A 55056-nucleotide genomic window follows, 5' to 3' on the forward strand; every position below is an offset into this window, starting at 1 on the left:
CCGCCGGGGCCCTTGGCCCCCCCCCACCCTGGGGGGGCTGGGGCGCCCCGCGGGCGGGGCCGGGTGTTTTGTGTTCTTCTAGTCCTACCACCCCCCCCCCCCCCCCCCCCCCCCCACTGGACCGAGGCCTCACCGGCGCGGGTTACTCACCGTTGAACAACTCACCCAGCCGGGCGAGGAACGGAAGCTGGCCTTTGAGTAGCTTCTCCTCCGCTTCGGCGAGCCCGAACCAGGCGGCCCTGTCGACCTCGGGGAACTCCTGCGTCCGGCCCGACCGCGGCGGCCACTCCATCTCGAAGGTGCCGGGGACGACCCGATCCGGATCGAGGTCGCCCTCCACCGCCCAGACCGTCACGACCTTGCCGCCGGACTGCTTCACCTGACCGAGCGGGAGGTACTCGCCCTCCGGCGCCGGCAGCCCCAGCTCTTCCTGGAACTCACGCCGCGCCGCGTCCTCCGGCGCCTCGTCCGGCTCGTACTCACCCTTGGGTATCGACCAGCCGCCCGCGTCCTTCTTCGCCCAGAACGGCCCGCCCATATGCCCGAGCAGCACCTCGGTCACCTCGCCCGACCTGCGGAAGAGCAGGATCCCGGCACTCGTCTTACCCGCCATGGCGACCAGTCTGACGCTGCTCCGATCGGGTGATGTGACCGGCCCGCGAAAAAACTTTCCGCTCGCATGTCGATCGGCGCCGGTCTCGTCCGACGCATGAGCAGAAGCAGCCAGACAGAAACCTCCCGGAAGGACCGGAACCATGACGCAGACCATCACCCCCGCCGAGACCACCGCCACCACGACCACCGCCACCCCGCGTGCCGCCAAGGCACAGGGCGCGATCCAGTCGGCCGTCCGGATCGTCGTCTCGTTCCTCTTCCTCTGCCACGGTTTGCAGGGATTCGGCTTCTTCGGTGGCGTCGACGGCGCGGGCGGCTCCGTCGAACTCGGCTCCTGGCCCGGCTGGTACGGCAGCGTGATCGAGGTCGTCGGCGCCGTGCTGGTGCTGGTGGGCCTGTTCACCCGGCCGGTCGCGGTGCTCCTCTCCGGCGTCATGGCCTACGCCTACTTCACCGTGCATGCGCCGGAAGGACTGCTGCCGCTGCAGAACATGGGCGAGCTCTCCACCCTCTACTGCTGGATCTTCCTGCTGATCGCGGTGGTCGGCCCGGGCACCTTCGCGCTCGACACACTGCGCCGCCGCCGCTGAACATCGATAAAGAGGCCCCTTTCCTGGAATGATTCCAGGAAAGGGGCCTCTTTATTGCGTACCTGTCGATTCGCTGTCAATAAATTCGGCCATACCATGGAATTACCCCCCGAAAGAAAGTTCCCTACGGATGGGGGTATCCGGCATCCTCTATCGCATCAATGGTTTAGACCACCTTGAGCCGGAAGGATGCGTCATGACCCAGACAGCCACCGCCACGACCACCGAGATCGGCCAGACAGCCAAATGGCAAGGACTGGCCCTCTCCGTCGTCCGCGTAGTGGTCTCGTTCCTGTTCCTCTGTCACGGTTTGCAGTCGATGGGCTTCTTCGACAAGCCCGCCGTCCCCGTCGGCACCTGGCCGAGCTGGTACGCCGGGGTGATCGAACTGGCCGGATCGCTGTTGCTCCTGGCGGGCCTGTTCACCCGCCCGGTCGCGGTGCTGCTTTCGGGCACCATGGCGTACGCGTACTTCGTCGTACACCAGCCCGACGCGCTGCTGCCGTTGCAGAACAAGGGTGAGATGGCCGCCCTGTACTCGTGGGTCTTCCTGCTGTTCGCAGTGGTCGGCCCGGGCACCTACGCGCTCGACACGCTGCGCCGCCGCCGCAAGTCCTGAGCCTCACCACCGACGCTATGAAAGGCCCGTTACTCGCAAATTTTGCGAGTAACGGGCCTTTCATAGCGTCGGTGGTGAGGGAAGATCAGCGTCCCTGCGGCAGCCCGGCCGCCAGATCGGACAGCGCGAGCACGTGCTCCATCAGCACGGTCAGCACCTGCTTCGTCGAGTCGCGTTCCCGCGCGTCGCACAGCAGCAGCGGGACGTCCATGCTGACGTCGAGCGCCTGCCGGACCTCTTCGGTGCCGTAGCGATACGCGTTGTCGAAGCAGTTGACGGCGACGACGAACGGCAGTCCGCGCCGCTCGAAGAAGTCGACGGCCGCGAAGCAGCTGTCGAGCCGCCGGGTGTCGGCCAGCACGACGGCGCCGAGAGCGCCTTCGGCCAGTTCGTCCCACATGAACCAGAACCGGTCCTGTCCCGGCGTGCCGAACAGATACAGGATCAGCTCGGGGTTGATGGTGATGCGGCCGAAGTCGAGGGCGACCGTGGTGGTCGTCTTCTTCTCGACGCCGGTGAGGTCGTCGACGCCCTCGGACGCCGCGGTGATGACCTCTTCGGTGCGCAGCGGGGGAACCTCGCTGACCGAGCCGACCATCGTGGTCTTACCGACCCCGAACCCGCCGGCGATGAGGACCTTGACCGCGTTCGCGGTCAAGGATCGCCGGGGCTCAGAGTTTCCGGATGCCATCAAGAACCGCCTGGAGTACGTGTTTGTTGGGGGTGTCGGTGACCGGGGTCGCGGTGCGGAACAGCACGAGGTTCTGTTCGATGAGGTCGCTCAGCAGCACCTTCACCACCGGCAGCGGCAGATCGATACGCGCGGCGACCTCCGCGACGGAGGTCGGTCTCTGGCACAGGTTGAGGATCCGCCCGTACTCCGGCTCGAAGCCGGCGACCTCGTGCGCGGTGCGCATGGCCACCACCAGGGTGATCAGGTCGAGGCCGAGCGTATCCGAGCGGGTGCGCCCGCCCGTGACGGCGTACGACCGGACCAGCGGCCCGGCCTCGTCCTCGAACCACGACTCGTGCCGCCCGCTCATGGCGACAGGGGAGTCGCGGCGCGAGGCGCCGAAGTGAGTACCGCACCGACCCGCTTGACCATCAGGTTCATCTCGTAGGCCACGAGGCCCATGTCCGCGTCTTCCTTCGCCAGCAGCGCGAGGCACGCGCCGCGGCCCGCCGCGGTGACGAACAGGAAGGCGTGGTCCATCTCGACCATGGTCTGCCGGACGTTGCCGCCACCGAAATGCCGTCCCGTGCCCCGCGCGAGGCTCTGGAACGCCGACGCGACCGCGGACAGATGCTCGCCGTCCTGCTCCGACAGGTTGCCGGACCGTCCGATGAGCAGGCCGTCGGCTGACAGGACTACCGCCCTGTCGGCACCGCTGACGCGCTTGACCAGGTCATCCAGCAACCAGTCGAGTTCACTGACTCCCGCGTTGGCCATCTAGTCACGATCTCCGTACATGTCGTGGTCGGTGTACTCGTCGGTGGGTTCGGTGTCCCGGCCGCGGCGCGTCCCCTGCTGGAAGGCGGCGAGGCGGTTCCTGGCCAGCTCGGGGGTGTCCTCGCGGACGTCCTCGCGCTGCGCGGCAGGCCGGTCCTCCATCAGCTGGGGGACCAGGTTCGTCTGACGTCGGCGCTGCGGCAGCGGTGGCCTGCCCGGCGCCTCGGGGCCGGGTCGCCGGGTCTGCGGCGGACGGCCGTCCTGCGGTCGGGTGTCGGCGGGCGGCCACGCCGGCGGCTGCACCGCCTGCGGCCGTGACTCGGCACGCGCAGGCTCCGGGCGGATCGGCTCGGGCCGGGCTGTGTCGAGCCTGGGCGTCTCCGGCCGGGGCACTCGCGGCTGGCGCGAGGGCAGCGGCGGCAGCGCGCCACCGGGCTGTTCCTGCGGGAACTCCGACTGGGGAGCCACCGGCATCGGCACGGGCAGTTCGGGCCGCTCCACGGGGAACTCCGTGCGGTGACGGGCACGGCGGCCCGGGAGCAGCGGCGCGGCGTCCGGCACCTCGGTGCTCTCGGGGTCCACCTCGTCCTCCGGCTGATCAGACGGGACCGGCGCGAGCAGGTCGGTGCGGACGAGCACGATGGCCCTGGTGCCGCCGTACGCGGACTCGCGCAGGTGCACGGAGATCCCGTGGCGGGCGGCGAGGCGCGCGACCACGAACAGGCCCAGCCGCGGCTCGGCTGACAAAGCCATGATGCCGAAATCCGGCGGATCGGCCAACATCGCGTTCAGCTCGGCGGCCTGCTCGGGCTCGATGCCGAGGCCCTGGTCCTCGACCTCGATCACGACGCCCTTGCCGACCACGTTGCCCCGCAGCTCGACCCGCGACTGCGGCGGCGAGAAGGAGGTCGCGTTGTCGATCAGCTCCGCGAGCAGGTGCACGAGGTCGCCGACGACCGGGCCCTGCACCGCGACCGCGGGCATCTTCGCCGTCTTCACCCTGGCGAAGTCCTCGGTCTCGGCCGAGGCACCGCGGGTCAGCTCGGCCAGCGTGACCGGCTTGCGCCACTGACGGCCGGGCTGGCCGCCACCGAGGATGATCAGGTTCTCCGCGTTGCGGCGGGCTCGGGTGGAGAGGTGGTCCAGCTGGAAGAGCGTCTCCAGCTGCTCCGGGTCCTCCTGCTTGCGCTCGGCCTGGTCGAGCACCTTGAGCTGACGGTGCACGATGACCTGGCTGCGGTGCGCGATGTTGAGGAACACCGTCTTGGTGCCTTCACGGGTCCTGGCCTCTTCGACGGCGGCCGCGATGGCGGTCTGCTGTGCCTTGTTGAAGGCCTCGGCGACCTGGCCGATCTCGTCGTCGCCGTGGTCGAGGAAGTGACCCTTGTCGTCGAGGTCGACGGGCTCGCCCGCGCGCACCCGGTCCACCAGTTCGGGCAGCCGGATCTCGGCGACGTCGAGGGTGTCCTCGCGCAGCCGGGCCAGCCTGCCGATGAGCCGGTTGGACAGTCGCAGGGCGATGATGAACACGCCGATCGCCACCAGCAGCGCGATGGCCGCGGCGATGGCCGAGGTGATCAGTGTCCGGTCGGCCTCGTCGATGGCCTCGGTCGTGGCGGCACCACTCTGCTCGACGAAGCCGCGCATCATCGCGTCACCGACGCCGCGCGCCGCCTGCAGCCACGTCTGCTCGGGGATGGGGAGCGTGGCCTTGCTGTTCTGCAGGAAGGTGTTCTCGACCGAGTTGACGGCCTTCCAAGGATCACTCGCGACGAGCTGGTCGAACTTCGCCTTGACGTCCGGGCGCATCCGCGAGACGGACGACTCGAGCAGCGAGCGGTACGAACCGACCTGGCTGACGTAGGCGCGGTAGGTCTCGTCGGTGAAGCCTCCGCCCGCGACCGCCGCGGCGGCGAGCGAGTTCGCGCGCTGCAACTGGTCGATCGCGGTGAACAACGGCACCGCGGTGATGCGCTGGTAGGCGTTCTCGGCGTTCGGCGCGTCCTGCGCGAGACCCGTGAGGCCTTCGACGAACTGGTCGAGGATCTGGTTGTAGAAGGTGAAAGCGTCCAGCAGCGGCAGCTGACCGGAGTCGGCCGACTGGCGGATCTGCGGCATCTTCTGGAACAGCCCGTTCACCGTGGCGATGTTGCGCTGCACGCTGTCGGGCGAGTCCCCGATGAACTTCTGGAGGTGCGTGACGACGCCCTGGGTGGCGGCGTCGGTCTTGGCGCGCTGCTCCACGAGCGAGGCGTGCTGCGAGCGGTCGCCCGCGAGCTCGCGCAGCGTCAGCCGTCGCTCCTCCTGGATCTGGGCGAAGAACGGGACGGAGGGGGCTTCCGAGTCACGGATCCGTTGCGCGTAGTCGCGACCGTTGACCGCGTCGAAGATCAAGTAGCCGCCGATCGCGAGACCGACGAGCATCAGCGCGGTGCTCGGAATGAGGGCGATCGTGAGAACGCGCGAACGAATCGAAGAGCCGCGGCCTCGTCGAAGGGAAATCTGCTTCACCGTGGTCCGTTTTCCTTCCGGCAGTAATTGGTGTCGGGTCGCCGGGGATCTCATACCCGCGGGATCCGATAGCCGGATCAACACAGCGTGGTCCGCTCCGCCCGCGACGACGCTAGGAGACCCAAACGGGTGAGTCAAGCCCGGACGCGAAGGGTAGTCGCGTATGGCCGTGACCAGCTGACGAGAGCTCGGTGGACCTCGAAAGTCCACCACGTGGACCAGGACACCCCGCCAAGTGACTCGCCAGTAGATCACCTGGCGGTTTACCGCAGGCAGCGGCTTGATCGACGCTCATCGGACTCGATCAAGTAACAGCTCGCCGCGTTCGCGTCTCAGCCGAAAAGTCGACGAAAACTACTCGCCGTGACCTCGCTCACGCTTTCGGACCAGAGCTCCACATACCGTTCGGTTTGCGAACGACATCACCACGGAGGAAGGCCGCCGTAACGCCGTTCGAACCACGGAATCGAGAATTTCCGAAGCTTATCGACGCGGTTTCGGCGAAATGATCTTCGTCGACGCGGCCGAGCTCGTCTTCGAGGAGCGCGTCGACCCGCCCGGACGCGTCGCGGAGCATCCGGACGCCCGCCCAGCACAGCGTCACCACTCCGCAGGCCAGGATCAGCACGAGCGCCGTCTCGACCGGATATCGCGAGCCGAATTCATTGAGCAGGAAACCGGAGACGACACCGCACACGGCGATGGCGGTATAGGTGAACGACACGATCCCCTCCTTCTCCGGGCGCCGTGGGCCGCGCCTTGCCGCTGAGACGAGCGACGCGGGTTTCCCTTACGCCACAGGGGAAGGATCTACGTCACACTCGCGGCGAGAGCGAACGTCGAGATTAACAGCGAATTCGCGACGGGTCGCTGTGTCTCCCCCACCGGGGCGAGGTGATCACCTATTTGCCACCGATTCCCGAATGAACTTCATGCTTTTCGCCACCCCGAGTGTCATTTCCGGAGGTCTCGAAGCGTCGTGACGGCGCGAAGCACCTCGCCGTAGGTGGTGTAGAGCGGCGCCAGGCCGAACCGCAGCACGTCGGGCGGGCGGAAGTCCCCGATCACCCCTCGTTCGATCAGGGCGGCCATCGTCTTGGCCGCGTCGTCGTCGACGACCGAGATCTGGTGCCCGCGGTCGTCGCCGCGCGGGGTCCGGAGCTTCACGCCGTCGAGCAGCTCGTCCGCGCACCGGAAGAAGAAGTCGCCGAGCGCCAGCCCCTTCTCCCGCAGCGACCCGCGATCCACTCCGTCCCAGACGTCGAGGGCCGCGTCCAACGCGAGCAGCGAAAGGATGTCGGGCGTGCCGGCACGGCCACGCGCGATCCCGGCGTGCGCCTCGTACGCGCCCCGCATCGCGAACGGATCGCGGTCGCCTGCCCAGCCCGCCAGCGGCTGCTCGAACCTGTCCAGCCATTTCGTTGCCACATAAAGGAAAGCGGGGGCGCCCGGACCGCCGTTGAGGAACTTGTAGGTGCAGCCGACGGCGAGGTCCACGCCCGCCTCGTCCAGTTCGACCGGGAGCGCGCCGACGCTGTGGCAGAGGTCCCAGAGCGTCAGCGCCCCGGCGCGGCGCAGTGCCCCGGTCAGCGCGGCCATGTCGTGGGCGCGCCCGGTGACGTAGTCGACGTGGTTGATCAGCGCGACGGCGGTCCGCTCGCTCACCACGTCCGGCATGTCCTCGGCGACGACCCGGCGGACCGTACGCCCGGTCAGGCGGGCGGCCTCGTCGGCGATGTAGCCGTCGGTCGGGAACGTGTCCGCGTCGACGAGGATCTCGTCGCGGCCGGGGTTGAGCCTGGTCGCGGCGATCAGCGCCTTGAACAGGTTCACGCTGGTCGAATCCGCCACGACCAGCTGGCCCGGCGCGGCGCCCACCAGCGGCGCGATCCGCTCGCCGACCCGCACCGGCGCCTCCCACCAGCCCTCCGACCAGGACCGGATGAGCCGACCGCCCCATTGTTCGCGAATGACCTCGGCGACCCGCCCGGCCACGTGCTTCGGCGGCGCGCCCAGCGAGTTGCCGTCGAAGTAGGCGACATCCGCGTCGAGGTCGAAATCGTTTCGCTTGTGCGCCAAGGGATCGGCCGCGTCCAGTGCCGCGGCTTCGGCTACGAGGTCAGTCACGCCCGCCATCGTCGGCGAGTGTGTTCCAGAAGTCCAGTTCGTACGCCTGGAACAACCGCGCGTGGGTCCGGGCGTCCTTTTCGGACACCTGGCCGGCGTCGAGCGCGGCCTGGTCCTCAAGATCCGGCGACGGTGCGCCGAAGAAGTCGAAGGAGGCGCACGCCTTGTCGTGGGGTGCCAGTTCCGCCTGGACAGCGTCGATCAACTCGCGTGCCGAACCGGTCCTCGTCGAGGCTCCTCCTTGTTCGCGACTGACGCGCTGAAAACGGAAAAGGTGGACATTTCGCGTAGCGCAACCGTGGCCGCGATTCTCTATCCACCGCTGACGAGAGCCCTTACAGTGGGCCTGATCAGGCAGCATCGAGGAGGCCAGCGTTGACCACCCAGCCGACCGTCGCCGAGCAGATCGAAGGCCAGACCATCCCCGCCCTGCTTCACCGCAACGCCGAGGAGTTCGGCGACCTGCCGGCGGTCACGTCACTCGACGCCGAGGGCAAGCCGACCCTGAACTGGCGTGAATTCCGCACCGCCATCGCGGAGGTTTCGCGCGGACTCGCCGGTCTCGGGGTCGGCACCCGCGACAGGGTGCTGATCATGGCGCCGAGCAGCCCCGATCACCTGATCGCCGACCTCGCCGCCGCCCATCTCGGCGCGATCCCGTGCACCGCGTACGCGACGCTCAGCCCGGAGCAGATCGGGTTCGTCGCCCGGCACAGCGCCGCCGGTGTCGTCGTGCTCGCCGGTGCCGAAGAACTCGGCCGCTGGTCCCAGGTCCTCGACGACCTGCCCGCGCTGCGGCACGTCGTCCTGCTCGACGCGTCCGTGCTTCCCCAGGACGACAAACGATTCCTGTCGTTCGCCGATCTGCGCGCGGCCGGCGCCGAGGCGCACGCGGCCGACCCGGAGGCGTTCGCTACGGCGTGGTCCGCGATCAGCCCGGACGACCCGCTGTCGATGATCTACACCTCCGGCACCACCGGCGACCCCAAGGGTGTCGTGCTGTCGCACCGCAACGCGATCCACGAGGCCACCGCGGTCATGCGGCTGCACGACTCGCCGATGCACGCCACGAACATCGCGTACCTGCCGCTCGCGCACATCGCCGAACGCGAACTGTCGATCTACATGCCGATCGTGTGGGCCGGGCACGTGCACACCGTCGGCGACCCGACAGCCGTCGTCGGCGCGCTGGGACAGGTGCATCCGCTGAGCTTCTTCGGCGTCCCGCGGGTGTGGGAAAAGATGGTGGCGGGCCTGAAGAACCTGCTCGGCTCCCTGCCGGAGGAGAAGCGGAACGGCCTGATCGGCGCGAACGAACTGCTGCAACAGGGCTACAAACTGCGCAGTGACGGCAAGGAGGTGCCGCCGGAACTCGCGGAGAAGATCGCGCAGACCGACGCGGCCGCGCTCGCGCCGGTGCGGGCGATGCTGGGCCTGGACAAGGTCGAGGTCGCTTCCAGCGGTGCCGCCGCGCTGCCGGTGGAGATCCTGTACTTCATCGCCGGGCTCGGCGTCGAGATCCAGGAGGTCTGGGGGCTGTCCGAGACCACCGGCGCGGTCACCTCGAACACGCCGTCGGCGTTCAAGGCGGGTTCGGTCGGCCGTCCGCTGGAAGGCGTCGAGGTGAAGGTCGCCGAGGACGGCGAACTGCTGGTCCGCGGCGCGATCGTGTTCCTCGGCTACCTGCAGGAGGACGGCTCGATCAAACCGGACGTCGACGCCGACGGCTGGCTCGCCACCGGCGACATCGGGACGATCGACGAACGCGGCTTCGTCACGATCACCGACCGCAAGAAGGAACTGATCATCACTTCGAGCGGCAAGAACATCGCCCCGACGAAGGTCGAAGGGCTGCTCAAGGAGCACCCGCTGATCGGGCAGGCCGTCGCGATCGGCGAGAAGCGGCCGTACGTCACGGCGCTGATCGTCGTCGACGACGAGATCGCGCCCGGCTGGGCGACCGCGAACGGCATCGAGCTCACCGAGGGCGAATCGCTCGCCGACAACGCGCAGGTGCGCGCGGAGATCGAGAAGGCCGTCGAGGCGGCGAACGCGCGGCTGTCCCGGATCGAGCAGATCAAGCGGTACCACGTGATCCCGAAGTCGTGGACGCCCGAGAGCGGCGAGCTGACCCCGACGCTGAAGCTGAAGCGGCGGATCATCAACGACCGGTACGCGCCGACGATCGCGGGCCTCTACCCGTCGGACACTCCCGTCGCCGGTTCCTGACGCGCCGCCGAGCAGGCCTGTCCGTGAAGGCCTCCTTCCCCAAGTACGTGAAGGACTCCTTCACTGCGCCTAGCGCAATGAAGGAGTCCTTCACGTACCTCAAGCAGCCAGCGCTGCTAACTTGCCGCCGTGGATCTCTTCTCCCGCTCTTGGGCGGCGCTGCTCGCCGCCGTCGCCGAAACCCCCGACGAAGACTTCGCCAAACCGTCCGGCTGCGCGGGCTGGCTGGTGCAGGATCTGGCCTGCCACCTGGTGATCGACGCCCAGGACGTCCTGATCACCCTCGCCACCCCCGTCGAAACGGCGGCCACCCGCGACGCGGTCACCTACTGGGAGGTCACCGGCACCCCGCCCACCGGCGAGGACGACCTCGACGCGCTGATCGTGCGCCTCGCCGCCGCGTACCAAGAACCCCGGCTGCTCAAGTTCCACCTCGACGACGTCGGTTCCGCGGCGGGCCGTGCCGCGCGCCTCGCCGACCCCGAGACGCGGGTCGCCACCCGCGACATCGTCCTGTCCGCGGGCGACTTCCTGTCCGCGTACGTCCTGGAGTGGACGCTGCACCACCTCGACCTCGTCGCGCATCTCCCGCACCTCGACGGCCCCGCCGCCGACAGCCTCGCCAAGACCCGGCAGATCCTGGAGCAGCGCACCGGCGAGAAGTTCCCCGAGTCGTTCTCCGACACCGACGCGCTCCTGGTCGGCACCGGACGCCGCTCACCGACCGACGCGGAGAAGGCCGCCCTCGGCGACCTGGCCGCGAAGCTCCCCTTCGTCGTCGGCTAGCGGACGACACACGTGATCAGACACGGAACTCGCGTGATCAGACACGGAACTCGAGTGTTCCGCCCCCAATCACGCGAGTTCGCCGTCTGATCACGCGAGTCACGTCCCTGATCACGCGAGTCACGCGAACTAGGCGGTCCGGGTCGACTCCGTCCACTTGCGCAACCGGGGCGGGACCCGCTTCTCGAGTCCGTAGTTCTCCAGGTGCGCGCTGAAGACCTCGTCGAAGGCGCGCTGCACGGTCTCGGTATCCCAAACCGGCCGTTCGAGGATGGGCTGCTTCAGGTACGGCTGCCCCATGATGTGCAGTTGCGGCCCGTTGCAGCGGATCATCTGCCCGGTGATCCCGTCGGATCCGGCGCCGAGCAGGAACAGCACGACCGGCGCGATCCGCGAAGGCGTCCGGTCGGGCGGGCAGGACCGCAGCGACCGTTCGGACTTCCACACCATCCGGGTGTGCGCGAGCGGGCAGACCGCGTTCACCCGGATCCCGCTCTCCTCCAGGTCGAGCGCCCAGGAATAGGTCAGCGAAGCGACCGCGCCCTTGCTGGCGGCGTACACGCCGAGCTTGCGCTGCCCGAGCGACGCCCCGGACGAGATGTTGACGATCGAGCCCGGCCTCCCCCGCGCCACCATGGCCTTGATCGCGGCGAGCCCGGTGTACATGACGCCGAGGACGTTCACCTCGACCAGTTCGCGGGCCTGGTCGACGTCGTCCTCCCACGGCAACGCCTCGTAGTTCAGTCCCGCGTTGTTGACCAGCCCGTCGATCGCGCCGAACTCGGCGAGACAGAGGTCGACGATCTCCTGCGCCTGTTTCGGATCCGCGACGCTGTGCCCGCTGGCGACCGCTCTGCCACCGAATTGCCGGATGTTCTCCGCCGTCCGCGCGGCCAGTGCGGCATCGACGTCGTTGACCACGACGGCACCGCCCGCCCTGGCCACGTGCACCGCGAACGCCTCGCCGAGGCCCCGCCCTGCCCCGGTCACGACGACGGCCTTGTCGTCGAGCAAACCGTTCATCGCCTTCACCCCTTTGGCCCAGCCGACCTTCCACCTCCAGGCCGGTCTCTACTCAGTGTTGGCCCATTCGGCTCAGCCGAAACTCAACCGGCGGCGAACGGTGTCCGGGCTGCGCCGAGCGAGGCAGGGGCGATCGGCGCGCGGATACCCGTGGGCGAGTCAGTCCGGCGTCACTCACCGGTCAGACGGCGTAGCTTGATCGGCCTAACAGGGGAAGGATTCACTGGTCTTCTGTTCGTCTCCCTGTAGTCAGAGGCATACTGAACGTTGCTCGGCGGGACGACAACTGTGACTCCCTCGTCGGCCACGTAACAAGGCAGGCAAGAATGCGAGGGAGCTAAGTTCACCCGATCGGGGGGAGGTGGTCACGGAGTGAAGACGAACGCGGCGCCGCGGATGACCGCCGCCCTGGCAAACCGCGAGTTCCGCGCACTCTGGCTCGCCGAGGTGCAGTCCCTCATCGGGGACCAGCTCACCATCGTCGCGCTGGCGATCCTCGTCTACGACCGGACAGGCTCCGCCCTGCTCTCGGCGGTGGTCTACTCGCTGACCTTCCTGCCCGCGCTGGCCGGCGGCCTCGGCCTCTCCCAGCTGGCCGACCGCTACCCGAGGCGCACCGTCCTCGTCTGTTCCTCGCTGATCCAAGGCGTGCTGATCGCGGTCATGGCGATCCCCGGCACCCCGCTCGCCCTGCTGTGCGGGCTGGTGGTGCTGGCCCGGCTCGCGAACGCACCCGGCAACGCGGCGCAGAACGCGTTGACGCGCGAGGTGTTCACCGACGACGACCTCTATCTCAAGAGCCAGGACATCCGGGGCATCTCGACCAACACCGCCATGCTGCTCGGGCTGGCGGGCGGCGGTCTGCTGGTTTCGCAGGTCGGGGTGAGCTGGGCGCTGGCTTTGGACGCCGCGACCTTCCTGCTCAGCGCGGCCGTTGTCCGCTTCTCCGTCTCGCGGCGGTCGGCGGCGTCCGACGGCAACGGCAGCTGGTTCGGCGCGGTGAAGCAGGTCTTCGGCAACCGTCACCTGCGGGTGCTGGTCTGGTTCTCGTGGCTGGTCGGCCTGGCCGTCATCCCCGAGGGGCTCGCCGCGCCGCTCGCCGCTGAGATGGGCGTGGGAAAACAGGCTGTCGGCTGGCTACTCGCGGCCGATCCGCTGGGTTTCGTCATCGGGGCGTTCCTGTTGTCCCGGTTCGTCTCCGCGGAACAACGACGGAAGCTTCTCGGCGTGCTGGCAGCACTACCGATGGTCGCTTTGATCGGCTTCGTGCTCAAACCGGGGCTGATCCCGGCACTGCTCCTGCTGGCGGCGGCGGGTGCCGCGGGGGCGTACCTGATCACGGTGAGCGCCACGTTCATCACCTGGGTCCCGAACGAACTCCGGGGCGGTGCCGGCGGGGTGTATCGCACAGGGTTGCGGGTGGCTCAGGGAATAGGGGCGGGACTCGGCGGGCTCGCCGCCGATCGGCTCGGGGCCGCGACCTCGGCCATCGCGCTGGCAGGCGTGGTCGGCCTGCTGCTGGCCGTGCTGGTCGCATTCAGTTGGGGGCACATCAACGGATCCAGCCCGGAACCGTTGCTGTCATGAGGAATCCACACTGGACGACCCCTGGGGCGGCACTGCCGCCCGGCGGGCTCGTACTCGTGAATCTCGACGGAACACTGCTTCGACGCTCCGACCTTCGGCACCGGGGTCTTCGGCACGTGGGCAAAAAGAAACGACTCTCGATCAGAAGTCACGGCTCGACACGGTCAGACACCTCCCGGCCACCTCGTTACTGCGAACTAATACCTTGTCCGGGCTCAGAAGTCACGGCTGGACACTATCCGTCACCCCTTCCGCGTCGCGTCTCGAAAAACATTCAGCTGCCAAGATCAGAAATCACGGGACACGATTGCCACCTCCGGTCCGTGTTCGCGGGCACCCTTGCCGGTGTCGAACAACTGATGCGATGGGATGATACCGGCCGTGGAATACGAACGGTGTGTCAGTCGGTACCGGTGAGATTACTCAGCCGTGCCATCCGCGCGGAAAAGAGGTAGCAATTGCCAGCCGAGACCGGCGACCGCCGCCAGCACGGCGACGGCACCGGCGAGCTTGACGGGCGAGCGGCGGCGGCCGACGCCCCCAGCGGTGCACCGGTGACCGAACGCGGGCAGGCAAGCCCGGAAGGTGACCAGGCCGAACCGCCGCAGCGCCATCCGTACGACCCCAGGGCCTGGGCGCTGTGGCAGCGGCCGAAGCGATTCATCGCGTTCCTTTTCGCGATGGAGGCCATCGGAATCGCGATCATGGTTTTCGCGACGCTGGATTCCACGAATCCGGGAAGAATAGACTGGGTTCGTTTCGCAATTCTCGCCGTCGGCGCCACGGCACATATTCAGCTCACCCAGCGGCAAGAGGAAAGACGGCGTGACCGAAGCCGCACCGTCCTCATCGACCTCACCGCGGTCTGGACATTTCCCGCCGCGGTCATCCTGCCGCTTTCACTGACGCTTTCCATCATCGCGCTCGTCCGGATCCAGCATTGGTTCATCGCCCGGCGGCCCGCGCACAACTTCGTGTTCTCGTCGGTCACCCACGGCGTTTCGGTGACCTTGGCTTCGCTCACCTTCGCCGCGTTCGGACCGCATGAATGGGGACGGATTTCCGGCTGGGACACACTCGGCGAATTCGGTGTCCTGATCATCGCCGGGATGGTCTTCGAAGCGGTGCAGATCGCCTACATCGGCGGCATCCTCGCGATCGGCTCGCCGAGGCGGCCGTCGCTGTCGACCGTGCTCGGCAATGCGGCGGACAACCTGCTGGAGGCCATCACGATCGGCCTCGGCGCGGTCACCGCGGTACTGCTGTTGATCATGCCACCGATGGTGATCGTGATGGCCGTGGTGACGGTGGTGTTCAATCGCCTCGCCGAGATCGACCAACTGCAAAACGACGCGCGGACGGACCCGAAAACCGGTGTTCTGAACATGCGCGGATGGTCGGAGTCGGCCGATCGGGCGCTCGGAAGGACTGCCCGATCGGACGACAACCTGGCACTTCTGATGATTGATCTCGACCACTTCAAGTGGATTAACGACACATATGGACACCCGGCGGGCGACGACGTCCTCCGCGATGTGGCACAGAAATTGGACGAGGTCACCCGGCCCGCCGACGTGATCGGCCGGTTCGGCGGCGAGGAATTCCTGGTCCTTCTGCCGGATATCGACGAAACGGCGGCCAAACTCGCCGCCGAGCGAGTGCGCAGTGCTATCGCGGAACTGCATATAGTGACCACGGACAAACGGGGCAGTCGCGTGACCATCTCGGGCCGCACTACCTCGATCGGGGCGGCTCTGTTCCCTCGTCACGGTGAATCGCTGGAGGAACTCCTGCACGCTTCCGACGCCGCCGTCTACGTGGCCAAGGAGAACGGCCGGAACCAGGTGCGGTTCGCCCAGGACGTGGAACGGCCTACTCCTCCGCCCCCCGCCCTCGGGCCACCCGGTGGGTGAAACCGGGGGTTATCCGGATGTCGGCCCCGAACGGCGGATGGCACCCTGAACGGCATGCCAGCGACAGCCGAAGCCGACAGCAAGCCTGCCCGGATCCGGCGGCCCTGGTCGACCTCCGGCTGGTTGCTGCTGGTCACGGTGTTGGTGTTCGGCTTCGGCCTGATCGCGTCGCGGCCCGCCTCGCCGCCGGACCAGGGACCACCGACGGGTGACATCCTCGCCGCGCAGAACGCCGTCGACGCGCTGGTGCGGCCGGGCCCGGTCGAGAACGTCATCGCCGAACTGCCCGCCGACTTCACCTCCGTCAGCGGGATCACCCCGGGCGTGATGACGGCGCGGGACGGCACCGTGCGCGCCGTCCACACCGACGGCGGCTGCTCGGCGCCCTGGGGCGACGACAACACCAAATGGGACTACGCGATCCCCTGCAAGGCCCACGACCTGGGCTACGACATCCTCCGCTACGCCGAACGCAAGGGGCATCCGCTCGGCCAGGAGGCCAGGGCCTCGCTCGACGACCGGCTCTCGACCGACATGCACAACGCCTGCGTCCTCAACCCGATGGACTCGCGCGACACCTGCGACGTCGTCGCCTCCCTCTACACCGCCGGTCTCGTGCTCAACTCCTGGCACCAGCGCTGGGGACCGCCGGTCGGCGACCCGCTCGGCCCGATGATCGTCGGGGTGCTGGTGATCGGCGCGCTGCTGGTGTTCCGTCTCCGCGGCTGGGCCCGCGTCCGCCGGACCGCCGTCACGCTCCCCCGCGAACCGCGGCCGCTAATCCCGGTCGGCCGCTGGGCGTTGCTCGGGGTCGCCGGTGTCGTGCTGATGCTGCTCGGCGAATCCGCCGTCGCGCTCGCGCACTGGGCGGGCGCCCCGGAGCGGTCGTTGTGGCCGTTCACCTGGCTCGCCCAGCTCTGTCCGGTGATCTTCTTCGCGGTGGGCCGGATCAACGAGGCGGGCTGGCGGTCGATCCGCGCGAGCGGCGGCCGGTATCCGCAGTACCTCGCCGACCGCGCGAGCCCGCTCCTGCGCCCGGCGCTGATCTTCGCCGTCGTCGCGCTGGTCGTCCCGCTCGCGCTGGAGGTGCTGGGGATCCCGACGGGCACGAACGCCACCGTCATGCGGATAGCGCTGCACCCGCTCTGGCTGCTCGGCGTCTTCCTGCTGACCGTGGTCCTCGCGCCGGCGCTGCTGGCCCTGTACCGACGGACGCGCATCGCCTCCGTCGCCGGGCTGCTGGCCTTGACCCTGGCGAGCGAGGCCGCGGCGCAGTGGTCCGGCTCGGCCGTCCCGCGCTACGCCGAGACGTTGTTCCTCGCCCTGTTCGTCCAGCAACTGGCGTTCGCCCACGCCGACGGCGTCCGCCCGCCGCGGGGTGTCCTCCTGGTGACGGCGTTCACCGGCGCCGCCGGGCTGGGCCTCGCTGTCGTCGCCCGCGGCGAGGGGCCGATGCTGCTCGGCGGTCCCGGCGCCCCGGCCGCGTTGTCGGGCCCGCCGTGGGGCGTGCTGCTGCTCGGCCTGATCCAGCTCGCGCTCCTCGGCCTGGTGGCACGGCCACTGGCCCGGCTCGGCTCGCGTCGCGTGGTCGCCGCCACCGCTCGCCTGGTCCTGCGCGCCCCGATGAGCCTCTACCTCGGTTTCCTGTCCGCGATGCTGTTGCTCGTGGCCGTCGTCTACCTCCCGGGCCCGTTCGTGGACGGGCTCAGCTGGCTGGCCAAGCCGAGGGTCCTGCTCGCGCTCGCGCTGCTGGCCGTGCCCGCCGTGCTTGTCTTCTGGTGGTTCGAGCGTCATTCGGGACCGCAGCAGCGGGCCGTCGACGAGCCGGGCCTGCGCGCCGCGGTGTTCTGCCGCGCGGCGGCGACGGTCGGGATGGCGTACGCGATGCTCGGCGTGTTCGGGTTCGCGCTGACCCGCTTCGGCGGTGCCTCGGCCGACGCCGACCTCCTCGGGCTCCGGTTCGGGCCGGTCCAGAGCCTGGTCAACCTGCTTCTCGGGGTGTACCTGCTGCACACCGTGCGGAACGGCACCAGCCGGATGACCGGGACCTGGCTGGTGTGTGCGGTCGCGTGCGCGCCGCCCCTGATGGGTGCCCTCGACGGCAAGCACGTCAGCGCCGCCTCGGTCGCGCTGCCGGTCGCGACGATCGTCGTCGCGATGCTGGCGGCCGCCGCCACGCTGGTCCCGGCCCGCGCGGCCCGGCGCGTACTGCCCTGATCCAGGCGGCGCTGACCAGGCATTCTCCGTACTCTTGACGGGAAACCGGTGGTGCATGACACATCTTCGGGGGGATGTGTAATCCTGCGACAACCCGCAACAGGCACCATGCGTCCCTTGAGCAGACCGTCGACCGGTAACGAACAGAAGGAGCAGACCGCGTGGAGTACCCGCCTCGGAATGGGCAAGGGGATCGACGTCCCGCCCGGCCGCGGCAGGACGCGCCCGGACGCGTGCCTTCCCGCCCGGCCGCGCCCCGTGGCGCCCGCCCGGCGCCCGCGGGCCCTCCGCCCCGGCGCCCGGAACAGCGGCGTGCCCCGCGACGGTCGTTCCGCGGGCCCAAGGTCGCGCTGGGCCTCGTCTCGCTGCTGATCATGGGCCTGACCGGCTATGCCTGGGCCGCGATGGACGGCCTGACCTTCGCGAACGTCGGCATCGGCGCCGACGAGGGCGACAAGCCCGCCGACGGCGCCCGCGACATCCTGCTCGTCGGCCTCGACAGCCGCACGGACGCGCAGGGCAACCCGCTGTCCAAGGAGGTCCTCGCCCAGCTGCGCGCCGGACAGGCCGACGGCGAGCTGAACACCGACTCGCTGATCTTCGTGCACATCCCGAACGACGGGTCCAAAGCCGTCGCGATCTCGCTGCCGCGTGACTCCTACGTCGACATTCCCGGCGGCTTCGGCAGGCACAAGATCAACTCGGCGTATGCCCGGGCGATGCTCGACGAGCGCAAGAAGCAGCAGGAGAACGGCGTCTCCGACCCGAAGGAACTCGACCAGAAGGCCAACGAGGCCGGAGCGAAGACCCTGATCAAGACGGTCGAGCAGCTGACCGGTTCGACCATCGACAACTACGCCGCCATCAACCTGCTGGGCTTCAGCGAGATCACCCAGGCCATCGGCGGGGTCGACGTCTGCCTCAACGACGACGTCGACGACCAGTTCTCCGGCGCGAAGTTCACCAAGGGCCCGCACACCATCTCCGGCGTGGAGGCGCTCGGCTTCGTCCGGCAGCGCCACGGGCTGCTGCGCGGCGACCTCGACCGTGTCGTCCGGCAGCAGGTGTTCATGGCCGGGATGGCACGAAAGGTGCTCTCGGCGGGCACGCTCACGAACCCGGGCAGGCTCAACGACCTGATCGCGGCCATCAAGAAGTCGGTCGTGCTCAACCAGAATTGGGACGTCTTCGGTTTCGCGCAGCAGATGAAGGGCCTCACCGGCGGACAGCTCGAGTTCCGGACGATCCCGGTCGTCAACATCGAGTACAAGACCCCGAACGACGGCGTCGCGATCCAGGTCGACCCGAAACAGGTCAAGGACTTCGTCCAGGGGCTCGCGGGCCCGCAGCCCGGTGAGAAGCCGGCGCCGCCCGCCGAGTCGCCCAACAAGGCGACCACGGTCGACGTCCGCAACTCCACGACCCGGGACGGGCTGGCCTCGGCGGTGCTGAAGCAGCTCACCGACAAGGGCTTCACCGCGGGCGACACGGCCACCGCGAGCGCGCGCAAGAAGACGGTGGTCTGGGTCGCCAAGGGCCAGAAGGCTGCGGGCCAGGCTGTCGCGGACGAGCTCGGCGGCAACCCGACCGTCCAAGAGGACAAGAGCGTCGAGGCCGGGCACGTGATGGTGTTCCTCGGCTCGGACTTCAAGACGCCGAGCGGCGCGGAGGGCTCCGGCTCCTCGCAGAAGGCCGCCGGTTCGTCGGCCGCGGCCCCGCCGCCCGAGCAGTCCGACGAGCAGCCGATCACCGCCGAAGGTGTCCCCTGCGTCAACTGACGCCCTCGAAACACCCGCTTTCTTCACCCGTTCGGCCTATCAGGTCAAAATCGGTATGAAAAGCACCCCCGAAACCGCGTAAGAGCGGGCGACCTGCCGACTTTCATACACGTGAGTGCGCTCGTGCCGCCTTTTGTCACAGGGGGCGAGCCGGTGGAAGAGGGGTCGGGGAGAGTGCTGATCGACGCTGAGAGCTATCAGCGGATACTCGGAGACGAGCTCCGCAAGCTCCGCCGTAAACGTGGCTGGACACGCAAGGAACTGAACCAGCATCTGCAGAGCGAGATCTCGCTCCAGACGCTGGCCACCTACGAGCTGGGCACCCGGCACTGTTCGGTGGTGCGGCTGGTCGAGCTGTGCGTGGCGATGGACGAGCTGCCACAGGACCTGCTGGCCAAGGTGCATCGCCGGGTGTTCGTGGACGAACCGGGCCGGGTCCGGATAGACCTGCGCCTGGTGATCAAGGACGACCAGGAAGAACTGTTCCCGCTGCGACGGTGGGCGGACGACCGGCTCAAACGGTCGGGCGACAACGGTTCCGCCGAAGTCCACCTCGACTTCGCGGCGCTGGAGCGGATGGCCGAACTCTGCGGCATCCCCACCGTCGATCTCATCGGAAGGCTTCGCCGGCTCAACCCCTCATGAGCGCGGCATCCCCAGGTCCGTGAAGGCCATGCCCCCCATCTTGGCTTTCACGGACCCTCCCCACTTCGCGGCTTCAGCCGAGGAGTTCGTAGTCCTCGCGCCGCACCTTGCGGGTGTCCAGCCAGTACCGCCAAGTGAAGCCCGGCCAGATCGTGCGGTTGACGCCCTTCGCGTCCAGGTACCAGCTCTTGCAGCCGCCCTGGGTCCAGATGCCCTTGGCGAGTTTGCGCTGGATCTCGCCGTTGAACCGCTCCTGCGCCTCCGGCCGCGGGTCGAGCGCCTTGCCGCGCGCGAGCCGCAGCGCCTGCGCGACGTAGGAGATCTGCGCTTCGATCATGAACACCACGGAGTTGTGCCCCAGCCCGGTGTTCGGGCCGAGCAGGAAGAACAGGTTCGGGAACCCGGACACCGTGATGCCCTGATAGGTCCGCATGCCCTCGGCCGCCCACTCCTTGCCGAGGTTGCGCCCGTCCCGGCCGATGATCTCCAAGTCGTCGAAGGCGTCCGTGACGTGGAAGCCGGTGCCGTAGATGATCGCGTCGACCTCGTGCTCGACGCCGGCGCCGTCGACGACGCTGTGCTCGCGGACCTCTTTCACGCCCTCGGTGACGACGTCGACGTTGTCCCGCGCGAGCGCCGGGTAGTAGTCGTTGGAGACCAGGACGCGCTTGCAGCCCATGGTGTAGGCCGGCGTCAGTTTCCGGCGCAGTTCGGGATCTTTGACGCCCTTGGAGATGTTGCGCCGCGCGATGCGCTGGCCGATCTTCATCACCCACGGCTGCCCGTTGAAGCCGATCGCGCGGGCTTCGAGGCCCCAGTAGAGAACGTTGCGGAAGGCGCGCTGCAGCAGCGGGATCGAGCTGAACGTCTTCTGCAGCGCCTGCGGCATTTCGCGGTCCGGCTTCGGCATGATCCACGGCGGTGTCCGCTGGAAGAGCGTCAGTTCGGCGACGTCCGGCGCGATCCGCGGCACGAACTGGATCGCGCTCGCGCCGGTGCCGACCACAGCGACCCGCTTGCCGTCGAGGTCGTAGTCGTGCTCCCACCGCGCGGAGTGGAACGCCCGGCCCTTGAAGCGCTCGATGCCGGGCAGCTTCGGGATCTGCGGCAGGTGCAGCGCGCCGACCCCGGCGACCAGCGCGGGCGCGACGAACTCCTCGCCCGACTTCGACGCGACGTGCCAGCGGTTCTCGTCGGCGTCCCAGCGGGCACCGGTCATCTCCTGGCCGAAGCGGATGAAGCGGTGGAGGTCGTACTTCGCGGCGACGTCGCGCATGTAGCGCCAGATCTCGGGCTGCGGCGAGTACGCCCGGGACCAGCCGGGGTTCTGCTCGAACGAGAACGAGTACATGTGCGAGGGGATGTCGCAGGCGCAGCCGGGGTAGGTGTTGTCCCGCCAGGTGCCGCCCACGTCGTCGGCCTTCTCCAGGATGACGAAGTCCTCGCGGCCCTCTTTCCGCAGCTGGATGGCCATGCCCAACCCGGAGAAGCCGGTTCCGACGATGACGACACCGGTCTCGGTGCGGTTGCCCATGACCCGACCTCTCACTCGTTTACCTGTTACCGAGAGTTCACCTTACTCGAAGTAGGTTACCTTCGGTAGAGTGTTGTGGTGACGACGGCGAAGCGCAAACGCATGCCACGAGCAGAGCGAATGCGGCAAATGATCGAGATCGCTGAAGAGGTCTTCGCCGAACGCGGCTACGGCTCGGCGTCGATGGACGACATCGCGGAGCGCGTCGGGGTCTCCAAGCCGATGCTCTACGAGTACTTCAACTCGAAAGAGGGACTGCTGCTGGCCTGCATCCAGCAGTCGCGGGCGGCACTGCGCGAGGTCACCGAACGGGCGACCGTCGGCTCGACCTCCGCCGAGGACGCGCTGCGGCGCGGACTGCTCGCCTTCTTCGTCTTCATCCGGGAACGACGGCAGGCCTGGTCACTGCTCCGCCACGAGATGGCGCTGATCGGCACCGGCGCCGCCGACGAGATCGAGCAGACCCGGCGCCAGCAGACCGATCTGATCGCCGCCCTGATGAGCGACTACTTCGACGCGGGTGACGACCTCCGCGCCGAGGCGTCCGCGGAGTTCGTCGTCGGCGCGTGCGAACGGCTCGCGATCTGGTGCGAGCGGCACGAGGACGTCAGCCCCGAACTGGCGACCGAATACGCGATGGATGTCCTCTGGTCAGGCCTGTCCGCGAGGGCCCGCTGAAACGACCGTGAAGATGCGCGTGCATTAGGCCATTCGGTCGTCACTCAGAGCACATTGCCGCCAGTGTCTTGTGACACAGAGTTGTCCTACTGTATCGATGACACTGTAGAAACTCTGATGGACCGTCACGGCCTCGGTCAGGAGGGGGCGCCACCACCCGAAAGTGGCGTCATGACGAGGGCGTGGCGAGGTCCACAGAGTGACGCATGCTCGCGAGGAGAGGGGTGAGGCGGATGACCGAACCGATCACCGCGTCGTACGTCCAGGAGGACGACGACTGGAAGGTCACTGTCAGCGGTACCGGCAAGGAGTTGACCGGTCGCGCGCCGGGCATCATCGCGGCCAGGGACCGCGCCGACCAGCTGGTCGAAAAACTGTCCCCGCCGGAGCGGTCGACCGTGGTGCACCTGCTCAACGGCAGTGCGCTCGAGTTCACCGCCGCCTACATGACGGCGAGGCTGACGCTCCCGGAGATCGCGCCGCTCGAGGTTCCGCCCCCGGCGAACGGCAAGGCCAAGGAGAAGATCCCGGCCAAGCCTCCGGTTCCCCAGGGCAAGGAACTCCCGAAGGTCGTCGACGAGGCGAAACCCGAGGAGAAGGCCGAGCCGGCCAAGACACCCGCCAAGGCGGCCCAGACCTCCTGAAGCTACTTCAGGAGCTTGCGGATCAGCAGGACGCCGATCAGCACCGCCCCGCCGATGAGCGGGTACTTCACCTTGGGGTCGTCCAGCTTGGCGCGCAGACCGGACTTCGCGGAATCCACCAGCTTCGCGGGGTTCGCCTTCGTGCCCAGCTGGTCGAGAGTCGCGACCAGCGCGTTCCTGGCCTGCTCGATCTCACGCTCGATGGTCTCGGGATCGCGAGCCACGTGTCCTCCTCGCCGCGACGGACTTGCTGGAAGCCCACGTTAGAGGACACCACCCCCTCGGGCGGCACCGGCCACGCCGAGAAACGCCGAACGTGTCGCACGCTACGCTTTCAGGGCAGTACTGGGGGCCCGTAGCCCAATTGGCAGAGGCACACGGTTTAGGTCCGTGCCAGTGAGAGTTCGAGTCTCTCCGGGCCCACAGGGTTCACCGGTCACGTCCCCGATCCGGCGATGCGGTAGCCCACGCCGGGCAGCGTGGTGATGACAGCGGGCTCGCCGAGTTTGCGGCGCAGCCTGCCGACGGTCACGGTGACGGTGTTCGTGAACGGGTTGGCGTTTTCGTCCCAGACCTGTTCGAGCAGCTTCTCCGCGCTGAGGTAGACCGGACCGGCGCGCAGGAGGGCTTCCAAGAGCGCGAACTCCTTGGTCGAGAGGTCGAGCAGCCTGCCGTCGCGGGTGACCGTGCGGCTCGCCGGGTCGAGTTCGATGCCTGCCCCGCGCAAGGTGCGGGCGCGGGCCGTGGGGCGCCGTCGCCCCAGTGCCCGGACCCGCAGGACGAGTTCGGGGAAGTGGAAGGGCTTCGCGAGATAGTCGTCGGCCCCCAGGGTGAGGCCGCTGACCCGGTCCCCTGGCGAACCCGCCGCTGTCAGCATGAGCACCATCGCGCGTTCCTCTCGCCCGGTGATCATCCGGCAGAGGGTGTCCCCGTGGATTCCGGGCAGGTCGCGGTCGAGCACGACGACGTCGTAGGCGGTGCCGTCGAGTTTGGCGGCGGCGGCGACGCCGTCGTAGGCGATGTCGACGGCCATGCCCTGGTCACGGAGCCCCTCGGCCAGCACGTCCGCCAGCGCCCGGGCGTCTTCTACCACCAGGATCCTCATGCCGGGGTGCCTGGCAGCGAGATGATGACGTCCAGCCCGCCCGCCGGTCGCGCGCGCAGCCGGACGTGGCCGCCGTGGGCCTCGGTGATGGCCGCGACGATCGACAGGCCGAGGCCGGAGCCGTGCTCCGAACCGGTCCTGTCGGCGGCGAGTCGCCGGAACGGCTGGGTGAGGCCGTCGACGTGTTCCTGGGCGAAAAGCGCGCCGCCCGTCTCCACGACGAGCGCGACGGCGCCGGACTCCTCTTTCGTCGCGACCCGGATCCAGCCACCGGTGCGGTTGTGCGTGATCGCGTTGTCGATGAGGTTGTCCACCACGCGGGCCAGCAAAGTGGGGCTGCCCAGGGTCCGCGCGGTCTCCAGCAGGTCCCCGTCGTCGACGGTCAGGCACTTGCCCGCGATGTCGGCGGCGCGCGTCGTCAGAGCCGTGGAAACCAGGTGACGCAGGGAGACCGGCACTTCGTCGTCGAGCACGCCGTGCTGTGCCCGGGCGAGGACGAGCAGGCCTTCCAGGAGACTGTCGACCTGGTCCAACTCGGTGCGGAACCGGTCGGCGAGGGTGATCGTCTGGGCCGAGGGCCGGGGTTTCGCCACGGCCACGTCCAGCGACGCCCGCATCGTCGCCAACGGAGTGCGCAACTCGTGCGAAGCGTTGGCCACGAACCGGCGCTGTGCCGCGAAGGATGCCTCCAACCGCTCCAGCAAGTCGTCGATGGTGTCCGCGAGCTCTTTGACCTCGTCGGACGGCCCCGGCACGGCCAGCCGCTCGTACAGGTTCTCGGCGGAGATCTGCCGGGTGGCGCCGGTGATGGTCCGCAGCGGGCGCAGGACCCGGCCGGCGACGATCCTGCCCAGCACCACCGAAACCACCACCATCACGGCGAGCGCGATCAGCGAACCCGCCAGCAGCTGGCGTGACCGCGCCGCCTCCAGGTCCGAAAGCTGGTCCTGCAGTCCGTGGATGACCTGCTGCGCGGCGGCGAGACTGGTCTGCTCCGTGCCCGGAGACCGCGCCGGCACGGTCTCGGTCAACTGATTCCCAGCGAGCAGGTTGGTCAGTACCAGCAGAACGATGCCGGACGCGAGGAACAGCCCGGCGTAAAGGAGAGTGAACCTCAGCCGCACTGGCCGCGTCAGACGCCGTAGCTTGCCGTCCATGGGCCCAGGATGCCGCACCGGACCTAACAGCGGTATGACAGCGACGGTTCGGACGGTGTTAGGCCCCGGCCCGTAGAACCGGCGGCGTGCCTTCACTCACCAGAACTTCCGCCGTGGCCCTACGCCAGGAATGGCGCGCCTTCCGCAGCCGAGGCCGGATCGCCGCGCTGGCCGTCGCGATGGTCGTCGTGATCCTGTTCGGGCTGCTCTTCGCGTTCGGCAACCGCTCGACCTGCAGCCAGGAGACGGTCGAAGTCGCCTGTCCCGCCGACCCGCGGGGACCGCTGGGCGAAGCGGTGAGCGACACGTTCTACTTCGGACACCGGTCGCTGACCGGCGACGGCGGCATCACCGTCCGGATGACCTCGATGACCGGCACCATCACCTATCCGCCGCCGGACCACGACGAGATCGTGCCCGGTCTCGTGCCGTGGGCGAAAACGGGCATCATGATCAAGGACGGTGTCACGCAGGGCTCTTCCTACGCGGCGCTCATGCTCACCGGCGGCAACGGTGCGCGGATGCAGTCCGACTATGTCCACGACACGGCAGGCAGCCCCGGCGGAGTGTCGCCGCAGGCACCGCGCTGGCTCCGGCTGACTCGCTCCGGCGACACCGTCACCGGCTACGAGTCACCCGACGGCGTCCGCTGGACGCAGGTCGGCACGGCCGTCCTCACCGGCGTCGCCAAGACAGTCCAAATAGGGCTGTTCGCCACTTCGCCCGGCGACCTGACGCTCAAGCCCACCGGCCTCGGCGGGAGCTCCTCGGAAGTCCGCTTCACCCAAGCCTCCGCCACCTTCGACAACGTCACCCTGACCGGCCTCGCCGAGGCAGGCTGGCGCGCCGACGCGGTGGGCGAAATGGGCGGCACCGAATGGGAGCGCAAGCATCAGCCGCCGGGACTCGTCACGGCGGACGGCACGTTCACTGTGACTGGCTCCGGCGACATCGGGCCGATCGGCACCGCCCCGGGCTTCGACGTCACGGACACCCTGATCGGCCTGGTGTTCGGCCTCGTCATCGTGATCGTCGTGGCGGCGCGGTTCAGGCGGCCAGGCGTCGAGGTGTCGGCGGCGCGATCCGTCGTCCTCGGTGGCGCGACCTTCATGACCGGGCTCGCCATGGCGGGCGTGGCACTCCCTGTCGGTGTGGCGTTCATGCGCGCCAACGGTGGCACCGTCCGTCCGATGTCCACACTCGAAGAACTGGGGATCATCGTCGGCGTCGCCGGGCTGATCGCCTTCGCCGCCCTTTTCACACTCGCCCTCGGCGCACTGTTCCGGCGTGCCTGGGCGGCGAGCCTCGTGGCGATCGCCGCGATCGTGATCCCGTATGTCCTGACGGCGTTTCCGCTCTTGCCCGACACCCTGGCCGACTGGCTGCTGAGCCTGACCCCGGCCGCGGGATTCGCTGTCCTGCAGGCGAAACAGGAATACCCACAGGTGGTCGCCCACTACTCGCCGTCCGAGGGGTACTTCCCGCTGCCGGGATGGGCGGGGCTCGCCGTTCTGGGTGGCTACGCCGCTGTTTTGCTGGCTTTTGCCTTTTTTCGGCAACGCCGGCTGCCGGGTTAGTGCCGCCACGCCTTGATGAGGTCGTCCGGGTCGTGGGCGGCTGCCAGCCGGAAACCCGACCACAAGCCAGATCCGAAGGAGCGAACCCAGCGCTGGACGGGTGCAGCTCCGGTTCGTTGCCGTTTCGCGGCAACGAGCTGTCGACCGAAAAGAGCGCATAGGCGTCGGCCACGTCCTCGTTGGACGCCCGTGTCGCAGCGTCTGATCCGCACGTCAGCCTTTTCTCTTTCGCAGGCGGCCTGCCGGCCATGCTCGACTCCCGGCCACCGTGAGCCCGTCTCGCACCACGTCGCGCAGGACGACCTCGTCGTAGGCACGGTCGACGAGTTCGGCTTCGGTGAACTCCAGAGGACGAGCCGTCCGAGCTGGCGGCGATGGAACCAGCCCCCGGCGAGATCGTCTGGTCGACGCTGTTCCCGTCGGCAGTGGCGAGCGCGATCCTCGAACTCGACGCGGGTGCCTTCCCCAAGTACATGAAGGCCCCCTTCATTGCGCTAGGCGCAATGAAGGGGGCCTTCATGTACCGCAAGGTGACCAGGGTGCCGCGCCGTAGTGGGACGCGTTGGTCGTGAGTGGTGAGTGCCGTTAGAACGACACTCACCACTCACGAGAGCCGAGGATCAGCGCGAACGGTCGTAGACCAGCGCCATCTCCCCCGACTCCCCGACCTCCTGATAAGCCAGCGTCCACTTCGACGCGGGCAGCCCGTCGACGAACAGCCGCTGCCCGCCACCGGTGATCTCGGGGCAGATCATCAGGTACAGCCGGTCGATCAGGTCGTCCGCGAGCAGCGCCTTGATGACGCTGGCGCTGCTGTTGACCAGGATGTCGCCGTCCCCGTTCGCCTTGAGGTCGGCGATGACGTCGGCGACGGGGGCGTTCACGACGCGGGCACGATCCCAGGGCGCTTCGGTCAGGGTCGTGGAGAAGACCACCTTTTCGGCGTCCACCAGCCACTTCGCGTAGGCACGGTCACGGGGGTCGGCGTTCTCGTCGGCGGCGATGGTCGGCCAGAAGCCCAGGAATCCCTCGGCGTTCAGTCTGCCGAGGACGGCGGTGGTCGCGGTTTCGTGGATGCGAGCGAGGTGGGCGCGGGCGACGTCGGAGGTGGCGTAGGAGACGATCGCGCCCATGTCGCCCGGACCGCCGGGGCCGCTGTAGTGGCCGTCGAGGGTGAGGCTGATGTTCGCGGTAACGCGGCGGGAAGTCATGTCGTTCAGTCCTTTTCCTGGGTGAGTCGGGCTTCTAGGTTGTCGAGCACCTGGCCCCAGCCGGTTTCGATCCCGGCGATGAAAGGCACGGCCTCGACGGTGGTTTCGGTGATGCGCAGGTCGAGCCGGAGCCGGGTCCCGCCCGGCGCCTCGGTGAAATTCAGGTCGTAATGACCGGTGAAGAAGTTCTCCCCCTTGGCATCCAGCACCGAGAGGTCGAACTCGAGGTGTTCGCGTTCGGTCGCGGCGCGGACCTGGCCGGCGGAGCGGTATCGCCCTTCCGCATCGCGGTAGTCGAGAACAGCACGCCCGGCGGGCCACGGCTCGATGACGCAATCGGTGACGGCCATCGACGGCGGCGCCCACCAGGACGCGAGCAGCGCGGGTTCGGTCCAGTGCCGCCAGACGTCGTCCCGCGACGCGGCCAGCAGGCGGTCGAACGAGAACGTCCGCCCGTCCGCCCATCGGTCCTGGTTTGCGTCCGCGGAGTCGGCGCCGATCGCGGCCTGATAGCGCGTGAGGACATCTCGCTCGCCCTCGTTCGCCTCGACGGTCGTGATCAGCTCCCGCAGCCGGTCTTCGAAGTCCTTCAGCGGGCCCGCCTCGATCGCGTAGACGCGACGCTGCCCGAGCGGGAAGACCGTCACGAGACCGACGCGGGCGAGGGTCTGGAGGTGTTTGGTCGTCTGCGGCTGCCGCAGGCCGGTCAGCTCGGCGAGCTCACCGACGGACCGGGGCCGCTCGGCGAGAAGCTCGACGATGCGCCACCTCGCTCCGTCTCCCAGTGCTGCTGCGATCTGCTCCATGCCGAGAAGTATTCACTCAGCAGAATATTCTTGTCAAGGAATATCTTGGGCTTGGAACTCCAGCAGGCTGCGCTGCTCGGTCAGCGTGGTGACGGAGTCGAAGACCAGCCCGTGCGCGGCGGCGAGCTCGCGGAGCTCGTCGAGACGTCGCTCGCGGCCGCCGTAGAGCACGAGCATGACCAGGTCCCATTCGGTTTGGGCCCCGAGATCGCCGACCGCCTCGACGACGAGGACGCGACCTCCCGGGCGAGCCGCCTCGGCGCAGCGGGCCAGGATGCGATGGGCGTGCTCGTCGTCCCAGTCGTGGAGGATGTCGGACAGCAGGTAGGCGTCCGCGCCCCTCGGGAGCGGGTCGAAGAAGCTGCCCGCGGTCACTTCGGTCCGATCTTCGAGCCCGTGATCGCGCAGTTCCTTCTCGGCGGCGGCCGCGGTGGGCGCGAGATCGACGAGATGGCCGCGCACCGAAGGATTCGCCGTCAGGATCGCGGCGAGCAGGCTGCCATGACCGCCGCCGACGTCGACGATCGTGCCGAAGCGCGACCAGTCGAAACCGGAGACGAGCCCCGGCACCTGCGTCAGGAACCGCTGCGTCATCTGCCGGTCGAACGTCTCCCGAAGGTGGGGATGCTCGGCGAGATCGGCCCAGAAATCCTGGCCGTAGCGGCGAATGTAGCCCGCCTCGCCGGTGGCGATGCTGTGCGCGAGTTCGACGAACGCCAGTTCGCCCCGCCCGCCGGCGGCCTTCATGTCCAGGAGTCCGGCCAAGCCGTTTCCGGCGTCGGCGCGGAGGTTCGCCCCGTAGGCAGTGGTGCGATAGCGGGTCGAGGTCCGTTCGAGGACACCGAGGGTGGTGAGGTGCCCCAGCAGCAGGTCGAGCGGGAGCGGGGATTGGCCGAGTTCCGCCGCCAGTTCCGCGGCGGTCGCGCCGTCGCCGGTCAGCCGGTCCGGTAACCCGAGGGTGACCGCGACCCGCAGCGCCATCGGCGTCGCGAGCCCGGCCAGCCGGAGGAGATCGTTTCTGTCGTTGTCTTGGTTCGCCACGAAGATTCACTGTGGCAGCGCGGTCAAGCGAAAATCTCGCGCACCTCGGCGATCAGGCGATCGATTTCGTCCTCGGTGTTGTAGCCGTGCGGCGAGATCCGGAGCCCGCCGGACCGCGCCGAGCAGGCGATCCCGCGCGCCTTGAGCCGTTCCGCCAGCAACGGGATCGGCATCCCGCCGACCTGGACGGACACGATTCCCGAGCGCTGCCCGGCCTCGCTGTCGGACAGCACTTTCGCACCGATTCCGGCAAGCCCTTCGCGTGCGCGTTCGCAGAGACCGTCCACATGCGACCAGATCTCTTCGATTCCCGCGGACAGCAGCAGGTCGATCGACGCGCCGAGGGCGGCGATCCCGGCGACGTTCGGCATACCGCCTTCCAGCCGCCGGGCCGTCGCGTCGGGCACGTAGGCAGGGTTGTCCCAGTCTTCTCGATGGACGACCGAGTTCCAGCCCGGCTCCAGCGGCCGCAGCAAGTCCAAACAGGACTCCCGCACGTAAAGCACGCCGCAGCCTTGGGGACCCAGCAGCCATTTGTGCCCGTCGGCCATCGCGAAGTCGACTCCCCATTCCGCCAGCCGCGCCGGAATCGCCCCGAGCCCCTGGATGACGTCGACACAGAACAGCGCCCCGGCGTCCCGGCACACCCGGCTCAGCGCGGCGAGGTCCAACCGCCTGCCACGGCCGAACTGGACCCAGCTGGTCACCACGAGCTTGGGTGGCGGGCCAGCGGCGATCACCTCGGCGAAGGCCTCGGTGGTGAGAGGTCCGCTCACGCGGTCCACCACCACACCGCGATCGGCGAGCGCGAGCCACGGATACCGCGTGGACGGGAACTCGCCGTCAGGGATGACGACGCGATCACCGGGTGCCCACTCCAGCCCGTTCGCGACGAAACCGAGGCCGGTGGTGGTGTTCTTCACGAAGGCGACATCACGCGACGGGACCCCCATCAGCGTCGCCGCCGACTCGCGGGCCCGTTCGATCGCCGCACTGTGCGCGGCGTAGGTGAACTCACCGTCCAGCGACACCTCGACGGCTTGCCGGTACATGGCCTCCACCGAGGACGTCGGCAGCGGGCAGATCCCGGCGTGGTTGAGATAGGCCCAGCGGTTCACGGCGGGGAACTGCTCGCGCGGCAGCGGAGTCATCGGACCCTCCTTAAGTGAACACCGTGTCCACTTCAACGAAGCTAGTCGACAACCAGTCACTGTGTCCACTTACGGCGTCAGCGTCCGCCCGGTGAGGCTCCCGTTCTCCACCGCCTCGACGTAGCTCCGCGCGACGTCCGCCGCCGGGGTGCCGCCGCCCGGTTCGCCGAGCGCGGCGAGCGTTTCGCTCACCCAGCCGGGACTGACGGCGTTGACGCGGAGGCCGCGTGGCAGTTCGCGGGCCGCCGCGGCGACGAAGGCTTCGAGCCCGACGTTGGTCAGGACTCCGAACGCGCTGCCGCGCAACGTCTCAGGGATCCGGCCTGCCGTCACCGTGACCGAACCGTCGTCCGGCAGATGCGGGATCGCGTGCCGCACCAGGAACACCTGCCCGAGCAGTTTCCCTTGCAGGCCTTGGACGAACTCTTCGTCGGTGCCGCCGTCGACCGGGACCAGCGAGCCGCTCCCCGCGCAGCACACGACGTGCTCGATCCCGGGTTCGGCGGCGAAGACGGCGTCGAGCGTGGCGGGCTGCTCGACGTCCACCTTGACCTCGCCGGAGCGGGAGGCGGGGAGCACGGTGTGCCCGCGCGCGGTGAGCGCTTCGCAGACCGCGGCCCCGATCGTCCCGGTGGCACCGACCACGAAGATCTTCATCGGCGTTCTTCCTTTCAAGGTCGGGTGAAGGGTTCTGTTTCGTAAGCCTGGTGCAGCGACGCGACGAAGGACGGCGCCTCCGGCAGGGGCGTCGCGCCGATCCGGCGCACCGCGATCCCCGGCGTCCACGAATTCATGACCACCGCACCAGCGAGCCCCGGCAGATCCGCGAGCGTGACCTCCTGGACCCGTTGCGGCACACCGAGTGCCCCCAGCCGTCGCCGCACGATGCCCATCGTGGTTCCCCTCAGCAGTCCGGCGTCCGGCCACACCACCGTATCGCCGTCCCAGAAGGCGAGGTTCCAGATCGTCGCCTCACTGAACCTGCCCTGACGGTCGACGAACGCCGCGTCGTCGAAGCCCTCCAGAACGGCCTGCCGCCGGAAGTACGACTTCGCCATCTCGCCGGTGTGCTTGATGGCGGGGAGGACGCGTTCGTGTTCGACCGCCGTCAGCGCCAGCGGCCCCGCCGGACCGGCCGCCGGTGGCCGGGTGCGCACCAGGACTTCGAGGTCACCCGGCAGGTGGATCGTCACGGTCATGGACACGTCGGTGGGGCAGGACTCCAACGCTTTGCGCAGGTAGGAGCGGATCCGATCGTCGGGCAGAGCGGCTCCGAACAGCTCCGTCGAGGCTGTCCGGAGCCGGTCCAGATGCAGGTCGAGACCGCGAATCAGGCCGTTTCGCACCTGTATGGCGGTGAAGTGAGCGAAGCCCGCGAAGGCGAGCGGCGCCAGGTCTTCGGCGGTCGCGGTCTCGCCGTTTCGCTGGGCGACGTGAGAACTCATGCCCGCACCGTAAACCGGCCGGTCTCCGGCGTGATGCCGGGAACGGACTTCAGCTCGCCCAGGAGCATCGAGCTGACGGCGACCGGATAGTCGTCGAGTGCGTACACCGTCCCGGCGAGCTTCACGCGGACAGGCGTGTCCCCCTTGTGCGCCAGCAAAGTCCGCTTCAGTTCCAGGACCGCTTCCTCGGTCAGCCGCTCGGCGATCGCGTGCAAGGTCAGCGGCGGTTCCTCGTCCCCCGCCGTGGACAGATCGAGCGACACCAGGCCGCCGCCGAACACGGACATCTTGTCCTCCCGCCAGTTCACCCGGCCGCTGACGCGGACGGCGTTGTCCTCGGCCAGATCCGCCACGAACAGTGCGTACGCCTTGGGAAAGAACAGCACTTCGAGCGCGGCGTCCAGATCCTCGATCGTGCAGATGGCCCACGGCTCACCCTTCTTGTTCACCCGCCGCTCCATGGACGTGATGAGCCCGGCGACGACCAGCTCCCCCTCCCGAGGCGGATTGTCGAGGATCGCCGCGATCGGCCGGGGCGCGTGCCTGCGCAGGACACGTTCCGCCCCGTCGAGCGGATGCGCGGAGACGTACAGCCCGAGCATTTCCCGTTCGTAGGTGAGCAATTCCTTGCGCGGCCACTCCTCGACGCCGAACCTGAGGTGGGCGAGCGGCGAGGTGTCGTCCTGGTTCTCCTCGTCCGCGCCGAAGAGATCGAACTGCCCCATCGCCTGCTTGCGTTTCAGCGGCACCACGGCGTCCACCGCGTCCTCGTGCACCCGCAGGATCGAGAGCCGCGTATGTCCGAGCGAGTCGAAAGCGCCCGCTTTGGCCAGTGACTCGAGGACACGTTTGTTGCAGGCCACCAGTTCCGACTTGCCGAGGAAATCGGTGAACGACGCGCACTTCCCCTTTTCCCGCCGTGTCGTGATGATCGAGTCGACGACGTTCGCGCCGACGTTACGCACCGCGCCGAGGCCGAACCGGATAGCGTCCCCCACCGCCGAGAACCGGAGCCCCGATTCGTTGACGTCCGGCGGCAGCACCTTGATCCCCAGCCGGCGGCACTCCGAAAGGTAGACCGCCGACTTGTCCTTGTTGTCCCCCACCGAAGTCAGCAGGCCCGCCATGTACTCCGCCGGGTAATTCGCCTTCAGGTACGCGGTCCAGTAGCCGACGAGGCCATAGCCGGCCGCGTGGGATTTGTTGAACGCGTAGCCGGCGAACGGGAGGATCGCGTCCCAGAGGGCTTGCACGGCCGCGTGGGAGAACCCGTTGGCGATCATGCCGTCCCGGAAGCCCTCGAACTCCTCCTCCAGTACTTCTTTTTTCTTCTTGCCCATCGCTTTGCGCAGTACGTCGGCTCGGCCCATGGAGTAGCCCGCGACGTCGCGCGCGATCTGCATGATCTGTTCCTGGTAGACGATCAGGCCGTGGGTCTCGGCCAGGATCTCGCGCAGCGGCTCGGCCAGTTCGGGATGGATCGACTCGATCGGCTGCCTGCGGTTCTTGCGGTCCGCGTAGTTGTTGTGCGTGTTCATCGCGATGGGACCGGGCCGGTACAGCGCGTTAACCGCGATGATGTCGCCGAACCCGGTCGGCCCCATCCGGCGCAGCAGATCCCGCATCGCACCGCCGTCGAGCTGGAAGACGCCGAGACTGTCGCCGCGCGCCAGCAGTTCGTAGGTCGCCGGATCGTCGACGCCGAGCGTGTCGAGGTCGATGTCCTCGCCGCGGTTGTCCTTGATGTTGTCGAGAGCGTCGCCGATGACGGTGAGGTTGCGCAGACCGAGGAAGTCCATCTTCAGCAGGCCGATGGCCTCGCACGACGGGTAGTCCCAGCCGGTGATGACCGCGCCGTCGTCCCGCCGCCACAAGGGGATCGCGTCGAGCAGCGGCTCGCTCGACATGATGACGGCACAGGCGTGCACCCCCGCGTTGCGGATCAGTCCTTCGAGTCCGCGAGCGGTCTCGAAGATCTTGGCCGCCTCGCCGTCGCCTTCCAGGAGCGTGCGGACCTCGGCGGCTTCGGCGTAGCGCTCGTGACCCGGCTCGACGATCCCGGCGAGCGGGATGTCCTTCGCCGCGACAGGCGGCGGGAGCGCCTTGGAGATCCGTTCCGCGATGGCGTATCCGCTCTGTCCATAGTGGACGCGCGCGGAATCCTTGATAGCCGCCTTGGTCTTGATGGTGCCGAAGGTGATCACCTGCGCGACGTGTTCGGCGCCGTACTTGTCGGTGGCGTAGCGGATCATCTCGCCGCGGCGGCGGTCGTCGAAGTCCATGTCGATGTCCGGCATGGAGACCCGTTCGGGGTTGAGGAATCGTTCGAACAGCAGGCCGAGGTCGATCGGATCGAGGTTGGTGATGCCGAGCGCGTACGCGACGAGCGAGCCCGCCGCCGAACCGCGGCCGGGCCCGACCCGGATGCCGACGCGGCGAGCGTGGTTCATCAGGTCGGCGGTGATCAGGAAGTACGCCGGGAAGCCCTTTTCGGCGATCACACCGATCTCGAAGTCGGCACGCGTGAGGTAAGCGTCGGGGACGCCGTCCGGCAACCGGCGGCGGAGCCCGGCCGAGACTTCCTCACGCAGCCAGGACTCTTCGTCGTGTCCTTCCGGGACCTCGAAGACCGGCATGCGGTCGAGGTGCCGGTAGACCTCGTCGTAGGGCTCGATCCGTTCGGCGATGAGCAGGGTGGCATCCGCCGCGCCCGGGACCTCGGCGTCCCAGTACCGGCGCATCTCCTCCGCGGACTTGAGGTAGTAGCCGTCGCCGTCGAACTTGAACCGGCCGGGATCGTCGAGGGTCTTGCCGGACTGGACGCACAGCAGTGCGGAGTGCGCCTCCGACTGGTCCTGGGTGACGTAATGCGAATCGTTGGTGGCCAAGGGTTTCAGGTCGAGTCTGCGGCCGAGGTCCAGCAGCCCTTCGCGCACGGACCGCTCGATCGGGAGACCGTGGTCCATCAGTTCCAGGAAGAAGTCGTCCGCGCCGAAGATGTCGCGGTAGTCCGAGGCCGCCTGGACAGCCTCGTCCGGCTGGCCGAGCCGGAGCCTGGTCTGCACCTCGCCGGACGGGCAGCCGGTGGTGGCGATGATGCCTTCGTGGTGCCGGGCGAGGAGTTCGCGGTCCATCCGGGGTTTGCGGTAGTACCCCTCCAGGCTGGCCGAGGAGGACAGCCGGAACAGGTTCCGCAGCCCTGTCGCGTTCTCCGCGAGCATGGTCATATGCGTGTAGGCGCCGCCGCCGGAGACGTCGCCGCCGTCGCCGCGCCGTCCCCAGAAGACCGGTTTCCTGTGGAAACGTGACTCGGGCGCGAGGTAGGCCTCGATGCCGATCACCGGTTTGAGCCCGGCCCGGACGGACTGGCGGTAGAACTCGTCCGCGCCGTACATGTTCCCGTGGTCGGTCATGCCCACCGCGGCCATGCCGAGCCGCTGGGCCTCGGCGAACAGCGGCGCGATCTTGGCCGCGCCGTCGAGCATCGAGTACTCGGTATGAACGTGCAGGTGCACGAAGGAGTCCACCGGCCACTCCCCACAGTTGTACGATCCGGTCCGACGGGGGCGATTGGACCCAAGGCACGTAGGTGCTGTCCAACAAGCGACACGCGGGCCGCGACAACCATCAGTTGTAAAGGGAGCACAATGGAGCTGGACCTGGGCGCGGTGCGCGCGTTCGTCGCGGTGGCCGAGGACCGGTACTTCAGCGAGGCCGCGATCCGGCTGGAGGTGAGCCAGCAGGCGATCTCCAAGAGGGTCGCCAAGCTGGAGGCCGATCTCGGCGTGCGGCTGCTGTCGCGGACACGCGGCGGGGCCGAGCCGACCGAAGACGGCGAGGAGTTCCTCGTCCACGCCCGCGCGCTGATCAGCCTCGCGGACCAGGCCGTCGAACGTCTTCAGGGCAGGCGCCATCCCCTGCGCGTCGACGTCCTCGGCACGCGGCTGGCGACCATGGAGGTGATCCGGGCGTTTCACGCCGACCACGACGACGAGCTGGAACTCGTCACTCCCGGCCTGGGCGCGGCGCGCCGGGCCATGCTGCCGGAGTCGGTCGACGCCGCCTTCGCCCGCGTCAGCACCGTGACGGACCCCGGGATCGGCCGTACGCCCGCCTACCTGGAGCCGGCGAACCTGCTGGTCGGACGGCGGCACCCGCTCGCGCGGCGGCGGCGGGTCGTGATGGCGGAACTAGCCGGGCTGACGGCCTGGATGCCCTACAACGCGCGGGCCAGCGAATGGGCCGAGTTCTGGCAGGAACTGTGCCCGGCGTTCGGCATCCTCGTCGACACCGACGGCCCGAACTTCGGGCTCGAACACCACATCGAGGTACTCAGCCAGTCGAAGGACCGGCTGGGCTTCGTCGGCGCGAAAATGCACGTGCCCTGGCATCCGGACGTCGTCCAGATCCCGCTCGTCGACCCGACACCGGTGTACCCGTTCTCGCTGCTGTGGCGGCACGAGAACCGGCACCCCACGCTGCCGCTGCTGATCGAGCACGTCCGGTCCGGCTACCGGCCTTTCGACCCGGAGCGGCAGTGGCTCCCGGTGGCGGACCGGGACGCCATGACCCGTGTGCACGATGCGCGAAGGGCCGCCGGTACGGAAAAGTGAAGCCATGGGCGAGGGGCTGATCGGCGCGCGGGTGACCCGGCAGGAAGACGTCCGGCTGCTCACCGGCCGGGCGCAGTACATCGACGACGTCCGGCTGCCCGGGATGCTCGAGGCCGCCGTCCTGCGCAGTCCTCATCCCCACGCGCGGATCGTGCGCGTCGACACCACCGCGGCGGAGGCCCATCCCGGCGTGTTCGCCGTGGTCACCGGTGAGGACGTGCGGGCCGCCACGATGGCGCCGCAGCCGGTGATCTGGTCGAATCTGCCGGATATGCGGGTGCCCGAGTCCCACGCGCTGGCCGTGGACAAGGTCCGGTATCCCGGCCAAGGCGTCGCTGCCGTCGCGGCGAAGGACCGGGCGACCGCCGAAGACGCGCTGGAACTGATCGAGGTCGAGTACGAAGAACTCCCGGCCGCCAGTTCACTCGAACAGGCGCTGGCGGACGACGCCCCGAAGCTCTACGAAGACTGGCCGAGCAATATCGCCGGCACCGGGACCATCCCGATGGGCGACGTCGGCGCCGTGTTCGCCGAGGCCGACGTCGTGCTCACCGAGTCGTTCCGCTTCGCCCGCCAGATGGGCACGCCGATCGAAACGCGCGGTGTGGTGGCGACCTGGGATCCGTTCACCGACCGCCTCGACGTCTGGCTCGCGACGCAAGCGCCCAACCTCGCGCGCGAACTGTTCGGCGAGGTCTTCGGGCTCTCGATGGACCGGATCCGCGTGCGCACCCCCGACGTCGGCGGCGGTTTCGGGAACAAGTTCGACTTCTACGCCGAGGAGGTCGTCGCGGCGATCCTCTCGCGGCGCACCGGGAAACCGGTCAAGCTCATCGAAGACCGCGCGGAGAGCTTCGTCGCCAACGCGCACTCGCGCGAGCAGAAGATCGACGTCGAACTCGCGGCCAAGGACGACGGCACGATCACCGGTCTGCGGGCCACGGTGTACGGCGTCCTCGGCGGGGTGCTCGGGACCGTCGGCCCCAGTCCGTGCTGGACGACGACGGCGCTGCTGACAGGGCCGTACGCGATCCCGAACGTGGAACTGACCCTTGTCGCCGTGATGACGAACCGGTCACCGTACGGGTCTTTCCGCGGTTACGGGCTGCCGAAGGCGAACTTCGTGCACGAACATCTGGTGGAGCAGCTGGCGAAACGGCTCGGCATGGACGCGCACGCGGTGCGGCACAAGAACTTCATCCCGCCGGAAGCGTTTCCGTACCAGAGCCCGGTGTTCGTGTACGACAGCGGCCGCTACGCGGACTGCCTGGATCTTTGCCTGAAGGCCGTCGAGGACGCGGGCTGGGCCGAACGCCGCGGAAATGGTGTCGGCATCGGATATTCGTTCCACAACGAACTGACCGGGTTCGGGCCGAGCCGGATCATCAACCTCTCCGGTTTGGGGCATTCCGGCTTCGACGAGGAGGTCGTGCGGGTCGACTCGACCGGGCACGTGACCGTCCACACCGGACTTTCCGCGATCGGGCAGGGCATCCACACGACACTCGCGCAGGTGGCCGCGCACACGCTCGGCGTCCCGCTCGACCACGTCACCGTCATTTCCGGCGACACCGAAAGCTGCCCGTATACCGGCTACGGCACGGCGGCGAGCCGCGGGGCGGCCGTCGGCGGCGCGGCGGTGCTGAACGCGTCGACCCGGCTGCGGGCGAAGATCCTGCGGGTGGCCGGTCACATCCTGGAGGTCTCCCCCGACGATCTGTCCCTTGAGGACGGTGTCGTTTCGGTGAAGGGCGTACCGGGCAAGGAGGTCACGCTGGCCGCGATCGGCGACGCGGCATACCGGCGGCTGAACGGTGTCTGGCCCGAAGACGAGACGCCGACGCTGGAAGAGCGAGAGGTCTACGACCCGGTCAACGTCGCGACGTCGTTCGGCTGCACCGCCGTCCTCGCCGAAGTCGACGAGGAGACCGGCGTGGTGACGCTGCTGGACTACCTGATCGCGCACGACTGCGGCACCGTCATCAACCCGACGATCGTGGACGGGCAGCTGCACGGCGGCGCGGCTCAGGCCATCGGCGGAGCGCTGTACGAGGAATTGGTCTACGGCGCCGACGGGCGGATGGAGACCACTTCGTTCACCGGGTACCTGCTGCCGACCGCGACCGAGATCCCGCCGTTCTCCGTGTCCCATATGGCCACGCCCGCCGAGCACGTTCCCGGCGGGTTCAAGGGGATGGGGGAAGCGGGCGTGATCGGCGGCGGCGCGGCGATCGCGCACGCGGTCGAAGACGCGCTGCGCGAATACGGCGTCGACATCACGTCGCTGCCGATCACGCCGCCCCGGCTGCTGGCCGCGATGAAGCGGGGAGCACGCCGGTGAAAGCCGCTCCGTTCGAGTACTTCCGAGCTTCGTCGCTCGCCGACGCCATCGAAGCGCTGAGCACGCCGGGCGCGCGGGCGCTGGCGGGCGGGCAGAGCCTGGTGCCGCTGCTGAACCTGCGTCAGGCCCGGCCGTCGCTGGTGGTCGACATCAACCGCGTCGACGAGCTTTCCTTCCTGCGCAGGGAGAACGGACGGCTGGAGATCGGCGCGCTCACCCGGCACCGCTTTGCCGAGACGTCCACTGTCGTGCGGTCCGAGGCCCCGTTGCTCGCCGAGGCGCTCGGTTTCGTGGGGCACGTGGCCATCCGGAACCGGGGCACGATCGGCGGCAGCCTCGCGCACGCCGACCCCGCCGCGGAACTGCCCGCCGTGATGGTCGCGCTCGACGCCGAATTCGCCTTGCGCGGGCCGGAAGGCGAACGGCTCGTCGCCGCACGGGACTTCTTCCTCGGCCCGCAGCGCACTGCGCTGGCCCCCGGCGAACTGCTGACCCGGATCTCGGTGCCACGGCATCGAGGCGGCTGGGCGGTCGAGGAACTGAGCCGCCGAAGCCGCGACCTCGCACTGGTCGCCGTCTTCGCCACCGTGACGATGTCCGGCGGCACCTGCGAAACCGCGCGGATCGCCGTCGCGGGCGCGGGCCCCACGCCGATCCGGGCCGCCGCGGCCGAAGAGTCGCTCGCCGGCGCCCCCCTGACGGACGACGCGATCGCTCTCGCCGCGGAACTCGTCGCGACGGCGACCGATCCGCCCGAGGACCTCCATGCCCCCGCCGACTACCGGCGTGAGATGGCCGCCGTCCTCACCTGGCGCGCGATCGCGCGTGCGAAGGAGCGCGCATGATCACGGTCACCGTGACGGTGAACGGACGGACCTATCGCGCCGAGTGTGAACCACGGCGGACGCTGGCCGACTTCCTGCGCCACGACCTGGGTTTCACCGGGGTGCACGTCGGCTGCGAACACGGCGTCTGCGGCTCGTGCACGATCACCCTCGACGGCGCGAGCGCGCGTTCGTGCTGTCTGCTGGCGGCCCAGGTGGACGGTTCGGAGATCGTCACCGTGGAGGGGCTGGCTTCCGATGGCCGGCTGCACCCCCTGCAGGAGTCGTTCCGGAAGCACCACGGGCTGCAGTGCGGTTTCTGCACGCCCGGGATGCTGGCGACGGCGGCGGAGCTGCTGAAGGAGAACCCGGACCCGACGGACGCCGAGATCCGGCAGGGGATCTCGGGGAACCTGTGCCGGTGCACGGGCTACCAGTTCATCGTGGACGCCATCCGGGACGCGGCCCCTGGCCGCTGAAAGGTCACCACTGGTCGTCGATGCGCCACAGGCAGGTCCGGAACTCCGGGGTGAGCCGCGCGGGCAACGCGAGCAGAACACCTTCGAGCATTTCCCTCGCCACCCACGGATCGCCGCAGCACTCCCAGACTCCGCATCCCTCGCTGTCGACCCTGAGCCGTCGATACGGGTTCGCGGTGAATTCCCGCCAGAGGCGCAGCGCGGTCCGGGTCGCGCCGGGGCCGAGGTAGCCGCGAGCGCGTTCGAGGCGAGCGATCCAGGCGGCGAGCGCGGGCGAAAAGTCACGCTGGTCATGGAGTTCGGCCGGTCGTCGAAGCCGAAGCCCTCGCCGGACCTGTGCGGGCGCTCTACGCGGCATTGCCCTTTCGGAGGTTCGTCACCCGGTCATCGTGCCACAACTCGAAGGCCTGCTTCCCTACTTTGAAGGTAGGGAAGCAGGCCTTCACGGACCTCGGGGATCAGCCGACGATGTCGATTTCGAACTCCATGTTCGAGCTGTACTCGTAGTCGGCCCACACCGCGCCCGGCAGGGCGTACCGCCGGTGCGAAACCGTCTTCGGATTGAATCCGGGCGTCTGCAAGGGATTCCCGCCGACACCGACCTTGTCGCTGCCCCAGGCGTAGATGTTGCCCTGCCACACGGGCGCGTCGGTGACCCCGTCACCGTCGACTCGCGGGCGGACGACGATCGCGGCCGTCTCGCTGCCGGAGAGCAGCAGCCGCACGGATGTGGTGGCCGAACTGGCCGGAATTGTCCTGCGTTCCATGAGTTCTGTCGTCGCCTTCTGTTTCGGGGCGGCGCCGCCGCCGGTCAAGTGGGCGTTCGTGTAGGACTCGTTGAGGTCGACACTGCTCGCGCGAACACCGGAGACCTGGCCGGAGTCCGTGAACTGGTGGATGTCGTAGCGGCCCGCGGCCGGATCGGGTTTGGCGCCGTAGCGCGCGATCCAGATGACCAGGTCCGGCACGCCGAACTGATCCGGGCGCAGCATCCTGGCGTGCGCGTTGTTCATGTAGACACCGGGGCGGAAGCCGTGTCCCGCCACGCGGTTGCAGAATCTGATCGCGAAGTCGCGCTTGCGTCCGTCTGGGATGTTCGGTGTACCCGAACCGGGAGGGTTGTCCTCGATGTCGAGCATCGGGACGCAACCTGTCGCCCCGAGCCGCCGGACCTCCCCGATCAGCACGTCGGCCTGCGCCTCCGGCGAAGGGCTCACCTGGGCGAAGTGATACCCGCCCACCGGAATCCCCACCGATCTCGCGCCTGCCACCAGCGCGTCGCCGGTGTTGCGGCCGCCGTTCGGCAGACCACCACCGTCGGTGAGCTTGACGAAGACGAACGTCACCCCATGGTCTTCGACGGCTTGCCAATTGGTAACGGTCTGAAAGCGGCTGTAGATATCTATTCCCAGCGCCATCGCTACAGCCTGACGGGTGAACCCGTTGGACAAAAGGGCCTAGTGGGCGATTACAGGTACACCCGATTCGCCCTTTCGGGCGGCCCCTCCCTGGCCGACCCGGCTCACCCGTGCCCGTACTGTGAGTGTCATGGCGTCTCGAAGCCCTTTTCGCTGGATGACTCGATGGGCTGACTGGTTCGAGGAGCGCGGCGTCTACGTCCCAGGCGAGGAGAGCCGCGCGGTCGACCCGATGCGCGATTTCGGCTGGCTGATCGTGGCCTGGGTGTCCGGTCTGGCGATCTTCATCCTGTTCTTCGCCTTCGCCGTTTGACCTCGGCCGGTGTGTCATCCAGGTGACTACTGTCACTAGCCGTGCCCTTCCGATCACGGATCGGCCACGGCTGTACACCAGGTGCGCCTCAACCCGGCCGTGCCGCTCCTCTCGGCTGCGGAAGACCGTCACTCTGGACTCTTCGGCACTAATGACTACCTCGAACGGCCCACCCGCACCGCCGACTGGAGTAACCACACATGGCGCCCCCGCGCACCCCGAAGCTCTTCATCGCCGCCTGCGCTCTGATGCTGGCGGCCGCGTGCGGAGTTCCGGCACCGGAAAAAGGGGCCGCCGTGCTCGGCGCGGACGCCCCGGCGCAGGGACTGGCCGCGACCCACGCGGAAGGTGACCTGGCGTTCGGTGCCCCGCACCGGTTCGCGACCGGTGTCACGATCTCCGTGTCCGCGCCGAAGTCGTTCAAGCCGAGCGCGTCGGCATATCCGCAGAGCCCGCGCGCGGTGGCCTTCGGCATCGAGGTGACGAACGCGGGCGCCGACACGTACCGGCTCTCCGGCCTGTCCGTCACCGGCGAAGTGGACGGTGAAAGCCCGTCGGTCAAGCAGGTCGTCGACCCGACTCAGGGCTACAACGGCATCGCGGACGCCGGCAAGGACGTGGCGCCCGGCCGGTCGGTCCACCTGAACCTGGCGTTCGCCGTTCCGGACAAGCCGGTGAAGCTCCGCCTGCAGGTGCGGCCGAGCCTCGCGGAGCCTGTCGCCGCGAAGTACTGCGGGAAGGTCTGACGCCGCCGATTCGCTACCGTGTGCGTCATGACCGAGCAGCGACTCTCCCCCGGCGACAAAGCGCCCGACTTCACCCTCCCCGACAGCGAGGGCAACGACGTCAAGCTCAGCGACTTCCGCGGCAAGTCGGTCGTCGTGTACTTCTACCCGAGTGCCGGTACGCCGGGCTGCACGAAGCAGGCCTGCGACTTCCGGGACAGCCTCGCGCAGCTCAACGACGCCGGCTACCAGGTGCTCGGCATCTCGCCGGACAAGCCCGCGAAGCTGGCGAAGTTCGTCGAGGCGGAGGGGCTGACCTTCCCGCTGCTCTCCGACACGGAGAAGACCGCCCTCAAGGCGTACAGCGCCTTCGGCGAGAAGAAGAACTACGGCAAGGTCTACGAAGGCGTCATCCGCTCGACGTTCGTCGTCGACGCCGACGGCAAGATCGCTGTGGCTCAGTACAACGTCCGGGCGACAGGGCACGTCGCGAAGCTTCTGCGGGACCTCGACCTGGCGTCCTGACTCGTGAGTGGCGATTCGGGTTCTATTGAGGGGTAAGGCAAACCTGGCGTGTTTGTGGACGGTGTCGGTGACTCTGCGCGACACCGGGTCGTTGGCCTCGACTGTGTGGATTTTGGTGCGTTGGATGACCAGAAATCCACACAGTCCTGTCGTGACCAGACCGGTCACGACAGTCGAACAGGGGGCGTGTGGAAATAGGGACGTTGAGCGTCCCTATTTCCACACACCCCTCACCCTGAGTAACAACACGCGCCCTCGTCGACCCGACACCTTTGCCTTACCCCTCAATAACCCGAATCGCCACTCACGAGACTCAACCGGCCAACTTCCTAAGCTCTCCCACCAAAGCCCGCAACGCCTTACCCCGATGCGAAGCACCGTCCTTTTCGGACGGTTCCAGCTCCGCCGAAGACCGCGTCCCGCCGTCCGGCACGAAGATCGGGTCGTACCCGAATCCGTTGGCACCACGGCGTTCCCGGATCAGCGAGCCTCGCCATTCCCCGCGCACCACGGTTTCGTCGCCGCCGGGGACGACCAGCGCGGCCGCGCAGACGAAGGCCGCGCCCATGCGCTCGTCGGGAGTGTCGGACAGCTGCGCCAGCACGAGGTCCAGGTTCGCCTCGTCGTCGCCGTGCTTGCCGGACCAGCGGGCCGAGAGCACGCCCGGCATGCCGTTGAGCGCGTCGACGGCGATGCCGGAGTCGTCGGCGATGGCCGGGAGGCCGGTCGCGGCGGCCGCGTCCTGTGCTTTCGCGAGCGCGTTGCCCTCGAAGTCCGGAGCGGTTTCGGGTGCTTCGGGGAACTCGGGGACGTCGGCGAGGCCGATGACCTCGACGCCCTCGATCCCTTCGGCCACCAGGATGCGCCGGAGTTCACCGAGCTTCTTAGCGTTGCGCGTGGCGAGGAGCAGCTTGGTCACTTCGCGCCCTTCTTCTTGTCCGGACGCGGCTCGGGGAGTTCGCCGGGATACGGCAGCGCGAGGGCTTCGGTCTGCAGCCGGGTCAACTCTTCGCAACCGGCCTGCGCCATGTCCAGCATGGTGTCCAAAGTGGACCGCGCGAAGGTGGCACCCTCACCGGTGCCCTGCACCTCGATCAGGGTGCCCGCGTCGGTGGCGACGACGTTCATGTCGACCTCCGCGCGCGAGTCCTCTTCATACGGAAGGTCGAGGCGCACCCGGCCGTCGACGACGCCGACGCTCACCGCGGCCACCGAAGACGAAAGCGGCTGCGGGTCGGCGAGGCGGCCCGCCGCGCCGAGCCAGGTCACCGCGTCGGCGAGCGCGACGTAACCGCCGGTCACCGCGGCCGTGCGGGTGCCGCCGTCGGCCTGGATGACGTCGCAGTCGATGACGATCGTGTTCTCCCCCAGCGCCGCCAGGTCGATGCAGGCGCGCAGGGACCGGCCGATCAGCCTGGAGATCTCGTGGGTGCGGCCGCCGACGCGGCCCTTGATGGATTCGCGGTCGCCGCGGGTGTTGGTCGCCGACGGCAGCATCGCGTACTCGGCGGTGACCCAGCCGAGGCCGGAACCGGCCCGCCAGCGGGGGACGCCTTCGGTGACGCTCGCCGCGCACAGCACCCGGGTGTCGCCGAATTCGATCATCACCGAGCCCGCGGGCCACCGCTGGAAACCGCGGGTGATCTTGATGTCGCGAAGCTGGTCGTCGTTCCTGCCGTCTTTTCTCGCCACGGCCGTCACTCTAGAACCCCGTGTCAGAAGTCGTAAACGGCGCCCTGTTCGACCAGCTCGGCCGCGGGATACGCGACGGCCGCTTCGGCGAGGACGGCGGCGCGGTCGGTCCAGGGAGCGACGTGCGTGAGCAGCAGCCGTCCCACCCCGGCCTTGCGGCCCAGCTCTCCCGCTTCCTTGCCGGACAGATGGACGCCGGCGGGCCGGTCGGGCGAGTCGGTCCAAGACGCTTCGGAGAGCAGGACGTCGACGCCGCCGGCGAGGTCGGTGAGGGTGTCGCAGACGCCGGTGTCACCGGTGTAGGCGAGGGTCTTGCCCCCGTGCTCGATCCGCAGGCCGAACGCCGGGGTGGGATGGTCGACCGGGACCGCGGTGATCTCGAACGGCCCGATCTCCATGGGCTCGGTGCGCAGAGTGCGGAAGGCGAAGACGTCGGAGAGATCGGTGGTCGCCCGCTCCTCCTCGTTCGCCGCGTAGGCGTGGGCGAGCCGTTCGTGCACGTCGGACGGCCCGTACAGCGGCAGCCGGGCCGGCCTCGCCGGATACGGCAGGGCCGGGTGGTAGCGCCGCAGCACGGTGAGCGCGCTGACGTCGGCGCAATGATCGGGGTGAAGGTGCGAAAGGATCAGCGCGTCCAGGTCGAACGGGTCGCGCAGGGCCTGCAGCCCGGCGAGCGTCCCGTTGCCGAGTTCGAGCCCCAGGACGAACCCGTCCGCCTCGAGCAGATAGCCGGACGCGGCGGCGTTGGGCCCGGGGATGCTGCCTGAGCAGCCGAGGATCGTGAGACGCACTGTGACACCTTAAGCACGGATTCGGCGATTTTACGCACTGGTGGGAGCCAGCACACCCGGAGCGAAACCCATGAACCGCTGAGCGAGTCTGGTGAACGGCTCGGCGGATCCGGTGGCGACGAACTCGTGCCGCGGCGGGGTGTCGCGCTCGGCGAGGAGATCATCCTCGGTGAGAACGCGTACGAGGTCACGCGCGGTTTCCTCGGCACTGGACACCAGCGTGACGTCCTGGCCCATGACGATCTGCAGCACCCCGGAGAGCAACGGGTAGTGCGTACAGCCCATGACCAGCGTGTCGACCTGCGCGTCCAGCAGTGGTTCCAGATAGCCCTGCGCGAGGCCGAGTACCTGACGGCCGGTGGTGATCCCGCGTTCGACGAAGTCCACGAACCGCGGGCAGGCGACGCTGGTGATCTCGACGTCCTGTGCCGCGTTGAAGGCGTCGTCGTAGGCACGGGACCGGACGGTGCCCTCAGTGCCGATCACGCCGATCCGGCCGGAGCGCGTGGCGGAGACGGCCCGGCGCGCGGCCGGGAGGACGACCTCGACCACGGGGACGTCGTAGCGCTCCCTCGCGTCGCGGAGGCAGGCGGCGGAGGCGGTGTTGCAGGCGATGACCAGCGCCTTCACCCCGCCTTCGACGATGTCGTCCAAGGCCGCGAGCGCGTACTCGCGCGCCGTCGCGATGGGAAGCGGACCGTACGGGTTGCGGGCGGTGTCACCGACGTAGCGCAACTGCTCACCGGGCAGCTGCTCCAGGATCGCCCTGGCGACGGTGAGCCCGCCCACTCCGGAATCGAAGACGCCGATCGGGGCGTCGGCGCTCGGCTTGGTCACACGGCGAGGTTACCGGGACCGCCACCGGTCGTTCGCTTGGCTTGGGACCTGTCCATCCGCGCCGCCACCCAGGCCGCGAAGATCCCGGACAGCGCGCCGAACAGGTGCCCCTGCCAGGAGACGTTCGGATCACCGGGAAGCAGACCCCAGAGCATTCCGCTCCAGATGCCGAGCAGCACCACGGCCACCAGGATCTGCCCGGCCGCCCGATTGAAGATACCCCTGACCAGCAGGAACGCGAGCCACCCGAAGGCGACGCCGGACGCGCCCACGGTCACCGTGCCGCTCGGCGCGATCAGCCAGACGCCGAGGCCCGAGAGCACCCAGATGATCGCGGTGACCAGCACCCACCGGCCGATGCCCGCGGCCATCGCGAGGAAGGCGAACACCAGGACCGGGACGGTGTTGGAGAACAGATGCGCCCAGCCGTGGTGCAGCAACGGCGCCCAGATCACGCCGTCGAGCCCGGAGAGGTCGCGAGCGAGGATGCCGCCCTGGTCGAGGTCGGCGGGCAGCACCACGTCGACGAGTTCCACCAGGTAGAGCAGCACGGTGAAGGCCAACGCCACGATCGCGGCGGCCTTCGGGTTCGGCGGGAGGACACGTTTGGCCGGGTCCGCACCGGGCGACTCGCTCGCCGGGACCGGCTGGGGAGGCAAAGTGGTCACCTCCCCAGGCTACGAGGGGATCGGCGGGATCGCCTCGGTGAGAACCCTGAATTGTCGGTGGGGGCGGCTACGGTCGCTCGTATGGGGATCCCTTCTTCCGAGCACGTCGACGTGCCCGCCTACCTCGCGCGACTCGGCCTCGAGCACGAGCCGCCGGGCCTCGACGCGCTCTTCCGGCTGCACGCGGCCCATGTGGAGCGGGTGCCGTACGAGGATTTCGAAGTCCAGCTGGGCCGGGTGACGTCGCTGGATCCGGCGGTGTCGTTCGGCCGGATCGCCGCCGGGCGCGGCGGCTACTGCTATCACCTCAACGGCGCGTTCTCGGCGCTGCTGAGCGCTCTCGGCTACCAGGTCACCCGGCATCCGAGCGGGGCGCAGATGGCAGGCGACCAGGCCGGGATCCACCTCAACCACCTCGCGCTGACGGTGACCGGGCTTTCGGAGACACCCGAGGTCGGCTGGCTGGTCGACGTCGGGCTCGGGGACGGCATCCACGAGCCGATCCCGCTGCGTGAAGGCGAGTACAAACAGGGGCCGCTGGTGTTCCGTCTGCGACCTTCGGAGGTCACGCCCGGTGGCTGGCGGTTCGACCACGATCCGCAGGGCAGCTTCGTCGGGATGGACTTCGCGCCGGAAAAGGCCGTGATGGCGGACTTCGCCGAGAAGCACGTGGAGCTGTCCACGTCCGAGGACTCCGGGTTCGTCCGCACGCTGGTGTTGCAGCGGCGGGACGCCGACGGCCTGGACTCGCTGCGCGCGCTGACCTTGAGCGGCCTGCCGGGCGGCAAGACGGTGCTGGAATCACCGGCCGAGTGGTGGACGGCGATCGAGGACGTCTTCGGCGTGCCTCGCGGCGGTTTCACCGGTGAAGAACAGGACAGGCTGTGGCGGCAGGCCGTCTCCCAGCACGAGCTTCACACCGCGGGAGGGAGTGAGGCCTTGCCCAGCGCGTAGTCCACGGCCGCTTCGGCGTGCAACCTGGTGGTGGGGAAGGTGGGCACCGGACTGTCCTCAGAGCCGACGAGCAGTTCGATCTCGGTGCAGCCGTAGATGACGCCTTCCGCGCCCGCCTCGACGAGCCTCGCGATGACCTCGCGGTACCGCTCGCGGGAGTCCTCGGTGACGACGCCGTGGACGAGTTCGTCGTAGATGATCCGGTGCACCGTTTCGCGGTCTTGTCCGTCCGGGACGAGCACGTCGAGCCCGTGCGCGGCGAGGCGGTCGCGGTAGAACGGCTGGGCCATCGTGAAGCCGGTGCCTAAGAGCCCGACGCGTTTGATGCCTTCCGCCTTGATCGCGGCGGCCGTGGCATCGGCGAGGTGCAGCAGCGGGACTCCGAGGCCATCGGTGAGCCGATCGGCGACCTTGTGCATCGTGTTGGTGCACAAGACGACGAAGTCCGCTCCGGCGGCTTCGAGTCCGCGCGCGGCGCGGTTCAGTTCCCGCCCGGCGTCGTCCCAGCGGCCTTCGGCCTGCATCGCTTCGATTTCGGCGAAGTCCACGGAGTAGAGCACGGTGCGCGCGGAGTGGTACCCGCCTCGCACCTCACGGACGCGCTCGTTGACCAGCCGGTAGTACTCGGCCGACGATTCCCAGCTCATCCCGCCCAGCAGCCCGATGACCTTCATGCCCGCCATCGTGCCAGCGCCGCGCGTGCAATGAACGGGCCTTTCATTGCAAGTTTTGCTATGAAAGACCCGTTCATTGCAGTCGCGGGTCAGGCCCAGAGCTGCCCGTCGAGCCTTTCGGCCGCTTCGTCCAGAGAGCCGGAGTAAGCGCCCGTAGAAAGGTACTTCCACCCGGCATCCGCGACCACGAAGGCCACGTCGGCGGGCTTCCCCGAGGCGGCGGCCTTCTCCGCGACAGCCAGCGCCGCGTGCAGCACGGCACCTGTCGAGATCCCCGCGAAGATGCCTTCGTGCTCCAGCAACTCGCGAGTCCGGCGAAGCGCGTCGTACGCGCCGACGGAGAACCGGCCGTTGAGCACACTCGCGTCGTAGAGCTCCGGGACGAAGCCCTCGTCGAGGTTCCGCAGGCCGTACACCAGCTCGCCGTAGCGCGGTTCGGCCGCGATGATCTGCACGTCCGGCTTCGCCTCGTGCAGGTAGCGCCCGACGCCGACCAGGGTCCCGGTGGTGCCGAGGCCGCCGACGAAATGCGTCAGCGTCGGCAGGTCCTTGAGCAGCTCGGGCCCGGTGCCGCGATAGTGCGCGTCGGCGTTGGCCGGGTTGCCGTACTGGTAGAGCATGACCCAGTCCGGATTGGCCTCGGCCAGTTCCTTCGCCCGGCGCACGGCCTCGTTGGAGCCGCCGGCGGCCGGGGAGAAGACGATCCGCGCGCCGTACGCCTGCAGCAGCTGCTTGCGTTCGGTGGAGGTGTTCTCCGGCATCACGCAGACCAGGCCGTAGCCCTTGAGCTTCGCGGCCATGGCGAGCGAGATCCCGGTGTTGCCCGACGTCGGCTCCAGGATCGTGGAGCCGCGCCGGAGGGTGCCTTCACGCTCGGCGGCCTCGATCATCGCCATCGCGGGGCGATCCTTGATCGAACCGGTCGGGTTGCGATCCTCCAGCTTCGCCCACAACCGCACGTCGTGCGTGGGCGAAAGCCGGGGAAGGCCGACCAGCGGGGTGCCGCCGAGCGCGTCGAGCAGCGACTCGAAGCGAGCCATCGATCAGCCTCCGGCCACAGCGGGCAGGATGGTCAGGGTGTCGCCGTCCTTGACCTCGGACTCGAGGCCGCCGGAGAAGCGCACGTCCTCGTCGTTGACGTAGACGTTGACGAAGCGGTGCAGCTTCTCTTCCTTGACCAGACGGGCCTTGAGGCCGCCGTGGCGGGACTCGATGTCGTCGATCACCTCGAGCACGGTCTTGCCGTTCGCCTCGACGGACTTCTCGCCGCCGGTGTGCGTACGCAGGATGGTCGGGATGGACACGGTCACGGCCATGGGTTTCTACCTCCGGTGGGTTCTCTACTACGCAGACGTTCGGGCCGGTCCGGGTTATTCCGGACGGGGGTTCAGCCGGTGATCTCGACGGGCTCCTCGGTGATCTCCCCGTCCACGATCCGGTAAGACCGGAACTGATGCGAATCGGGGTCCTTGGTGGAGACGAGCACGTAGTGCGCGTCGGGTTCCGAGGCGTACGAGACATCGGTGCGTGACGGGTAGGCGTCGGTCGCGGTGTGCGAGTGGTAGATGACCACCGGGACCTCGTCGTTGGCGTCCATCTCGCGGTAGAGCTTGAGCAGATCACCCGAGTCGAATTCGTAGAACGTGGGCGAGCGCGCCGCGTTCAGCATCGGGATGTAGCGCTCGGGGCTGTCCGATCCCTCGGGACCGGCGATCACCCCGCACGCCTCATCGGGGTGGTCACGACGGGCATGGGCGACGATCTCGTCGACGAGTTCACGGCGGATCCGGAGCACACCGCACATCTTAGGTGCTGGACGCGCCTGGTCCACACTCTGAGATTGCCGCCACTCAGAGCGTGTGGACGCCCGGAGCGGCGGGATCGTCGAGGAGCGCCGTCGTGATCAGGTTGTCGAGCGAGCCGAGCCAGACGGACTTCACCTCGTGGTCCCGCCGGGCCAGGAAGTCGTCCGGCTGCCGGGCCTTCCACCGGGGGCGGCGCAGGTACCTGGCCTGAGCGTGCACGAGCACGAGCCGCAGGTCGCGGACCCCGGCCCGGCTGAGGACGAAGGTCGTTCCCTCCGGCCACCGTTCTAGCACCCCTTCGAGGGTGGCCTGGACTTCGGCGCGCATCTTCGCCCCGTGACGCTCCCGAAAGCCTTCGCTGTCCGCCTTCTTGCGGTAGGCGTCGGGGAACAACAGGTCGTCCCGGACGTTTTCCGCTCCCGCTACCAGGGCTTCGGCGAGATCGACCAGGATCGCTCGCAGCACTTCGGCCACGTTCTCCGACAGGTCGAGCCGGACGCCGTCTCCATCGCGGACGGCACGCGCCTCGTCACGCATGCCGGAGCCTCGCGCGGAGGCCGTGGACCTGCAGCGCGGCGACCAGCTGCTCACCTTCCGCCCAGAGACCGGGAGTCAGGTCCACCCGGCCGCGACGGTGGATGTCGTCGGCGACCCGGTACGCGGTCTCGGTGCTGTATCCGAGCACTTCGCTCAGCACCAGCGTGACACCCGCGTAGGTGTTGATGTGGTCGTTGTGGATCTCGATGATCCACGATCCCCCTTGACGCATGCCGGCTTGATCGCCCGCGCCCGCTTCTCGTTACGCGAGGGCTTCCGGCCAGACGTCGCGGTACGCGCGCATGCCTCCGGCGGAGGTGGCGTTCAGCACGCCGTGCACCATCGCCCGCCCGAACACCCGCGCGGCCGCCGAGCAGAGGGTGTCCAGCACCATCGCGCGCCGCGTCGCCGCGATGGGGCCCGCGCCACCGGGCAGTTCCCGGTCGCCGGTCGCCAGCGCGAACACCGTGTCGCCGTCGAACATCGTGTGAGCCGGGCGGACCGCCCTGGCGAGGCCGTCCTGCGCGGCCACCGCGAGCCGTCGCGCCTCCGCTTTGGACAGTGCCGCGTCGACCGCGACCACGCCGATGGTCGTGTTGAGCCCCGACGCCTTCGCCTCGACGTCGCCGGGCCGGTCGGGCCAGCGGACGCCGAACTCGCCGTCGACCTCGTGATCCGCCGCGAAAGCGCGGCCTGTCGAGAGGTCCACGGCTTCGCCGGCGGCGTTCACGGCGGCGACAACGCCGACGGTGAACTCCCCGACCCGCTCCGAAGCGGTCCCGATCCCACCTTTGAGTGAACCCGCCTTCGCGCCGGCGCCCGCGCCGACGGTCCCCAGCCGCACAGGACCCGCGACAGCCGCTTCGCAAGCCGCGTAACCGAAAGAAGCGTCCGGACGGTTGCCCCAGTCGCTTCGCGGCAGGTCGAACAGCACCGCCGCGGGCACGATCGGCACCACTTCGTGCGGTTCCGTCCCGACCGGGATCCCCAGGTTCCGTTCGGCGAGCCAGCGCATGACGCCGTCCGCCGCGGCCAGGCCGTACGCGCTCCCGCCGGACAGGCAGATCGCGTTGACGTGCTGGACCAGGTTCTCCGGCTCCAGCAGATTGGTCTCCCGTGTGCCGGGTGCGCCGCCGCGCTGGTCGACAGCGCCGACAGCGCCACCGGGGACCAGCACGACCGTCGTCCCGGTCGCCCAGCCGTCGCCGACCCGCTCGTGGTGCCCGACCAGCACGCCGGGAACGTCGGTGATCACGATGTCAGCGACTGGATGAGGGTCTCCTGGACCCAGGTCAGCCAGTGGTAGACGCCCAGATGCGGCGCGCGGGGATCGTCCTCGGGCAGCTCGTCGGGCATGTCCTCGGTGACGTCGAGCGCGGTGCCCAGCGCCAGCCGGACGTCGTTGAGCGCGCCCAGCCACGCGTCGGCCTGCTCGAAGGTCAGCCGCACGTTCCCGCCGTCACGCGGCAGGGTGTCCAGCACGATCTTGGCGACGCCGACCTTCTTGTCCAGCAGATCGGGCTCGTGGAGCGACCGCATCGCGGCGGCCGAGTCGATGTCCTCGCGGGTCGGGTTGTCCGGGTCCAGTTTGTGGAAGTCCGGCAGCAGCCGTGAGAGCACCGGATCGTCCGGCGACTCCGTCGGGCCCGTGCGGATCCCGGTCAGCTCGGCCAGCTCGTCCTGCGGCGCTTCCTCGGCGCGCGCGGTGAGCATGTCCTCCAGCTGGCTGACCAGACCGCGCAGTACCGCGGCCTCCTGCTGCTCGAACCCGGCGACGATGGTTTCGCCCTTGCGGCGCCATCCGTTCATGAAGGCTGCTCCATAGTCGCCCAGAGACCGGCCGCGTGCAGTTTCGCGACGTCGACCTCCACCTTCTCCTTGGAACCGGAGGACACGATCGCCTTGCCCTTCTGGTGCACGTCGAGCATCAGCTTCGTCGCGTGGTCCCGGCTGTAACCGAACAGCTTCTGGAACACGTACGTCACGTACGACATGAGGTTCACCGGATCGTTCCAGACGACCGTCCGCCAGGGCTTGTCCTCAGAGACGACTTCTACTCCCTGTGGATCAACCTGCGTCTGCTCGGATGCGACAGGCGTGGACATGCACTCCATGGTGTCACGGGCCCAACCCGGTACGGGTTGGCAGGTCCGGCCATGTGGGTGAATAGGCTGATGCCATGGGTTCCCCCGAGGCGGCCACTGGCGCCAGCACCGCGCTGCTCACCGACCACTACGAGCTGACCATGCTGGCCAGCGCCCTGTCCGACGGGACCGCGGACCGGCCGTGTGTCTTCGAGGTCTTCGCACGTCGTCTACCCGACGGCCGCCGCTACGGCGTCGTCGCGGGTACCGGGCGGGTCCTCGACGCGATCGCGGACTTCCGGTTCACCGACGCCGAGCTGAGCCAGCTGGAAGCGACGGCCGTCGTCGACGACGCCACCCTTTCGTGGCTCGCGGACTACTCCTTCTCCGGGAACATCGACGGCTACGCCGAGGGCGAGCTCTACTTCCCCGGCTCCCCGATCCTGACCGTCACCGGCGGCTTCGGCGACGCCGTCGTGCTGGAGACGCTGATCCTTTCGATCCTCAACCACGACAGCGCGATCGCATCCGCGGCGGCGCGGATGTCGGGCGCCGCGCACGGCAGGCCGATCATCGAGATGGGCGGGCGCCGCACGCACGAGTGGGCCGCCGTCGCCGCCGCGCGGGCCTCGTACCTCGCCGGTTTCGCCACGACGTCCAACCTCGAAGCAGGCCGCCGCTACGGCATCCCGACGCGGGGCACCGTCGCGCACGCGTTCATGTTGCTGCACGACAGCGAAGAGGAAGCTTTCCGCGCGCAGGTCGACAAGATGGGCGCCGACACCACCCTCCTGGTGGACACCTACGACATCACCAAGGGCATCGAAACGGCCGTCCGGGTGGCCGGGACCGAGCTCGGCGCGATCCGCATCGACTCCGGTGACGTCGGCCCGCTGGCCCGCAAGGCCCGCGAGCAGCTGGACTCCCTCGGCGCCAAGGACACCCGCATCGTGGTGTCCGGTGACCTCGACGAACACGCCATCGCGGCGCTCCGCGCGGAGCCTGTCGACGCGTACGGCGTCGGGACCTCGGTCGTCACGGGCTCCGGCGCGCCGACCGCCGGGATGGTCTACAAACTCGTCGAGGTCGACGGCAGGCCCGTCGCCAAGCGCAGCGCCCACAAGGAGTCCCGCGGCGGACGGAAATCCGCGCTGCGACGGCACCGCGAGACCGGTACCGCCGTCGAAGAAGTGATCTGGACCGACGGCTCGGCGGTTCCGGAACGGGGACCGAACGACCACGAATTGCAGATTCCGCTGGTCCGGGACGGCCGGACGGTGGATGATTTGCCCACGCTGGACGACGCGCGCCAGCGGCTTCGGCGGGCGCTGGTGAGC

Annotated in this window: 58 protein-coding genes and 1 tRNA gene (1 of these 59 only partly in view); 23 read left to right on the top strand and 36 right to left on the bottom strand. The window is 68.7% G+C overall.

Translation table 11 applies throughout. The annotated features are described in order from the left end of the window. Positions 1–142: 142 nt before the first annotated feature. Positions 143–613 carry an NUDIX hydrolase gene (locus ACZ6YV_RS06670; protein ID WP_465508701.1) on the bottom strand — a complete coding sequence of 157 codons (471 nt, stop codon included), beginning with the start codon at positions 611–613 and terminating at the stop codon, positions 143–145. A 142-nt stretch (positions 614–755) separates the two neighbouring features. Between ACZ6YV_RS06670 and ACZ6YV_RS06675 the strand changes: the two genes are divergently transcribed. Both ACZ6YV_RS06675 and ACZ6YV_RS06680 read left to right on the top strand, forming a co-directional pair. Further along, positions 756–1205, top strand: a complete 450-nt coding sequence (locus ACZ6YV_RS06675; RefSeq protein WP_378243353.1) for a DoxX family protein — start codon at positions 756–758, stop codon at positions 1203–1205. Between the two features lie 196 nt (positions 1206–1401). After that, positions 1402–1824 carry a DoxX family protein gene (locus ACZ6YV_RS06680; protein WP_465508702.1) on the top strand — a complete coding sequence of 141 codons (423 nt, stop codon included), beginning with the start codon at positions 1402–1404 and terminating at the stop codon, positions 1822–1824. An 85-nt stretch (positions 1825–1909) separates the two neighbouring features. Here the strand turns inward: ACZ6YV_RS06680 and ACZ6YV_RS06685 are convergent, their stop codons facing one another. The 7 genes from ACZ6YV_RS06685 to ACZ6YV_RS06715 form a co-directional block, all read right to left on the bottom strand. Further along, complete coding sequence (locus ACZ6YV_RS06685) at positions 1910–2515, bottom strand: GTP-binding protein (protein WP_101610140.1); 606 nt, start codon at positions 2513–2515, stop codon at positions 1910–1912. Continuing rightward, a complete protein-coding gene (locus ACZ6YV_RS06690) occupies positions 2496–2867 on the bottom strand; it encodes a DUF742 domain-containing protein (RefSeq protein ID WP_101610141.1) in 372 nt (123 codons plus the stop codon). Before ACZ6YV_RS06690 ends, ACZ6YV_RS06685 begins: the two co-directional genes overlap by 20 nt. After that, positions 2864–3274, bottom strand: a complete 411-nt coding sequence (locus tag ACZ6YV_RS06695) for a roadblock/LC7 domain-containing protein (RefSeq protein ID WP_020631067.1) — start codon at positions 3272–3274, stop codon at positions 2864–2866. The genes ACZ6YV_RS06690 and ACZ6YV_RS06695 overlap by 4 nt, the downstream gene beginning before the upstream one ends. Beyond that, positions 3275–5785, bottom strand: coding sequence for a sensor histidine kinase (locus tag ACZ6YV_RS06700; protein WP_465508703.1), 2511 nt, complete (start codon positions 5783–5785; stop codon positions 3275–3277). 373 nt (positions 5786–6158) lie between these two features. Next, entirely contained in the window at positions 6159–6509 is a 351-nt protein-coding gene (locus ACZ6YV_RS06705) for a hypothetical protein (protein WP_465508704.1), read from the bottom strand. A gap of 230 nt (positions 6510–6739) precedes the next feature. Then, positions 6740–7921: a kynureninase gene (locus ACZ6YV_RS06710; RefSeq protein ID WP_465508705.1), complete on the bottom strand. Its 1182-nt coding sequence runs from the start codon at positions 7919–7921 to the stop codon at positions 6740–6742. Next, positions 7905–8117, bottom strand: a complete 213-nt coding sequence (locus ACZ6YV_RS06715; RefSeq protein WP_465508706.1) for a hypothetical protein — start codon at positions 8115–8117, stop codon at positions 7905–7907. Before ACZ6YV_RS06715 ends, ACZ6YV_RS06710 begins: the two co-directional genes overlap by 17 nt. 170 nt (positions 8118–8287) lie before the next feature. On the opposite strand from ACZ6YV_RS06715, the gene ACZ6YV_RS06720 reads away from it, so the two are divergent. Beyond that, positions 8288–10141, top strand: a complete 1854-nt coding sequence (locus ACZ6YV_RS06720) for an AMP-dependent synthetase/ligase (protein WP_465508707.1) — start codon at positions 8288–8290, stop codon at positions 10139–10141. Between the two features lie 129 nt (positions 10142–10270). Continuing rightward, complete coding sequence (locus ACZ6YV_RS06725; RefSeq protein ID WP_465508708.1) at positions 10271–10927, top strand: maleylpyruvate isomerase N-terminal domain-containing protein; 657 nt, start codon at positions 10271–10273, stop codon at positions 10925–10927. Between the two features lie 129 nt (positions 10928–11056). Here ACZ6YV_RS06725 and ACZ6YV_RS06730 read toward each other — a convergent pair whose 3' ends face one another. Next, complete coding sequence (locus ACZ6YV_RS06730; protein ID WP_465508709.1) at positions 11057–11950, bottom strand: SDR family NAD(P)-dependent oxidoreductase; 894 nt, start codon at positions 11948–11950, stop codon at positions 11057–11059. A gap of 372 nt (positions 11951–12322) precedes the next feature. On the opposite strand from ACZ6YV_RS06730, the gene ACZ6YV_RS06735 reads away from it, so the two are divergent. From ACZ6YV_RS06735 to ACZ6YV_RS06755, 5 genes are all read left to right on the top strand, one after another. After that, a complete protein-coding gene (locus ACZ6YV_RS06735; protein WP_465508710.1) occupies positions 12323–13537 on the top strand; it encodes an MFS transporter in 1215 nt (404 codons plus the stop codon). A gap of 458 nt (positions 13538–13995) precedes the next feature. Then, complete coding sequence (locus ACZ6YV_RS06740; protein WP_465508711.1) at positions 13996–15450, top strand: GGDEF domain-containing protein; 1455 nt, start codon at positions 13996–13998, stop codon at positions 15448–15450. Positions 15451–15504: 54 nt separating this feature from the next. Then, positions 15505–17667, top strand: a complete 2163-nt coding sequence (locus ACZ6YV_RS06745) for a phospholipase A2 (RefSeq protein ID WP_465508712.1) — start codon at positions 15505–15507, stop codon at positions 17665–17667. A 161-nt stretch (positions 17668–17828) separates the two neighbouring features. Further along, positions 17829–19445: an LCP family protein gene (locus ACZ6YV_RS06750; protein ID WP_465508713.1), complete on the top strand. Its 1617-nt coding sequence runs from the start codon at positions 17829–17831 to the stop codon at positions 19443–19445. A gap of 174 nt (positions 19446–19619) precedes the next feature. Next, positions 19620–20090 carry a helix-turn-helix transcriptional regulator gene (locus ACZ6YV_RS06755; protein WP_465508714.1) on the top strand — a complete coding sequence of 157 codons (471 nt, stop codon included), beginning with the start codon at positions 19620–19622 and terminating at the stop codon, positions 20088–20090. A 73-nt stretch (positions 20091–20163) separates the two neighbouring features. Here ACZ6YV_RS06755 and ACZ6YV_RS06760 read toward each other — a convergent pair whose 3' ends face one another. Next, positions 20164–21624: a flavin-containing monooxygenase gene (locus ACZ6YV_RS06760; RefSeq protein ID WP_465508715.1), complete on the bottom strand. Its 1461-nt coding sequence runs from the start codon at positions 21622–21624 to the stop codon at positions 20164–20166. A 120-nt stretch (positions 21625–21744) separates the two neighbouring features. Between ACZ6YV_RS06760 and ACZ6YV_RS06765 the strand changes: the two genes are divergently transcribed. Both ACZ6YV_RS06765 and ACZ6YV_RS06770 read left to right on the top strand, forming a co-directional pair. Next, on the top strand, positions 21745–22302 hold the full coding sequence (locus ACZ6YV_RS06765) for a TetR/AcrR family transcriptional regulator (RefSeq protein ID WP_465508716.1): 558 nt from the start codon (positions 21745–21747) through the stop codon (positions 22300–22302). A gap of 233 nt (positions 22303–22535) precedes the next feature. Beyond that, positions 22536–22946, top strand: coding sequence for a hypothetical protein (locus ACZ6YV_RS06770; RefSeq protein ID WP_465508717.1), 411 nt, complete (start codon positions 22536–22538; stop codon positions 22944–22946). Positions 22947–22948: 2 nt separating this feature from the next. Here the strand turns inward: ACZ6YV_RS06770 and ACZ6YV_RS06775 are convergent, their stop codons facing one another. Beyond that, complete coding sequence (locus tag ACZ6YV_RS06775) at positions 22949–23170, bottom strand: DUF3618 domain-containing protein (protein ID WP_378243385.1); 222 nt, start codon at positions 23168–23170, stop codon at positions 22949–22951. A 125-nt stretch (positions 23171–23295) separates the two neighbouring features. Between ACZ6YV_RS06775 and ACZ6YV_RS06780 the strand changes: the two genes are divergently transcribed. Then, positions 23296–23369: transfer RNA gene (locus ACZ6YV_RS06780), tRNA-Leu, on the top strand. Between the two features lie 13 nt (positions 23370–23382). Here the strand turns inward: ACZ6YV_RS06780 and ACZ6YV_RS06785 are convergent. Further along, positions 23383–24051, bottom strand: a complete 669-nt coding sequence (locus tag ACZ6YV_RS06785; RefSeq protein WP_465508718.1) for a response regulator transcription factor — start codon at positions 24049–24051, stop codon at positions 23383–23385. Then, on the bottom strand, positions 24048–25208 hold the full coding sequence (locus tag ACZ6YV_RS06790; protein WP_465508719.1) for a sensor histidine kinase: 1161 nt from the start codon (positions 25206–25208) through the stop codon (positions 24048–24050). Before ACZ6YV_RS06790 ends, ACZ6YV_RS06785 begins: the two co-directional genes overlap by 4 nt. Positions 25209–25321: 113 nt before the next feature. Between ACZ6YV_RS06790 and ACZ6YV_RS06795 the strand changes: the two genes are divergently transcribed. Both ACZ6YV_RS06795 and ACZ6YV_RS06800 read left to right on the top strand, forming a co-directional pair. Then, positions 25322–26785: a DUF1349 domain-containing protein gene (locus ACZ6YV_RS06795; protein WP_465508720.1), complete on the top strand. Its 1464-nt coding sequence runs from the start codon at positions 25322–25324 to the stop codon at positions 26783–26785. Between the two features lie 374 nt (positions 26786–27159). Beyond that, the gene (locus tag ACZ6YV_RS06800; protein WP_465508721.1) at positions 27160–27357 is read left to right on the top strand and encodes a hypothetical protein; all 198 of its coding nucleotides are present in this window, start codon (positions 27160–27162) and stop codon (positions 27355–27357) included. 48 nt (positions 27358–27405) lie between these two features. On the opposite strand, the gene ACZ6YV_RS06805 is transcribed toward ACZ6YV_RS06800, so the two are convergent. The 7 genes from ACZ6YV_RS06805 to dnaE form a co-directional block, all read right to left on the bottom strand. Beyond that, complete coding sequence (locus ACZ6YV_RS06805) at positions 27406–27996, bottom strand: dihydrofolate reductase family protein (RefSeq protein ID WP_465508722.1); 591 nt, start codon at positions 27994–27996, stop codon at positions 27406–27408. Positions 27997–28001: 5 nt separating this feature from the next. Then, positions 28002–28802: a metalloregulator ArsR/SmtB family transcription factor gene (locus ACZ6YV_RS06810; RefSeq protein ID WP_465508723.1), complete on the bottom strand. Its 801-nt coding sequence runs from the start codon at positions 28800–28802 to the stop codon at positions 28002–28004. Positions 28803–28835: 33 nt separating this feature from the next. After that, on the bottom strand, positions 28836–29843 hold the full coding sequence (locus ACZ6YV_RS06815; protein WP_465508724.1) for a methyltransferase: 1008 nt from the start codon (positions 29841–29843) through the stop codon (positions 28836–28838). A 23-nt stretch (positions 29844–29866) separates the two neighbouring features. Next, positions 29867–30994, bottom strand: a complete 1128-nt coding sequence (locus ACZ6YV_RS06820; protein WP_465508725.1) for an aminotransferase class V-fold PLP-dependent enzyme — start codon at positions 30992–30994, stop codon at positions 29867–29869. 69 nt (positions 30995–31063) lie between these two features. Further along, the gene (locus tag ACZ6YV_RS06825) at positions 31064–31651 is read right to left on the bottom strand and encodes an SDR family oxidoreductase (RefSeq protein ID WP_465508726.1); all 588 of its coding nucleotides are present in this window, start codon (positions 31649–31651) and stop codon (positions 31064–31066) included. Positions 31652–31665: 14 nt separating this feature from the next. Then, positions 31666–32439, bottom strand: coding sequence for an aminotransferase class IV family protein (locus tag ACZ6YV_RS06830; protein ID WP_465508727.1), 774 nt, complete (start codon positions 32437–32439; stop codon positions 31666–31668). Then, positions 32436–35966: a DNA polymerase III subunit alpha gene (gene dnaE, locus ACZ6YV_RS06835; protein ID WP_465508728.1), complete on the bottom strand. Its 3531-nt coding sequence runs from the start codon at positions 35964–35966 to the stop codon at positions 32436–32438. Before dnaE ends, ACZ6YV_RS06830 begins: the two co-directional genes overlap by 4 nt. Before the next feature lie 120 nt (positions 35967–36086). Between dnaE and ACZ6YV_RS06840 the strand changes: the two genes are divergently transcribed. Genes ACZ6YV_RS06840 through ACZ6YV_RS06855 form a run of 4 tightly spaced genes read left to right on the top strand, consistent with a single transcriptional unit; the run spans position 36087 to position 40696 of the window. After that, a complete protein-coding gene (locus tag ACZ6YV_RS06840; protein WP_465508729.1) occupies positions 36087–37052 on the top strand; it encodes a LysR family transcriptional regulator in 966 nt (321 codons plus the stop codon). A gap of 4 nt (positions 37053–37056) precedes the next feature. Further along, complete coding sequence (locus tag ACZ6YV_RS06845) at positions 37057–39393, top strand: xanthine dehydrogenase family protein molybdopterin-binding subunit (RefSeq protein WP_465508730.1); 2337 nt, start codon at positions 37057–37059, stop codon at positions 39391–39393. Continuing rightward, entirely contained in the window at positions 39390–40238 is an 849-nt protein-coding gene (locus ACZ6YV_RS06850) for an FAD binding domain-containing protein (RefSeq protein ID WP_465508731.1), read from the top strand. Before ACZ6YV_RS06845 ends, ACZ6YV_RS06850 begins: the two co-directional genes overlap by 4 nt. After that, positions 40235–40696: a (2Fe-2S)-binding protein gene (locus tag ACZ6YV_RS06855; RefSeq protein WP_465508732.1), complete on the top strand. Its 462-nt coding sequence runs from the start codon at positions 40235–40237 to the stop codon at positions 40694–40696. Before ACZ6YV_RS06850 ends, ACZ6YV_RS06855 begins: the two co-directional genes overlap by 4 nt. 4 nt (positions 40697–40700) lie before the next feature. Here ACZ6YV_RS06855 and ACZ6YV_RS06860 read toward each other — a convergent pair whose 3' ends face one another. Together ACZ6YV_RS06860 and ACZ6YV_RS06865 are read right to left on the bottom strand one after the other, a co-directional pair. Next, on the bottom strand, positions 40701–41054 hold the full coding sequence (locus ACZ6YV_RS06860) for a hypothetical protein (protein ID WP_465508733.1): 354 nt from the start codon (positions 41052–41054) through the stop codon (positions 40701–40703). Between the two features lie 100 nt (positions 41055–41154). Beyond that, positions 41155–42114 carry a glycoside hydrolase family 25 protein gene (locus ACZ6YV_RS06865; protein ID WP_465508734.1) on the bottom strand — a complete coding sequence of 320 codons (960 nt, stop codon included), beginning with the start codon at positions 42112–42114 and terminating at the stop codon, positions 41155–41157. A gap of 130 nt (positions 42115–42244) precedes the next feature. Between ACZ6YV_RS06865 and ACZ6YV_RS06870 the strand changes: the two genes are divergently transcribed. The 3 genes from ACZ6YV_RS06870 to bcp all read left to right on the top strand — a co-directional run bounded on the left by ACZ6YV_RS06870 (position 42245) and on the right by bcp (position 43677). Continuing rightward, positions 42245–42427: a hypothetical protein gene (locus ACZ6YV_RS06870; RefSeq protein WP_026466904.1), complete on the top strand. Its 183-nt coding sequence runs from the start codon at positions 42245–42247 to the stop codon at positions 42425–42427. 200 nt (positions 42428–42627) lie between these two features. Continuing rightward, a complete protein-coding gene (locus tag ACZ6YV_RS06875; protein WP_465508735.1) occupies positions 42628–43173 on the top strand; it encodes a hypothetical protein in 546 nt (181 codons plus the stop codon). Between the two features lie 27 nt (positions 43174–43200). Next, a complete protein-coding gene (gene bcp, locus ACZ6YV_RS06880) occupies positions 43201–43677 on the top strand; it encodes a thioredoxin-dependent thiol peroxidase (RefSeq protein ID WP_378243416.1) in 477 nt (158 codons plus the stop codon). 313 nt (positions 43678–43990) lie between these two features. Here the strand turns inward: bcp and rdgB are convergent, their stop codons facing one another. The 5 genes from rdgB to ACZ6YV_RS06905 are packed head-to-tail and all read right to left on the bottom strand — an operon-like array spanning position 43991 to position 47665. Beyond that, a complete protein-coding gene (gene rdgB / locus ACZ6YV_RS06885) occupies positions 43991–44596 on the bottom strand; it encodes an RdgB/HAM1 family non-canonical purine NTP pyrophosphatase (protein ID WP_378243418.1) in 606 nt (201 codons plus the stop codon). Then, complete coding sequence (gene rph / locus ACZ6YV_RS06890) at positions 44593–45369, bottom strand: ribonuclease PH (protein ID WP_378243420.1); 777 nt, start codon at positions 45367–45369, stop codon at positions 44593–44595. Before rph ends, rdgB begins: the two co-directional genes overlap by 4 nt. A gap of 23 nt (positions 45370–45392) precedes the next feature. Then, the gene (locus tag ACZ6YV_RS06895) at positions 45393–46160 is read right to left on the bottom strand and encodes an MBL fold metallo-hydrolase (protein WP_465508736.1); all 768 of its coding nucleotides are present in this window, start codon (positions 46158–46160) and stop codon (positions 45393–45395) included. 30 nt (positions 46161–46190) lie between these two features. Beyond that, positions 46191–46997 carry a glutamate racemase gene (gene murI, locus ACZ6YV_RS06900; RefSeq protein WP_378243424.1) on the bottom strand — a complete coding sequence of 269 codons (807 nt, stop codon included), beginning with the start codon at positions 46995–46997 and terminating at the stop codon, positions 46191–46193. Continuing rightward, a complete protein-coding gene (locus ACZ6YV_RS06905) occupies positions 46994–47665 on the bottom strand; it encodes a rhomboid family intramembrane serine protease (RefSeq protein WP_465508737.1) in 672 nt (223 codons plus the stop codon). The genes murI and ACZ6YV_RS06905 overlap by 4 nt, the downstream gene beginning before the upstream one ends. Before the next feature lie 81 nt (positions 47666–47746). On the opposite strand from ACZ6YV_RS06905, the gene ACZ6YV_RS06910 reads away from it, so the two are divergent. After that, positions 47747–48619 (top strand): arylamine N-acetyltransferase family protein, encoded by an 873-nt coding sequence (locus ACZ6YV_RS06910; RefSeq protein WP_465508738.1) that lies wholly within the window; start codon positions 47747–47749, stop codon positions 48617–48619. Here ACZ6YV_RS06910 and ACZ6YV_RS06915 read toward each other — a convergent pair. From ACZ6YV_RS06915 to clpS, 9 genes are all read right to left on the bottom strand, one after another. Next, positions 48580–49293 (bottom strand): aspartate/glutamate racemase family protein, encoded by a 714-nt coding sequence (locus tag ACZ6YV_RS06915; RefSeq protein ID WP_465508739.1) that lies wholly within the window; start codon positions 49291–49293, stop codon positions 48580–48582. The genes ACZ6YV_RS06910 and ACZ6YV_RS06915 overlap by 40 nt on opposite strands. 89 nt (positions 49294–49382) lie before the next feature. Further along, entirely contained in the window at positions 49383–50333 is a 951-nt protein-coding gene (locus ACZ6YV_RS06920; RefSeq protein ID WP_378243432.1) for a PLP-dependent cysteine synthase family protein, read from the bottom strand. A gap of 3 nt (positions 50334–50336) precedes the next feature. Next, positions 50337–50609 carry a MoaD/ThiS family protein gene (locus ACZ6YV_RS06925; RefSeq protein ID WP_020631108.1) on the bottom strand — a complete coding sequence of 91 codons (273 nt, stop codon included), beginning with the start codon at positions 50607–50609 and terminating at the stop codon, positions 50337–50339. A 71-nt stretch (positions 50610–50680) separates the two neighbouring features. Continuing rightward, a complete protein-coding gene (locus ACZ6YV_RS06930) occupies positions 50681–51088 on the bottom strand; it encodes a M67 family metallopeptidase (RefSeq protein ID WP_101613470.1) in 408 nt (135 codons plus the stop codon). A 55-nt stretch (positions 51089–51143) separates the two neighbouring features. After that, on the bottom strand, positions 51144–51635 hold the full coding sequence (locus tag ACZ6YV_RS06935) for a DUF2017 family protein (RefSeq protein ID WP_465508740.1): 492 nt from the start codon (positions 51633–51635) through the stop codon (positions 51144–51146). Then, on the bottom strand, positions 51628–51867 hold the full coding sequence (locus ACZ6YV_RS06940; protein WP_465508741.1) for an ATP-dependent Clp protease adaptor ClpS: 240 nt from the start codon (positions 51865–51867) through the stop codon (positions 51628–51630). The genes ACZ6YV_RS06935 and ACZ6YV_RS06940 overlap by 8 nt, the downstream gene beginning before the upstream one ends. A gap of 30 nt (positions 51868–51897) precedes the next feature. After that, positions 51898–52890 carry a P1 family peptidase gene (locus ACZ6YV_RS06945; RefSeq protein ID WP_465508742.1) on the bottom strand — a complete coding sequence of 331 codons (993 nt, stop codon included), beginning with the start codon at positions 52888–52890 and terminating at the stop codon, positions 51898–51900. Next, positions 52887–53444 (bottom strand): DUF2017 domain-containing protein, encoded by a 558-nt coding sequence (locus ACZ6YV_RS06950; RefSeq protein WP_005165656.1) that lies wholly within the window; start codon positions 53442–53444, stop codon positions 52887–52889. The genes ACZ6YV_RS06945 and ACZ6YV_RS06950 overlap by 4 nt, the downstream gene beginning before the upstream one ends. Beyond that, positions 53441–53740, bottom strand: coding sequence for an ATP-dependent Clp protease adapter ClpS (clpS, locus tag ACZ6YV_RS06955; protein WP_026466907.1), 300 nt, complete (start codon positions 53738–53740; stop codon positions 53441–53443). The genes ACZ6YV_RS06950 and clpS overlap by 4 nt, the downstream gene beginning before the upstream one ends. A gap of 74 nt (positions 53741–53814) precedes the next feature. Here clpS and ACZ6YV_RS06960 point away from each other — a divergent pair, with 74 nt between their 5' ends. Next, on the top strand, positions 53815–55056 hold the 5' portion of the coding sequence (locus ACZ6YV_RS06960; RefSeq protein ID WP_465508743.1) for a nicotinate phosphoribosyltransferase. Its footprint extends 63 nt past the window's final position; only the first 1242 of its 1305 coding nucleotides appear in the window; the start codon lies at positions 53815–53817; the stop codon falls past the right edge of the window.

The organism is Amycolatopsis sp. NPDC102522 (assembly GCF_055584485.1).

Coding starts and splice junctions, on each gene's coding strand:
- ACZ6YV_RS06670 (WP_465508701.1), bottom strand. CDS start 613: ATGGCGGGTAAGACGAGTGCCGGGATCCTGCTCTTCCGCAGGTCGGGC.
- ACZ6YV_RS06675 (WP_378243353.1), top strand. CDS start 756: ATGACGCAGACCATCACCCCCGCCGAGACCACCGCCACCACGACCACC.
- ACZ6YV_RS06680 (WP_465508702.1), top strand. CDS start 1,402: ATGACCCAGACAGCCACCGCCACGACCACCGAGATCGGCCAGACAGCC.
- ACZ6YV_RS06685 (WP_101610140.1), bottom strand. CDS start 2,515: ATGGCATCCGGAAACTCTGAGCCCCGGCGATCCTTGACCGCGAACGCG.
- ACZ6YV_RS06690 (WP_101610141.1), bottom strand. CDS start 2,867: ATGAGCGGGCGGCACGAGTCGTGGTTCGAGGACGAGGCCGGGCCGCTG.
- ACZ6YV_RS06695 (WP_020631067.1), bottom strand. CDS start 3,274: ATGGCCAACGCGGGAGTCAGTGAACTCGACTGGTTGCTGGATGACCTG.
- ACZ6YV_RS06710 (WP_465508705.1), bottom strand. CDS start 7,921: ATGGCGGGCGTGACTGACCTCGTAGCCGAAGCCGCGGCACTGGACGCG.
- ACZ6YV_RS06730 (WP_465508709.1), bottom strand. CDS start 11,950: ATGAACGGTTTGCTCGACGACAAGGCCGTCGTCGTGACCGGGGCAGGG.
- ACZ6YV_RS06745 (WP_465508712.1), top strand. CDS start 15,505: ATGCCAGCGACAGCCGAAGCCGACAGCAAGCCTGCCCGGATCCGGCGG.
- ACZ6YV_RS06760 (WP_465508715.1), bottom strand. CDS start 21,624: ATGGGCAACCGCACCGAGACCGGTGTCGTCATCGTCGGAACCGGCTTC.
- ACZ6YV_RS06765 (WP_465508716.1), top strand. CDS start 21,745: ATGCGGCAAATGATCGAGATCGCTGAAGAGGTCTTCGCCGAACGCGGC.
- ACZ6YV_RS06770 (WP_465508717.1), top strand. CDS start 22,536: ATGACCGAACCGATCACCGCGTCGTACGTCCAGGAGGACGACGACTGG.
- ACZ6YV_RS06785 (WP_465508718.1), bottom strand. CDS start 24,051: ATGAGGATCCTGGTGGTAGAAGACGCCCGGGCGCTGGCGGACGTGCTG.
- ACZ6YV_RS06790 (WP_465508719.1), bottom strand. CDS start 25,208: ATGGACGGCAAGCTACGGCGTCTGACGCGGCCAGTGCGGCTGAGGTTC.
- ACZ6YV_RS06800 (WP_465508721.1), top strand. CDS start 27,160: ATGGAACCAGCCCCCGGCGAGATCGTCTGGTCGACGCTGTTCCCGTCG.
- ACZ6YV_RS06805 (WP_465508722.1), bottom strand. CDS start 27,996: ATGACTTCCCGCCGCGTTACCGCGAACATCAGCCTCACCCTCGACGGC.
- ACZ6YV_RS06810 (WP_465508723.1), bottom strand. CDS start 28,802: ATGGAGCAGATCGCAGCAGCACTGGGAGACGGAGCGAGGTGGCGCATC.
- ACZ6YV_RS06820 (WP_465508725.1), bottom strand. CDS start 30,994: ATGACTCCGCTGCCGCGCGAGCAGTTCCCCGCCGTGAACCGCTGGGCC.
- ACZ6YV_RS06825 (WP_465508726.1), bottom strand. CDS start 31,651: ATGAAGATCTTCGTGGTCGGTGCCACCGGGACGATCGGGGCCGCGGTC.
- ACZ6YV_RS06830 (WP_465508727.1), bottom strand. CDS start 32,439: ATGAGTTCTCACGTCGCCCAGCGAAACGGCGAGACCGCGACCGCCGAA.
- ACZ6YV_RS06840 (WP_465508729.1), top strand. CDS start 36,087: ATGGAGCTGGACCTGGGCGCGGTGCGCGCGTTCGTCGCGGTGGCCGAG.
- ACZ6YV_RS06845 (WP_465508730.1), top strand. CDS start 37,057: ATGGGCGAGGGGCTGATCGGCGCGCGGGTGACCCGGCAGGAAGACGTC.
- ACZ6YV_RS06855 (WP_465508732.1), top strand. CDS start 40,235: ATGATCACGGTCACCGTGACGGTGAACGGACGGACCTATCGCGCCGAG.
- ACZ6YV_RS06860 (WP_465508733.1), bottom strand. CDS start 41,054: ATGCCGCGTAGAGCGCCCGCACAGGTCCGGCGAGGGCTTCGGCTTCGA.
- ACZ6YV_RS06865 (WP_465508734.1), bottom strand. CDS start 42,114: ATGGCGCTGGGAATAGATATCTACAGCCGCTTTCAGACCGTTACCAAT.
- ACZ6YV_RS06870 (WP_026466904.1), top strand. CDS start 42,245: ATGGCGTCTCGAAGCCCTTTTCGCTGGATGACTCGATGGGCTGACTGG.
- ACZ6YV_RS06875 (WP_465508735.1), top strand. CDS start 42,628: ATGGCGCCCCCGCGCACCCCGAAGCTCTTCATCGCCGCCTGCGCTCTG.
- bcp (WP_378243416.1), top strand. CDS start 43,201: ATGACCGAGCAGCGACTCTCCCCCGGCGACAAAGCGCCCGACTTCACC.
- ACZ6YV_RS06910 (WP_465508738.1), top strand. CDS start 47,747: ATGGGGATCCCTTCTTCCGAGCACGTCGACGTGCCCGCCTACCTCGCG.
- ACZ6YV_RS06915 (WP_465508739.1), bottom strand. CDS start 49,293: ATGAAGGTCATCGGGCTGCTGGGCGGGATGAGCTGGGAATCGTCGGCC.
- ACZ6YV_RS06920 (WP_378243432.1), bottom strand. CDS start 50,333: ATGGCTCGCTTCGAGTCGCTGCTCGACGCGCTCGGCGGCACCCCGCTG.
- ACZ6YV_RS06925 (WP_020631108.1), bottom strand. CDS start 50,609: ATGGCCGTGACCGTGTCCATCCCGACCATCCTGCGTACGCACACCGGC.
- ACZ6YV_RS06935 (WP_465508740.1), bottom strand. CDS start 51,635: ATGCGTGACGAGGCGCGTGCCGTCCGCGATGGAGACGGCGTCCGGCTC.
- ACZ6YV_RS06940 (WP_465508741.1), bottom strand. CDS start 51,867: ATGCGTCAAGGGGGATCGTGGATCATCGAGATCCACAACGACCACATC.
- ACZ6YV_RS06950 (WP_005165656.1), bottom strand. CDS start 53,444: ATGAACGGATGGCGCCGCAAGGGCGAAACCATCGTCGCCGGGTTCGAG.
- clpS (WP_026466907.1), bottom strand. CDS start 53,740: ATGTCCACGCCTGTCGCATCCGAGCAGACGCAGGTTGATCCACAGGGA.